We start from the raw sequence: 57,671 nt of genomic DNA on the forward strand, positions 1-57,671 counted from the left end.
CCATCTAAAACACGATAAAAAAACGTCTTTTTTCCTCTGCTTTTACCATCTGACATCTCCATCGTTTCATAACCTTCCTTCCTCAAAACAGTATCATTATGGTCTGCAAGTAAATCGTTCGACAGTTCGTATCCTTTGTTTTGCCTGACAGAATATTGCGATATATGTTTATGTATTTATCATAGGCGTTAACTTAAAGCTGAATATTTCCAAAAACCTTCTTTAAATGTCATCCTAAGCATCCCCTCCTTCAATTCCAATAAGATTAAAAAATTAAAAAAATAACATAGTTATAGTTTTTGAAAAAATATTCATTTGGTAATTTTAAAATAATTTTATAATCATTTGGTAATTAAATATTATCATACCGTTTGGTAATATGTCAAGATATTATTTATAATTTTGGTAATTTAAGTGCTTATAAAAATAGTTTTGTTTATAATATTGGTAAGATATTATTTAGGAGGATATTATAAGTGGAGAGTATTGGCGAAAGAATATTAAATTTACGGAAAGAACTAAATCTAAATCAAAAAGAGCTAGCTGAAAAAGTAGGCATAACAGAAGCTAGCTTGTCACGATATGAAAATAATCTTAGAGAGCCAAAAGCAGAAATAGTAACTAAAATTTCACAGGCTTTGGGGTGCTCTACTGATTATCTTTTAGGAAGTATAAGTAGGAAAAATCAAGCTGTATTACCAGAAGGTAATTTAGACAGAAATAATATTAATTATAGAAATTATAAAGAAATTGAAGGTAAAATCTTAAAAAAACTTATAGATGAAAATATTATTCATGAAGAGGAGACTATTTCTGAAGAAGCATTAGATAAAATAATCAAATACGGTGTCGATGCAGCTGTGGAAATATTAAAATTGAAAAAGATATGTAAAGCTAATAAGTCTGACTAACAATAAAGTATTGTCTCATAAACTTATGTGAATTAAATATGTGCTAATATTGATACTTACAATAAAAGATCATGGCTAGCACCTGCTAATCATGACCTTTTTCTTTATTCGACTCAATCCTAGATAAACGACTATCCCAACAACAGCCCCAGCACTATCAATGAAAACATCCTTAACCTGCCCACTTCTACCGGGGACAAAGAGCTGATGAACTTCATCACTTACAGCATATAGCACACAGATCCCTAGAGATAAAACCAACCTTTTAAAACCATCTATCCCACTTCTTTTCATTGCATTCAGCACCAATATCCCCAACACCAAATAAGCAAAGAAATGAGCGTTTTTTCTTATCAAATGATTAAGTCTACTCATATCAAAACTATTATTAGGTGCAACTCGCCCAACTGTCTCTACAATTACTTCTGTTATTCCCTTAGATAGATGATTAGACTGAACTGCTGGTTGGGCTGATAAATAGAAAATTAAGGCCATCCATAGGAGGACTGCTAGCCAGGAGAAAATGACAGTTAATCTTCTTAGTTTAACCATGAATAACATCTTTCTTCATCTTTTTTTATAACATTTACCATAACTTCCACGTCCTCTTTAAATTTAACACACAGAACTTTAGGAGAGCAAAGAAGGTTTACCATCCTCCCTATATTACAGATCATATTTGCTATAATAATATGCTCCTTGGCTCTTGAAATCTTTACATACCGACATCTTCTGAGTCCATGATTTCTTACCATGGTGGCAAATCTTCTTTCCACCTTAAATCTATTGTTACTTGCCTCTTGAAAGGCTTTTGTTTTTACCCTTTCCATATGATGTCAATTTATTTGTTTTTTCAATAGGTTTGTATAGTAATTTTATTAGATGTTGACGCTCAACTAGTTAGATTTTCTCGGGGTCAGCCTGGACTTCTTTTAATAAGTGTCTTTCTCTTGTTGTATACATTCTGAAGAACCTCTGTATCCTTTTTCTCTGATAGCCTCTTCAAATTTTTTGAATGTCCATCCTTTGCTAAGCAATTCATTTATATCATCATGAAATGGAGTTAAAGGCCCTCCACTATAGGTTCCATATGCACTATGGACTGCTGAGACATTTGGATCTAAATACCTTCTTCCAGTATGCCTAGAAAGTCCAGTTTCTCTTGCAATTGCGTTATTTGAATAATGTTGTTCATGTAACTATTTTACTTTAGCAATATTAGCTTCCTTCTTTGATACTACTAAATCATGTTCTTTAAAACGGACATCTTTATCTTTGAAGTTTTCTGAATTATCCTCTAAGCTAATATATTTTTCTACCGTTCTAATATCCATTTTTAATTGTTTTCTTATTTCATGTTTAGTAAGACCCTTCCTATGTAGTTCTTTTACATTATTAATTTTATCTTTTTTAGATTTTGCATTATATCCAGTTCTATTAGGTAATGGTGAAGTTTCATCTTCTTTGGTTATAGGAATCTTGACCTTTATCCCTACTGTCTTTGAAATATATTTTTTTACAATAGTCCCTTAAATTCTTGAATAAATGAAAACGATCACTGACTTGAACAGCATCCGAATGTGCTGTGCTAATAGCAGCTGCATATACATGCATCAGCAATTATTTCAATCCACGCCCCCCATATAGGGAGCGACGTCATAAGGTATTTCATCCTCACTTTCATATTCCCAATTTCAATCCACGCCCCCATATAGGGAGCGACATGCAGGGGCTTTTTACAAAAATGTAACATTCACCATTTCAATCCACGCCCCCATATAGGGAGCGACCATTCTTGAAAGAGCTAGACAAGACTTAACTCAAATTTCAATCCACGCCCCCATATAGGGAGCGACTGCATTCATTTCTTTACCTTCCTCCTTTTTTTCTAATTTCAATCCACGCCCCCATATAGGGAGCGACAGAGTAATAATTCAGACTGATGATAGTTTTGGAGGTATTTCAATCCACGCCCCCATATAGGGAGCGACTAGTCGAGGTAGCACTTCCGTGGTGGCCTACTTTTAATTTCAATCCACGCCCCCATATAGGGAGCGACTCCAGTTGACATTACTTCATCAATTGCAGATTCGATTTCAATCCACGCCCCCATATAGGGAGCGACATGCTATAGGAAAAGCCGTAGAAGATAAGTTTAAGATTTCAATCCACGCCCCCATATAGGGAGCGACGACACAAAAAGTAAGGTAGACAGAACCATAGGAATTTCAATCCACGCCCCCATATAGGGAGCGACGACATTAAAAAAGCTATGATGGAAACACTAGACAATTTCAATCCACGCCCCCATATAGGGAGCGACCCCTCCAGTAAATAGCAATTACCCTTACTGGAGATTTCAATCCACGCCCCCATATAGGGAGCGACTGCCAAGGACCTAGGATTAGACAAAGAAATAATCAAATTTCAATCCACGCCCCCATATAGGGAGCGACTTTCATCATAAATTTCTTGATGTGTCTTCCTTTATTTCAATCCACGCCCCCATATAGGGAGCGACCATGCAGTAAAATCAAAACCATGCGTAGGGTTTAAATTTCAATCCACGCCCCCATATAGGGAGCGACGATTAAAATTTCCTATTCTTGCAATAGCAGCAGTATATTTCAATCCACGCCCCCATATAGGGAGCGACAGCAAAAAAGGGATAAATAACAAATAAAACACACTTAGTTTCTTCATTTCGAGGCATATTTTGGCACTTTTATTATATAATCCATGATTCATATTACATATTTTTACTTTTTTGGTGTGTTTTAGTTAAACCTTAGGTGCGAAAGCTCTAGGAATTCCATGTTAGCTAAATATTCGCACTAAATTATAAGCGTATCCTCAACATCAAATGACTCCTTTGTACCTATATGTACAACCTTACCTTTATAATTATTCCCTAAATAATAAAACCGCAAGCTATCTTTGTCCTTGTCAATAATTTGCTCAAGTTTGTGCTGAAGTTCACGACATTTAGTTGCATCTAATACACACTCAAACACTGAATTTTGAACACGTTGACCATAATTAACACATTGCCTTGCAACTTGACGCAAACGCTTCCTACCAAGTGATGTTTCTGTATTTATATCATAGGTTATCAACACTAACACTTTATCACCTACTTCCACATAAATGGTGGATATCCATCTAAATCACCCCGGATATACCTAGCCAACAGCATTGCCTGTGCATAAGGGACAAGTCCCCACTCTACCTTTTCTTGTAGAAATGGATGTGTGATTTTTTCCTGTTTTTTACTCTGCCAGGCTTTTAAGATAGTTTTTCTTGTATCATCATCCATAACAACTGCACCATTTTCCTTTTGGTTAAAACCAGCTGCTTTTATTTCTTTTTTGTTGATTAGCGAAATAACAAACCGGTCAGCATAGACTGAACGTAGTTCCTCCATCATATCAAGTGCCAAAGAAACTCTCCCGGGTCTATCCCGGTGTAAAAATCCTACATAAGGGTCAAGTCCCACCGTTTCTAATGCCGCTGCAACATCGTGCGCCAAGAGGGTATATACAAATGACAGCATTGCATTAACATTATCAAGAGGTGGCCGTTTATTACGATAACGAAAATAGAAGTATTCTTTTTGTTGAAGAATTAAATCATCAAATACACTAAAATATTGTGATGCTGCCTCCCCCTCATATCCTCTGAGTTGTTCTAAACTTTCACTTTGCTCAACTAATTTCAAGGAGTTAGCTAGAACTTTAGAAACTTTTTTTAACTTATCAACATCAAGTCGCATAGCGTAGTCACGGGTTGCCCGTTCAAGTACCCAGCGTGTATTGTAAATCTTTCCAAGAATAAAATTTTTAGCGATTTTATTACTTTCCTCTACGCTATCTGAAAGTCTATATTGAGCCTTCCTTAAAGTAACATTACCCCTAACTTCACCCACTACCCGCGCAAGAAATTTTCCACTCGGTTTCATAAAGGTTAATGCAATATTGCGCTTTGCACAAGCACCCATTAATCCTGGGCTTGCACCACTATAACCAAAAGTAACAATGCCTTCAAGATTATGCAATGGAATTCTTGAGAGTTCTACTTGTTCTTTTAAAATAACAATATTTTCTCCATCAAGGGACAAATAAGTATCCGGAGAAGTGATGTAAAGTGTATTTAGTAACTTTCTCATTCCTCCACCTCCAAAAGATTTTTCTTTATATAGTAAACCGCGGAGGGATTTTTACATAACTTTGGCATGCAAATCTCCGTTAGTGAACATGCTTTACATCTTTTAGATTGTTTAACTTTAGGTGTATGCCTCTTGTCATATAGTTCATGCATTTCTTTTACAGTTTTTTTAACCTGTTGCCGTAGCCCATCGTCAAGTATAATTTTCAGCCTGCGTTTTGTTTCTCCATAGAACAAAAAAGCCTCTGTAATTTCACATAATAGCATTTCCTCAAGACACATAGCCTGTGCGCATAGTTGTAATGCATCAGATTCATCTTCTTTTGGTTTTCCCCGCTTATACTCTACAGGAACGGGCTTATAATTCCCCTCTCTACCAAATATAGTTACCCCATCCGAGGCCTTATGTAGTTCAACAACATCACAAGCCCCAGTTATTCCTAATGAACGTGAAAAGATTGCCATACCACGAGAAACAATTAAACTCCCACGTTTTTCCTTTATAGTGTTATCATGTGTTTTCTCATGAAGAATTCCGCCCTCAATTGTACGAAGGTTTTCTTGCCATTGTTGTTCGATGTGTATTAATGCCCACTGCCGTTTACAAAATGAAAAATGTTGTATCCCAGATAGCAATAAAAAATCTTCCTCTTTATATTCCATCATATATTTCTGGGGTGAGTCCTTCTAAAGTTTCGATGGAGATCTTGTAATCATTAGTACTTTTTGGAACCTCTGTCATTGGTACCACCTGTAAGCTTCTGTGAACCTTTGCAGATGAATATTGACCTATCTGGGTATTATGTTTCCACCAATACAACTTGCATACCTCCATACTGCCATCTGGGCGAGCAGAGGAGCAATCATTTTCAAAAAGAGTAATTAGTGCCTTTTTAATAAGCTCACTATCCTCTTGACTAAAGCCTGTTTTTGTTGCCAGCTGTGTATTAATACTTCCATAAACTACATAAACTCCAAACTCAACTCTATGTTTCATCCCCATTGTATCAGGACTTTTTTTATCAGGATCTTTCCCAGTTTCACCGTTAACACTTTTTGTTATTTGCATACTTGATATCTCAATTGGGGAAGCACTTACTGCCGTATGAATTGACACTGGACCCCTTATGCCTATTGAAACAGCATTATCCTCGTCACCTTTTTTAAATGCAAAAACTTGTCCGAAGCTTCTTACATCAATCCATTTTTCACAAACTATCTTTGCATATTGTTCCTTATCTTTGCTTGATTTTTTAAGTTCTGCGCAACCATCAGCTCTATCCTTTAGACTTCTAAATCCATCTGTTCTTCTTTCATCTGATTGAACAAATATTTCTTGTCCCATATCCTGAAGTCGGTTACGGATTTTTCTTTTAATGCAAACATCAGAAATCTCACCAAAGCCATCATAATTTTCTCTAGGTCTGTTGCCATTCAACGGATCACCATTAGGATTGGCATTTTTTACTGAAATAATCACTGCAAAGTCAACCTTATTTTCAAAATTACTCATTTTTCTTTTCCTCCTTTAGTTTATTTTTTCTAATTTCTTTTTTGCGCTTTCTTCGATTCTTTTCTTTTTCTCTTCAATAAAAACTTGCCTTTGACAATAATATCCTAAGATGTAACTATCATCTAACTTCTTTTGACTTATAAATTCCTCATACGGTATCATCGAATTAACCCCAGTCATTAATTCTGTTAAATCTGCACCCTTAGCACCTAATCTTATTATATATGGTCTAAGCTTATCTGTAAGGATGCCCCAAGTTTTGTAAGGGTGTAGTTTAAATTGATGCATTAATCTTTCTGCATTTGTAGCTCTTTTCTCATTTGTAGTATACAACGCATATTCTTCAATTTCTTGTGCAATGGCTAGAAGTCTACCGAAAATGTAACTTCTATCCTTCTGGTTTTCATCCAGTGCCATCTCCCATACCTCCTTAAATTTATCATATTTATATTTTCTAACTAAAGCACAAGTTATAGTTAATGCTTTTTCCCATTCCCATTTTTCCATAGAAACTGGACTTGAAGCACGATTAACTGCTAAATTTACAAGGTCATAGGGTAACTTAGCTCCATCAATAATACAGGGTAATAATCTTTCTATCGTTGCCTTTAGCAAAGTATCCTTCAATTCAAGCTGTTTTTTTTGTGTTTTGCTATTTTCTCTTGGGCTCCCAAATCCAATGGTAGCAATATCTTTTGGAGAAGGGGCACCAATAAAAGAAATTACCTTGAATTTTTCTTTACCCTTTTCGTCAAGCCCGTCAGGTACTGTTTTGTATGAATGTTGCCAGATACAGGTGCTATGCCAATGTTTAATCCTATTTAGAAAATCAGTACCATCGAGCTCACGATAATAGGTTATAGATAATCGCCCTGTTGTTGCGGCATCCAGCCCCATAATAACAATTTCAGCCTTTGTATCTAAGTCACATCCATAACCTGCAATAGCCTTATTTAGTCTCTTGGCAAACTCCTTTTCAGTTGAAACAATTGCCATTTCTTCTTCTCCAAAAATGCCCCCTTGTGTATCCTCTAGAATCTCGGGAATAGTTTGGTTTTTAGTGCCCCATGCAACTACAACCTGGTCACCATTTTTATAACCTTGCTTATCAATAAGCCAACGTAATGCATTATGTGATTTTTGTGAAGTTTCGTACCCTACACTGACCACTTGGTCTTTATCTACAAACCGACCTCGATATGTAAAACCAGTGGCATCATTTGCTGAAATTAACTTTGCCTTATCCCCCGTGTTTCTCACCTTTGCAGGATGTTTTTCTGAACATGGAATTTTGTCTCCTTGTACATAACACAATTTTACATCCTGCTGAAGACTTAAATAATATTTAATATAGCTGTTATAAACGTCTTTATCAAGCCACACAGCAGACTCATCTTCTCCTGAGATTTCCACCTTAAATCTTATAAAAGCATCACTTTGATTGCCTGCTCCTAACTTAACTTTTGAAAGAGTTCCATTACTATCACCTACTAATACCTTTTGCTCTATTAAATCAGAAATAAGAGTTTTCTTTTGTAGGTAAGTTAGAACTGCTTTTACTTTATTATTACAATAAGGAGAATCACACCAATTCTCAAGCTGTTCCATATACTTCTTGTAGAACTCCTCACCATTTTTCTTCTCCACATAGTTACTATAATCACCTGCAACATATTGTAATTTGTCACAAAGTGGATGTGGAGGAGGTTTTGTCCCACTTCTAGTAGCAGAATCCTCAGTTACAGGGATAATTGTAACTGCCTCTTCTTTTTCTAACATTTTTGCCCTTAAGAAATTACCCCCTCCATTAAGGATGACTTCTATTTGTGCATTTTGGGTAGAGTGAGCAATGGGAAGAAGCGGTGTTTTTTCATCAGAACCCGTGATTCCCACTTCACTCCTGCAATTCTGATAAGTATTATAAAGCTTATGAATCCAACTCAATTATCTCTCCCTCCTCTTCAAATTCTTCAAGCCCACTGAAATTATTTTCATCAAATTTCTTGGGCTTCATCGCCGAAAGCTCACGTTTAATAATATATTCTTCATCATCAGGTCTTGGAAACTTAATATACCCATTGTTCATTTCTGGTCTCCAAAGTCTAGCTACTAGCTTATCTTTTCCAGTTTCATCTGGATAGTCAAAGCCATGAAACATAAGTCCAAAGGAAAGTGATCCATAATTGTCATAGGCTCCCTCCCCCTCTCCAAAATTACATGGTTCCACATATGCTTGACACTCTCTAGTTCCTAAGAAGACATCTCGTCTCCCACCACGGTTGATCATTCTTTTTGCAACTATATAATGCTTATTTTCATTTCTGTCCTTCTCTAAATTGGGTCGATTATAATTCCATTCAAAATGTGCCTTTACTTGATATTCAACATTTGTTAGATATGTGTAAATAGACAAGGTATTTCCTCCACTGAAATTGATGGGACGTACATTCTGGGATTGGGTTTTAATTAAATTAATAACCCTTACTTCATCAATAATCCATATTAATGTCGGTTTCCAGTATACACTTTCTAGTATTCCTTTAAGTGCTTGATATGTTGGTACTTGATATGAGAATTTTTCTCCTCCGATTCTATTAATAGGATCGCTAAAAAGGGCATACCGTCCACTAACTTTAAATTCAACACTGTTTTCTCTTTCCAATTGTCTCCCCTCCTCAATAATTAATAATTATAAAATTCTATTGAAACACCTTCAAAGGTCACCCCCACATCATCTTTATAGAATTCATCCCTCAGTGCAAATATTACAGCATCTTTTAGTTTAATAATTGCGCCCATTTCTTCTAGTTTTCTTCTATCTGTTTCAAATAAATTTACTGAGTACTGCTGGGCTTCCTTTAAATATTGTTTTATTTCACTTAAGCTACATGAACCATTTATTAGTGTAATAAGTGTCTTACCTCTTTCATATGGTACCATGACGCTTGTTGTTTTCTGGTCAATCACCTGAAAGTAATCTCCCGCCGTTTTAAAGGCTTGTCTTAACATTAGCTTTGGATCATAATCGTTTCTGTTTCTAAAAGCAAGTACTGCCTCTTTATTACTTGATAGCAAGTCATACATTGATTTATCGTTATTTGGTTTTGGTAATGTGTAATTCATTTCTACTCTTCTATCATGAAAATAATACTGATAATAGCTATTCAGAGCCTTTGGAGAAAGAAGATCATTATCAAAGTTATTGGGATTTTCTTTAAATTCATCAAGAACTCGCGCAGTGGCTTCTTGCCCCATTTTGATGTCCGCTAATTTATTGACACTTTCTCCCTCAATATTAACAATATAAACATCGCCGCAATTTTTTTCTCCATGACGATTACATCTCCCTGCTGCTTGAGCAATACTATCCAATCCAGCAAGGGAGCGAATAACACAACCAAAGGAAATATTAACGCCAGCTTCTATTAATTGAGTGCTAATACAAATTACTCTCTGATGCCCTAGCTTTTTTTTCATATTTTGTAAAATCTTCATTCTATGAGAAGGACACATATTTGTACTTAAGTGAAAAATACAATACTGCTTTTCTACTGCTAAATCTGTATTTGCTTTCTTTAACTCATTAAAAACTTCTTTTGCAGCCTTCTTAGTATTCAAAATCACCAGTACGCTTTCTAGCTGATCCATCTTGTCTAAAACAAAGTCTTTTAGTAAAGCTACGCTATAGCCTCCAACAATCCTTTTATCAATCAAATCCACACGTTTAAATTCTTGAAATTTCTCCTGCATATTAGAAATTATATTAGGATTTTCACTTAGCTTTAATGGCATTTCTGTAGTTGCTAAAAGTGGCTGAGTTGCTGTGCAAAGTATAATCGTTGTATTACAAATATTTGAAAGGAAGTTCATTGCGCTATTGAACATATTTATGCACTTAATGGGAATGGTCTGAATTTCGTCAAATATAATAATTGAATTTGCAAGGTTATGCATTCGCCTAACGCTTTGTGTCCCACCACTAAATAAAGTGTCTAAAAACTGTATCATTGTAGTAAAAATAATAGGACTATCCCAACGTTCGGTTAAAAGCTTGTACTCTTCTTGTTGATTGTCAATTACAAGGTTTGAATGATGCTCCAGAATGATATCTTCTCGTCCTAAAATATCTTTTATATCCTTAGCATTTTGATCGATAATGGTAGTATAGGGAATAATATAAAAAATTCTATCCTTACTAAATTTCTTTGCATGTTCTAAAGCATATCTCAAACTGGAAAGTGTTTTACCGCCTCCTGTTGGCACTGATAATTGATATACTCCTGGGCTCTTTTCTCCAAAGTTCTTACATGCTATGGATACTTCTTCCCTCAACAAATCTATTCTAGTTAATTTAGGATAGTTTTTTAGCTTAGTTTCTAGCACATCTGCAAGCTCATTCCATAAAGCTGATTTATCAACATTTTGCTCTGGTTCCCTATCTTCCATAAATAAATATGTATCGTATCTATCTGCATCAATCACACAACTAAAAAGGTATTTTGCTAGCATTCCAGCTGCAAACTGTCCAAATTTAGCAGATTGACCTATCTTGTTAATTTTAAGCAGAACCTCTCTTATCTCTTTCTTTGAATTAGAGAGTAGAGTATTAATGTCGTTCATTTCTGAACATCCTGACTTAAAATTAGATAATGCTTCATCGAAAAAAAAATCTTTATCTTTATTCATCCTGTCAGTAAATCTATCCATGCCATCTAACTCTAAGCAATCGATCAATCCACCATGATGTGAACAAATGGATAATGAAATAATTTGTGCTGCAAGTCTTTGGTATGGATCTTTTGCATCATAAAAGTTATCATATATATATTTTGCACCTGCTGTAGAGTGGTCAATTGAGCCCCTAAGGGATTTGTCACCAGGGTTTAGTGAGCTGTAATGTATATAAGAATCAAATTTGTTTGTTAGCTTTCCCATATCATGAAGTAGGCCTATTAACTCTCCTGTTACACCAAGAGAAATTTTTCCACCATATTCCATGGATAGTTTAGAAACATTATATAAATGTTCCTTAACACTTTGTTCCTTTAGAGTGTTTTGATTAATATGTGCGCAAAACATTTAATCACTCCTTATTTTTTTGTAATTTGGACCCTTTCACACTCTCACGACTAGTTAACAACTTCATCTTTTGGCTTATAAGACCCTCTTCACTAGTCTTTCATTTGTTACTCTATTCCACAAAAAATAACAAACCCCTTTGTCTAAAAATAGGTTATTTTGTCGATTTTCTTCGTTTTTCTATAGATTACAACAAAAATGTAGAGCACTACCTTTGTTTCTAATTTGAAGATCATACAAAAAACAATCAATCATTTTCATATCTTTTATTAATATAGTATAATAAGAAAATACTATTAAAAAATATCATTTTTCATAAACTAAACTTTATAGCTACAGGAGGTGTTTTTCTCATGAAAATCCTATATTACGACTGTTTTTCTGGCATTAGTGGCGATATGAATCTTGGCGCCATGATTGATCTCGGCGTAAATGAAGGGGATTTGCGAAGAGAGTTACGGAAGCTACATTTACATAATGAATTTGAATTAGAAGTTACTAGAGACGAAAGAAAAGGGATCACAGGTACAAAGGTTGATGTAAAGCTATTACATGACCAGCATAAAAATCATCATAAAAAAGAGTCCCATTCTCATAACCATCTTCATACACATGACGGCGAACACTGTCATCATGACAGGCATGATCATCATCACCACGAAGAAGACCATCATCATCATCACCACCATCACAGAAACCTCCATGACATAGAAACGATTATTTCTAACAGCCATTTAAGCAACTCCGTAAAGGAATTAAGCTTAAAAATGTTTATGGAGGTCGCTAAAGCAGAGGCAAAAATCCATGGTAAGCCTATAGAAGAAGTACACTTCCATGAGGTAGGTGCGGTGGATTCTATTGTTGATATCATAGGAGCCGCTATATGTTATGATATCTTAAAGGTGGACAAGGTGATTTTTTCTCCTATCACAGTGGGAAGCGGCTTTGTAGATTGTGCTCATGGTAGATTTCCTGTTCCTGCTCCTGCTACGACTGAGATTTTAAAAGGAGTTCCTATCACTTCAGGAGAGATCCAAAAGGAAATGACTACTCCCACTGGAGCTGTTATCGCTAAAGTGTTGGGAGAAGAATTTACTTCTGATAAGAACTTCACTATTACAAAAGTTGGTTATGGTATCGGCCACAGGGATAATATGATCCCTAATGTATTGAGGGTATTTCTTGGGGAAACTAACCACCAGCATAAAGAAAAGGCAAAAATGATAGAGTGCAACATTGATGATATGAATCCAGAATTATATCAGTATGTGATGAATAAATTGTTGGAGAAAGGTGCTATGGATGTATATCTTACACCTATTACCATGAAAAAGAGTAGGCCTGCTATGAAGTTTAGTGTTCTATGTAGCCATGAATTAGCAGATTCTCTTACAAACATTTTATTTCAAGAAACTACTACCTTAGGCATTCGAAGCTATGATGTAGATAAAGCTATGATGGGTAGAAAAATAGTAAACATTGATAGTCCGTATGGTTCAGTTAGAATCAAGCTGGCTCTGTTAAATGGAGAAATTGTTAAGTGGAAGCCTGAGTATGAGGATTGTAAAGTGATTGCAGAAAACCATAATATTCCCATCTATCAGGTGTATCATACCGTTCAACAGCTGTATCTTCATGAAGATTCTAAGGATGTTTAATATTATATACACCAAGATTTGGGGACACACCAGTGATAGACCGTCGCAGATTTTCCTCAAATCTCTATCTCCATAGAGATTCACAGGATTTTTAGCGACAATTTTATAATCTAAGGGGGCATAAACATGGAATTACCTAAAAAATATAATAGACTTTTAGAGCATATCAAGTCCTTGGAGAGCGTAGTCATCGCCTTTTCTGGAGGAGTAGATAGCACCTTTTTACTGAAGGCTGCAAAGGAAGCTATAGGAGATCGGGTTATTGCATTAACCATTCATGCACCCTTCCATCTCCAATGGGAAATAGAAGAAACAAAGGAACTGACTAAGGAATTAAGCATAAAGCATGTGATCCTTGAGCATACAGAAATTATTCCTGAGATAAAGAACAACCCTAGTGATCGATGTTATCTTTGTAAAAAAGCTGTCTTCCAAGGGATTTTAGATTTTGCTAAGGAAAATGGTTATAATTATGTTGCTGACGGTACCAACTTTGATGATACAAAAGATTACCGTCCAGGCATGAAGGCCTTGAAGGAATTGCAGGTAGTCAGTCCACTATTGGAAGCTGGCTTTACGAAGAATGAGATCAGAAGTATGTCCAAGGAACTAGGACTACCTACCTGGAATAAACCTGCCTATGCCTGTATATTGACTAGAATACAATATGGCCAGGAAATTACAAAGGAAGATTTACAGAAAATAGAATTAGCTGAGAAATATATGATCGACCTAGGATTCCCCATTGTTAGGGTTCGTCTTCACGACCAACTGGCTAGAATCGAAGTAGCCCCAGATAGATTAAAGGATTTAATGACGGAAAATATGATTCAAAAGATTGCCAAGGACTTCAAAAAAATAGGCTTTCAATATGTTACTGTGGATTTAGAAGGTTATAGAACTGGAAGTCAAAACGAGGTGTTATAAATGAAGGTTGAAGCAATTGAAAAGCTTCTAATAGATGTAAAAGAAAATAAAGTAGATATAGCGGAGGCCTTGTCCACTTTAAAGCAGCTTCCCTATCAAGATTTAGGTTTTGCAAAAATTGATCATCATAGGGAGCTAAGACAGGGATATCCAGAGGTAATCTACTGCAGCGGTAAAACCATAGACCAGATTGTACATATAATAGAAATTATGATCCATCGAGGCAGCAATGTTTTGGGCACCAGAGCTACAGAGGAAATGTTTGAAGCTGTGAAAAAACAGTTTCCTATGGCTGCTTACAATCAATCTGCAAGAACCATTACCATTGTACAAAAAGAAATTGAACCATCTAAAGGATATATTGCCGTTGTTACTGGAGGTACTTCTGATATGCCTGTTGCAGAGGAAGCGGCGGTAACGGCAGAGATATTAGGCAACAAAGTAGAAAGGATTTATGATGTAGGGGTTGCTGGTATTCATCGATTGTTTTCCAAGCTGGAGATTATCACCAACGCTAGGGTTGTAATCGCTGTTGCTGGTATGGAGGGAGCATTGGCCAGCGTGGTGGGAGGTCTTGTAGATAAACCTGTCATCGCAGTTCCTACCAGCGTCGGTTATGGGGCAAACTTTGGAGGCTTAGCTGCCTTGCTTTCCATGCTAAACAGTTGTGCCAGCGGTACTGCTGTTGTCAATATAGACAATGGCTTTGGTGCTGGCTATATGGCTAGTATGATTAACAAACTTTAGATGTTGCTAAAGAATCTACAATAGGGTATACTTTTATCTATGTGTATTTGAACAAATTGAACTCACATATAGAAAGGAAGATATACATGAAGCTAGGCATTGTTGGATTGCCTAATGTAGGAAAAAGTACATTATTTAATGCAATTACTCAAGCAGGAGCAGAATCTGCTAACTATCCCTTCTGCACCATTGAACCTAATGTAGGGGTAGTTGCCGTACCTGATGAACGGTTAAAGTTTTTAAAAGACCTATACCAATCTGAAAAGCTCATTCCTGCGGCTATTGAATTCTATGATATTGCTGGACTGGTTCGAGGAGCCAGTAAGGGAGAAGGCTTAGGAAATAAATTCCTATCTCACATTCGAGAGGTTGCCTCTATTCTTCAAGTGGTTCGATGCTTTGAAGATGGCAATATCACCCATGTTGAAGGAAGTGTTAATCCTTTAAGAGACATTGAAACCATTAATTTAGAATTGATTTTCTCAGATCTTGAAATGGTGGAAAGAAGAATACAAAAGACTGAGAAATTGGCGAAAGCCGATAAAAGTCTCCTTGTTGAATTAAAATTGCTTAAAAGATTACAAGCTGCTTTTGAAGAAGGCTTATCTGCCCGTGGCCTAGAATACAGTGAAGAAGAGCAGGAATTACTAAAAACCTTTGGCCTTCTCTCCATGAAACCCATCATTTATGTTGCCAACGTTGCAGAAAATGAGGTTGCTGATGAGGGTGCAAATAATCCTCATGTTCAAAAATTAAGAGAATTTGCAAAGACAGAAGATGCGGAAGTTGTTGTGATCTGTGCTAAGATTGAAGCTGAAATTGCAGAATTAGATGAAGACGAAAAGGCCATGTTTTTAGAAGAGTTAGGTTTAAAACAGTCAGGGTTAGACCAGCTGGTAAAAGCTTCCTACTCTCTTTTAGGTTTAATCAGTTACCTAACAGCTGGACCTAAAGAGATAAGGGCTTGGACCATTAAAAGGGGCACAAAAGCACCTCAAGCTGCTGGTAAAATCCATACCGACTTTGAAAAAGGCTTTATTCGAGCTGAAGTAGTTGCCTACGATGATCTTGTAAGCTGTGGTAGCCATACTACTGCTAAAGAAAAAGGGCTTGTAAGATTAGAAGGCAAGGAATATATCGTTAAAGATGGAGATATTATTAACTTTAGATTCAATGTCTAGAAAAAAGTTGTGGATTTATGAGTTGGTATTAATGAATATAAACAAGAAGTAGTTAAGGTCTGATGAAAGGTCAGTCTTTGATTACTTCTTTTTTATTGGCTATCATCAGCGTTAACTTAATCCATCATTCCGTCATACTGATCAAAACGAAACGAAGTCGAAGTATCTTAGATACATAAAGACTACACTCAATAAGATCCTTCCCTAGTCCTCAGGATGACATTTTAAGAATCTTCAATGAATTATAACCTTTACATTTTGAGAGCATACTTGCTATAATAAAGTATATTGAAATGGTAAAATATGATAATTAAAATAGAAAGGAATTGAAATCTATGAAAATTGGATTAGTAGGATTACCCACGGTAGGTAAAACCACTTTGTTTAACCTATTAACAGGTCAAAACATAGAGATATCAGGTTTTTCTACAGGAAAGGTTGAATCAAATGTTGGCATTGCTAAAATCCCTGATAAAAGAATCGACTTTTTAACCAATATGTACAAGCCCAAAAAGGTAACCCCTGCTACGATTGAAGTAATTGATGTGCCAGGGCTAGTTAGCGGTTCCAGTGCTGGAAAAGGTGTAGGTAATCAATTTTTAGATGCAATTCGCAAGGTAGATGTTTTAGTACATATCGTTCGGGTTTTTGAAAACGATGCTGTCATCCATGCAGATGGTGATGTAAACCCTATGAGAGATATAGAAACCATTAACATGGAACTATTGTTTTCAGATTTAGGTGTCATTGAAAATCGTATCAAACGTATCCAAACAGGAAAGAAAGTCACAAAGGAAAACTTAGAGGAATTAGAAGTACTAAAGAAGTGTCAAGCAGGCTTAGAGGAAGGCTTATTGATTCACAATATAGACTTAAGTGATGATGAAAAGGAACTTTTAAAAACCTTTGGCTTCCTGTCAGAAAAACCTATGATTCTTGTAACCAATATTGATGAAGCTCAACTAACCTCCGGGGACTATGCTGCTAAAACCTCCATCATAGACTACTCAAAGGAAAGAAATGTGCCATTTATTGAGATATCTGCTCAGTCAGAGCTAGAAATCAATCAATTAGATGAAGAGGACAAAGCATTATTTATGGAGGAGCTAGGCATTACAGATCCTGGTATTGATAAATTGGCTCAAACCGCCTACGACTATTTAGGTCTAATCTCCTTTCTTACATCTGGTGAAGACGAAGTAAGAGCATGGCCTATCAGAAAAAATACACCTGCTAAGAAAGCAGCTGGTAAAATTCACTCCGATATAGAAAAGGGCTTTATTCGTGCAGAAGTTACCGCCTTTAAGGACTTAGAAGAATTAGGTTCTGTTGCAAAGGTTAAAGAAAAGGGGCTAGCACGTCTAGAGGGCAAAGAATATATTGTACAGGATGGAGATATTATTAACTTTAGGTTTAATGTGTAAAATACTAAAAAGCAATGATTCACTAATAAATCATTGCTTTTTTCTTGAATTAGCTCTCTATTGAAGTTCTAAGCTTACCTTTTCTTTTGGTTTTCTTAGTCTATTGATTAGCGTAAATAAAAACATAAGTACTACAGACCCAGTAATGGTAGCCATACCTCCTGCTATATCGTAGTAGCTATATGCTATAGTAACCTATTAATTCATAATCCTCTGGAATATGATATCTTTTTCCCATCACTTCCTCTACATCCAATCTCCATTTACCTATAATCCCCTCTTCATGAGATGCTTTTTCAAAGTATAGCATAACGATTCCTGCATCTATTTTCATGCTTTTCTGTTGTTCTTTATTTACTACAAGAAATACTTTTTCCTTATCTATAATAAAACGCCATGGCTGTTTATTCCCCCAAGATGGAGCAAATTTTGTATAGTAAAAGATATTGGTCAATCCACGGGAATCTAAGTACTCAACGCTGCAAGAGTTTTCCCAGTTCTGCAAATAAACGATATCTTCTACGCCCATCCTACCACTTTTCGGTGATATATCTGTCTTAAAAATCCCACTATAAGGGTGTCCAATTGCTATAAGAGCAGTAACTACTTCATCTTCTTCCAGGTCTAATTTTTTTTTCAATTCCACGTCATCTTCCATACTTAACCAACAGGTTCCTAGTCCAAACTCCCAAGCCTTTAAACGTATCCATTCCATGATATAACCGCTATTTTCCTGGAAATTAGGATAAGGTTTTGATACTATTGCTAAATAATGAGGTGCTTCTATCATTTTACCGTAATATCCGGCCTTTCCAGACAATTCACTATAAACCTCTTTCCCATTTTTGATGAATACTATGGATGCCCCTTGACTTTTTACAATACCTCTTGTTTCATTCCCAGCCTCTATAACTTTTTGAATTAAACTACTATCCACCGGTTCCTTTTTATAATCCCGTACTGTTTTCATTTCCTCAACTAAGCTTATAAATTTCATATTTTTTATACTCCCTTCTCTCTATCTTTTTCACTTGTTACATATGTACCCAATTTATCTATCCTCTAAAAGAAAATCTCGTTATTAAAATTTTTTACATTGTGGAAATTAATACCATTAAAACAAAATCCAGGCTATTCAAAGGTCTTCAGATTCGAGACATAAGAAAAGTCAGCACTCTTACGTATACAGCAATACATAAGGGTGCTGACTTTTCAAAACAACGAAGAAAACGTGGATTTTTTAACAGTCTGAAGGTATAGTCGATGATGACTATGCCTTTGTTTATTAACTTATTAAAACAGTTTACATCTTAAATTTTCTTTATATTAAGGTTTAAAATTGGTTATCTTTATAGGTTGTACCATTTTTAATGGTATATATATTCCATAAGAACTAGTTTCTTTCCAGTATGAATACTAATTAGATTTTACCAACACTCTGCTACCTGCACCATTTTGCTGAGCTGGAGTCACTTCAATATATCGAGGCATCCTATTTTTCAATTCTTCAACATGGCTGATAATCCCTACCATTCTTCGATCCCGCTGAAGCTTTTCTAAAGTGTTCATAACCAACTCCAGTTTTTCATGATCTAATGTTCCAAATCCTTCATCTAAGAAGAAAAAACCTAAAGGTTTTCCCTTTAATTGTATTTTTGAAGATAATGCCAGCGCCAATGCTAAAGAAGTTAAAAAGGTTTCTCCCCCTGATAAAGAGGTAACCAGTCGTCCTATACCATTATTATATTCATCCCGCATAATAAAACTGCATTTATCATCCAGTTCCAGTCCATACCTTTGACCTGTAAGCTCTCCAAGCCTTATTGATGCTTCAATTGTCATATCCCGCATATGTTCCTCTGCCAGAAACTTTACAAATCTTTTTCCTCTCAATAAATAGAACAGAGATGCAACCACTTGTTTTCTTTCTGCTATTTCTTTGTTCTTTCCCTGCAGCTCACCCCATCGTTTTTGCTTGTCTAGCAAAATCGTTAAACTGTTTTGTAGTGCTCCTTCCTCCTTAACAATTTGGTTGTGTTCCTCTACTATAGTTTTATAGGTAGCTTTGCTTTCTTCAAATTCTTTCTTATCAAAAGAGAGCTTTGCTACTTTCTCTTCTAAAGATGCTAGTGACTTCGTCGTATGATTTAAGGCATTTTCATAGTTTAAGATTTTTTCTTCGATTTCCTTTTGTTTTTCTGTCTCCAGCAAAGATTCTTGTAATTCATCTATTGTTTTAAATCCTGCATTTATTAAGTTTTCCCTCAAATCTATTTCCAGGTTTTTTAAATGTTCTTTGCTTTTTTCTATACCAGATTTTAGCGTAGTTAAGCTTTGTTGAAGCTCTTGTTTCTTCTTATTAACATCCTCCCAAAGCTCTTGAATTTCTTTAATTTCCTTTTCTAATGTATCGATTTGACGTCTTATTTTTTCTTCAAAACCTTGGGCTGTAGCATCTCCTATAAGGACCTTCTTTTTTGAAATTAATTCCTTTAGCCTTTGAGTACTTTTCTCAACATTTTCTTTATAGGCTTTTATGGTACTTTGTAAATTGATATTATTCTCTTTCAAACTAGTTATTTCTTTGTATAATTCCTTTGCCAACGCTTCCTTCTCATCAATAGTCTTGCTGACCTGTTGATATTCTTGTTCTGCCTTTTCTAAACGTTCCTTTAAGGCATTTACTGTATCCCTATCCGCCACTACAAAATTTGGTGCAATCTCATGCACCTTCTTCTGTAAGGTAAGTAAAGCCTTTTCAAATTCTTCCTTTGCTTTATTAAATTCCTTCGATTTCTCTATGTATGTTGGATGATAGGTGGATTCTATTTCTCTTTTAGTCCCTTGATACGTCGTATACTGAATATGAATCTTCTGCTGCCACTTTCTTAAAGTATTGACCCGTTCCTTTGCTATATCAACTTTTTCCTTAGCTAAAAGAATAGTGTCTTCTTCAAAGGACTCTAGATTATTAGCTGGTTTCGGGTGGTGGAGAGAACCACAAACCTGGCAGGGTTCATCCTTCTTTAATTTAGAAGCTAATACCCTTGCCATATTTTGATCCTTGGCCTTATCTAGGGCTTCCTGTAGTGCCTGTTCTTGTTTTATTGCCTGTTGCAGAACTTTTTCTGCCATTTCCATTAGGACTTCAATAGTCTCTTCCTGTACATTTTCTTTAAGGGATTGGATATGCTCTGCCACTAGGATTTTTAAAGATTTTTCTTCTTTTCTCATCAGTTTATTTTTACTTTCCAACTGTTGGAGCGTCACTTTTACTTGTTTTTCTTCACCGTCTAAGGTCTTTAGTAGCATAACTCCATCATCTATCTCTTTACGGCAATGAAGAATATTTTTCATTTTTATACTTCTTTTCTTAAGATGTGTTATAATTTCTTCTATTTTTTCAACGAGGTCATTTTTGTCTTGAAGGGCTTTCTCTGTCTTTACCAGTTTTTCCATCATTTGATTCATCATATTTGTTGATTCTTTTACTTCTTCCTCTAACTCCATAATCTGGCCTTCATAGCTTGTAGCTAAAGGAAGCTTAGGAAGTTCTTCTTTCTTTAAAAGTTCTAGCTGCTGCTGGTTTTCTTTTCCTTTTTCCAACTTAATCTTTGTCTTTTCCATAGCTTCATTGATTTGATTTTCTAGTATTTCCTGTTTTTTCAGTTCATCTTCCTCGCCTTTTATCTGATTTTCTAAAAGGTTGATTTGCTTTAATGGTCCCTTTAGACCTTCAGCCTTTCTCGCAGAATGAAGCTGTTTTTTGTTATTCTCGATTTCCTGTTGCTTACCCTCTAGCCTCATCTTTTGTTCCTTTAAGGTATCCATTTCTTGATGAATTCCTGCTGCCGTCTCCATTGTCTTCAATTTTTCTTCCAGCTTTATTTGTTCTTGCTTCTTTTCTACAGCTTCCTCTTTCTTGGTTTTTAACGCTTCTTTTACCCTAAAAACTGCCTCCTGTGAAGCATCTCCTAACTCCAACATGATTTTTCTATTGGATTCCAACTCTGCATCTAATTTTTTTTCTAGTTTTTTTACTTTTCCTGTCAATTTCTCACCGTAGTCCTCTAGACAAAAAATCTTTTCCAACATTTCTGTCCTCTCTCCTTCAGTGAGTTTTAAGAATTGGTCAAATTTATTCTGAGGTATAATGACGGCTCTAGTGAAATCCTTGAATTTCATTCCTAGAAGCTCCTCCACTTTTGAAGTAACCTCTGTAGCCTTATCGGCTAAAACCTCCGTATCTTCCTCTTCTACCTGTATAAGTCGAGATACCCTATTAATGATGGAATCATCCTTTTTTGTCCTCTTATAACTGCGCTCCGCTCGATAACGATGTTTCCCAAGTAGAAATTCAAAGGAAACAGATAATTCATCTTCAAAATGGTTCATAATACCTCTTATTCCATTAGGAGCTCGTTCAATGTTTCCATATAACGCTAAAGTGATAGCATCTAAAATAGTGGATTTACCTGCACCAGTGGGGCCGAATATTCCAAATATGCCCATATCTCCCAGCCACTGAAAATCAACTTCCTGTTTCTCCTTATAGCTTTGTAGTCCACTAAATCTCAATTGAATGGGTCTCATCCTCATCACCTCCATCCTGCAATAGCTCTAAAAATAAATTTATTATTTCCTGGTCAGGTATTGTCCCAGTTTCTCTTGCCACGAATCTTTGAAACTGCTGTTCTAATGTGAGATCCTGAAGTCTTTCCTTTTCTTCATCTGGAAGAACTATACCCGGTAAAATCATTCTTCTATAGATAATTCCTTCATGAAGTTTATTCAATTCCTCCAACTCTAGATTAGATAAGGATTCTTCCAGCTCTATTTCTAAATGAAGCCATATATTTTGGTTTTCATCAGACTTACACCAATCATAAGCCTCCTGATAGGAAGAAAATCTTTTTATAAGCATAGGCTTGCCAGCAGTAATAGGGATCGGCTGTATTCGAGCATCTTCTTCAGGAGTAATCTCCACCATCACCACTTGCTTTTGTTGGTTACTTTCTGAAAAACTATAACAAAGGGGTGAACCAGAATAGTAACAGGGCGTTGCAGTTCCCCCGACTCTTTGAAATCTATGTAAATGACCTAATGCAGTATAATGTGCCTCCTCTGGTATAGCAGAGGGTTCTACAACAAAAGCTCCTCCTAATTGAATATCTCTTTCAGAATCTGAGGCCACTCCCCCTAATACATAAAGATGGCTAACGGCAATATTAACAGTATCAGACCGAAAATGCTTTGCCCCCTCTTTTAAAGCTAAGGCTACCCTCTGAGAATAAGCTTTTTGCAATTCTTTCTCCTCCATAGATTCTGTCAATATTTCGTTTAATCTTTTTTCTGATGGATAGGGTAATAAGGCAATAACAGCATTTTCGTCACAATTAGGCATCTGTATTTCTATCCATCCTGCCCCTCCATCTACTCTCTGTGAACCAAGGAGCTTGTCCCTCTGTCCCTCTTCTAGTAAACCTTCTACTGTAGCAGCTATTTCTTCTTCAGATGCTGAGGATGCTGAAAATCCTGCATTTTCTCCTGGCACACCAAACAGATAAATTCCTTGCCTGCATGCCAACGGATTAGCGGCTCTTAATCTTTCAGGACTATCATGATTGCCTGCTATAACAACGACAGCTCTTTCCCCTTCCTTAGACATCCTTTCTAAAGCTTCAAAAAACAGCTCCTCTGCTGCTGCAGAAGGATTATAGGTATCAAATAAATCTCCAGCAATAATCACAAGGTCGATCTTCTCGCTTTCTAGAATATGACATAATTCATTAATAAATTCCCTTTGTTCAAGGATTCGACTTCTTCCTTCTAATGTCCGTCCCAAATGCCAATCTGATGTATGTAAAATCCGCATTTTCAATCCTCCCTTAGTTAGGATATATATGGTATTTCCTATGGTTTTATTATACAATAAAAAGATGCACCGTTGCCGGCGCATCTTACATATTTTTTATTTCTTCTTTTTCCTCTTCTGTCAGTATTTTCTCTAGGTCCAGCATAATAATAATCTTTTCGTCTACCTTCCCTATCCCTATAATGTACTGTCGATCAATGCCGGTTAAAATTTCCGGTGGATTTTCTATATGCTTCTCGTCCATTGTTAGTACTTGTGAAGCATCATCTACAATAAACCCAACCTGCTTACTCTTTAAATTGATTATAATGATTCTATTGTTTTCCTTTATTTCACTTTCTACTAGGTTAAACTTCTTTTTCAAACTAATAATTGGTGTAATATTGCCTCTCAGGTTAATGATACCTTCAATAAAGTTAGGGACATTAGGCACTGTTGTAGCCTTTTTATACTCTGTTATTTCCTGCACATGATTAATTTCTACGCCATATTCTTCGCCACTCAATTTAAAAATAACATATTGTTTTTCTGCCATTTTAAACCCGACCCCCTTTTTATACAAATTATAACATATTTCTACTACTTATTAACTGTTTTTGTAAATATTTCTGTGTTTTCTTCCCCTGTTCATATTTGCTGTCCAAAGGAGATAGAAAACATGGACAATATTTATCATATTTTATTAACTTTTCTGTAAACTGTAAATCTTCTATCATGAATTATAGTTATCTTATCCTTAATATATTTAGTCTGGAAATTTTTATATAATTGAAGGAAAATATCATATTATGTCGAAAAATGTAATAATGCGTTTATACTCTAGCCAACGGGGTGAAGAAAATGTCCTTATATAAAAAAACTATGCTGATGGCGATTGTATCAATTTCAATCACTCTGTCCTTAATAATTTTTTCCTCCTATGAATTATTAACAAAGATAGCTTTAAAAAATGAAGAAGAAATCGCAAATTACTCTAAGCTTCAGTTTGAAAATGAAATCTCTAGTATCATCAATAATCTAAGTATTGTAGCCGCTGATTATGGAAGATGGGATGATACTTATGAACATATGATAGACTTTAATGAAGAATATATCAAGAGTAATTATATTAATGAAACCTTTATCAACAACGAATTTGAAATGTTGCTTCTCATTGATGATTTGGGAAATATTAATTTTGAAAAAGCCTACAGTTTAGAAAATAATGAGGAAATCCCTATCCCAGAAGACTATAAAGAAAAAGTACTGGAATATTGGCGTTTCCTTTATGATAGGGGAGGCAGTAATACCCATGGCATTATGGTATTGCCTAATGATATCGCTATTATATCTTCTCAACCCGTATTAACTAGCTATGGGGTAGGCCCTACTAGAGGTACCCTTATTATGGGTATGTATCTCGATGACAATACTATCCATAAAATATCTGAAAAGATGAAACTGTCAATTGCTGTAACAAATCCTTCAGTTTCTCCTTCTCTAGATGAAGAAGAGGTATTAGCAAACTTATCAGCAGACAATGATATCTACATAAGACCTCTTTCTAAGGAAACAACCTCTGTTTATACAGTGATGGAGGACTTATTTGGAGAAAACAATCTGTTATTACGGGTAGATTTTCCTAGAACTTACTTTATTCAGCACCTACAAAGCATTATTGTCTTTATTTTTTTAGCTATACTCACCTGTTTGATTATTTTTATGATATTTTTGATATTTTTACATAAAGTGGTCTTAAACCCCCTACAGCAATTTACAAAAGAAATTGTCTCCATTGGCAATCAAGAAAATTTTTCTCAACGATTAAAGGTAAAGTGTAAGGACGAACTTGCTATATTGGGGAATTCCGTTAATAGTATGCTTTCTTCCCTAGAAACCTCCCATAAAAAAATAGCAGCTATTACAGAAACCATTCCAGATCTAGTTTATATTTATGATCTACAAAAAAATCAATATGTCTATTGTAATCAACAATCACAGACTATTTTGGGATATACCTCCGAAGAATTACTTGATAAAAGCAGTCATATTCTTTTAGATTTAGCTCATCCAGAGTATTTGCGAAAAGTAGGCAAGCATCAGGAGAAGATTGAAACAACTAAAGATGATGAAGTTCTTACTATTGAGATAAGAGCAAAGCATAAAAGAGGTCATTACCTATGGTTATCCTGCAAAGACTTGGTTTTTCAAAGAACTGCTGACGGAAAAGTAGAAAGCATACTAGGAATTGTTCAAGATATTACTGCAAAAAAATTAGCTGAAGAGGAACTGCTCCAAGCTAAGCTCGAAGCAGAGGCTGCCAGCATTGCTAAATCTCAATTTTTAGCAAACATGAGCCATGAATTGAGAACACCTATGAATGGTATCATCGGATTAACAGAAGTGTTATCTCTTACGCCTTTAAACCAGGAGCAGAAGGAATATATAGAGCTGCTGCGATTCTCTGGCGATCGTTTATTATCAGTTATTAATAATGTACTAGATGTCTCAAAGCTTGAATCTCAAAATGTATCTTTAGAAGACATCCCCTTTGATTTTCATCCTCTGATCTTGGGTATCATAAAGGACTTTTCCTTTAGAGCGACAAAAAAAGGATTGGTATTAACTCATAAAATAGATGACAGTATCCCCAGTACTTTTATAGGAGATCCTCATCGATTGAATCAGGTTCTTTATAATCTTTTAGGCAATGCCCTTAAATTCACTGAAGAGGGAGCAGTTCATTTAGAGGTATCAATGGATACAGTTGATGAAGGTAAAGGGATAGTTCATTTTAGTATTAAAGACACAGGGGTTGGTATACCAAAAGATAAGTTGCACCTTTTATTTAACAACTTTAGCCAAATAGATGCCTCCACCACTAGAAAATATGGTGGCACTGGTTTGGGTCTTGCTATTTCAAAAAATTTAGTTGAACTGATGGGTGGAAGGATTACTGTAGAAAGCCAAGAGGATAAAGGAAGTATATTTACTTTTTCTATTCCTCTATAGAAGCATTGACAAAAAGATCGTCTTCAATATGATTTTTCTTTCTGCTATATTGCATTATTTGTCTATAATTTAATCTCAAAACTCAACATTGTGATAATCCATAAGATGTTTGAAACTTAAAGTTCTTCCATTTTTTCTTTTTAAGAAGCAGATGACCTCATCTGCTTTTTTCTTTTCAGAACACCCTTTCTTTAGAAAAGCAATCCATTCTCCTCATGATGAATTTGACTGATATATTATTTTTTAATTCTTTTTAATCTGTTTTACTTGAGTATATGCCCATTTTTATACGATAAATGAAATATTCAAAAATAAATATTTCATTTATTTGAAAAATGTAATTGACACGAATAAAAATTGCATGTATAATCATAATAAATTAATTAGTTTTTAGGGGGGACTTGTATAATGAATGAAAAAATCAAATTGTTAGACACAACTTTAAGAGATGGAGAACAAACTGCAGGAGTAGTATTTGCCAATGAAGAAAAGGTCTTTATCGCTAAAATGCTGGATGAATTAGGGGTAGACCAAATCGAAGCTGGTATTCCTGTAATGGGCGATGACGAAAAGGAAGTAATTAAGAAAATTGTGAAGAGCAACTTAAAGGCCAGTATCATGGGTTGGAATAGAGCTGTTATTAAGGATATTCAAGCCTCTATTGATTGTGGTGTAGATGCAGTTGCTATATCTATATCCACCTCGGATATTCATATTACACATAAGTTGAACTCTACTAGAGAAAAAGTCTTAGAACAGATGGTGCAGGCAACAGAGTTTGCAAAATCCAACGGCTTATATATTTCTGTCAATGCAGAAGATGCTTCTAGGACGGATGAAGATTTCTTAATTACATTTTTCAAAGCAGCTAAGGAGGCTGGTGCAAATCGAATTCGTTTTTGTGATACCGTGGGTACCTTAGATCCTGTCACTACTTATAATAAAATCAAACTTTTAAAGGAAACGGTAGCTATTGACATCGAGATGCATACCCATAACGATTTAGGTATGGCAACCGCCAATGCTATAGCAGGGGCTATGGCTGGGGCTACTTACCTAGGGGCAACTGTTAACGGTCTGGGGGAAAGAGCTGGCAATGCATCTTTAGAAGAAGTAATTCTTTCTTTAAAACATGCCATGCATTTGGATAACTTTGATTATAATATCGAAAAAATGAAAGATTTATGTGCCTATGTTTCAAAAGCCTCTAATAGGGAGATTCCACCTTGGAAGGCAGTCATAGGAGAAAGAATCTTCTATCATGAATCTGGCATTCATGCTGATGGAGCTATTAAGAATCCTTTAACCTATGAAATTATTAAACCTGAGGAGCTAGGCCTTGAAAGAAAAATACTAATTGGAAAGCATTCTGGTTCAGCTGCTATAAAAAACAAACTATCGGCAGTCAATATTCATTTAGATGATTGCACTGCTTATCGGTTATTGGAAAAAGTTAGAAATACAGCGATCTCCTTAAAGAGAACCTTAACTGACAAAGAACTGCTAGGTTTGTATGAAGAGACCCTTCTGGAGGGAAATTTGCTTAAAGAAGCTTAGAATATATTACAATATAAATGAGGTGATGAAAGTGGGAAAGTCTTTGACTTATAAGATATTAGAAGATCATTTGATTTCAGGAGAATTAGTACCTGGAAATGAAATAGCTATTAAAGTAGATCAAACCTTAACCCAAGATTCAACGGGTACGATGGTATATCTTCAATTGGAAGCCATGGATATCAAGGAGATTAAGACAGAACTATCTGTAGCTTACATTGATCACAATACACTACAGATAGGCTTTGAAAATGCTGATGATCATGCCTTTATTAAAAGTGTAGCAGCAAAATACGGTATTCGATTTTCAAAACCAGGGAATGGGATTTGCCATCAATTACACCTAGAGAATTTCTCTATACCTGGTAAAACCCTGTTGGGTTCCGACAGCCATACCCCCACCAGCGGTGGAATGGGGGTACTGGCAATAGGGGCTGGAGGATTAGATGTAGCTACCGCTATGGCTAGTGGAACCTACTATCTAAAAGTTCCTCAAGTATTAAATATTAAATTATCAGGAGCATTAAGCCCATGGGTTTCTGCAAAGGATGTTATTTTATATATATTAAAAATTTTAACAGTTAAAGGCGGCGTTGGTAAAATAATAGAGTACTCTGGAGAAGGTGTAAAGAGCTTATCCTTAACCGATAGAGCTACCATCACTAATATGGGAGCAGAGCTAGGCGCTACAACCTCCATCTTCCCCAGTGATGAAATCACCTTTCAATATTTAAAAGCACTTGGCAGAGAAAAGAATTGGGTTTCCTTAGAGGCAGATGAAAATGCAGTATACCATGAGGTTATAGAAATAGATCTTTCAAGCATTGTCACTATGGCAGCTAAACCCCATAGTCCTGATCATGTTGATACGATTACAAATACTCAGGGAGTTAAAGTAGATCAAGTTCTTATCGGCAGCTGCACTAACTCTTCCTATAAGGATTTGATGAAGGCAGCAGCTATCTTAAAGAATAAAAAAGTACACTCTGATGTTGATTTAGGCATTTCTCCGGGCTCTAGTAAGATATTGAAAATGCTAGCTGATAATGGTGCCCTCTCTACTTTCATTGCTGCTGGAGCTCGTATATTGGAATGTAGTTGTGGACCCTGTATTGGTATGGGGCAATCCCCTAAAAATAATGGTGTTTCTTTAAGAACCTTTAACAGAAATTTTTGTGGAAGAAGTGGTACAAAAAATGCTGAGGTTTATTTAGTGAGTCCTGAAACAGCAGCTATATCGGCTGTAAAAGGATATTTAGAGGATCCTATCAGCCTAGGAAACGACATAGTGATCGAAGAGCCAGCTTTATATGCTGCCAATGACAGTTATTTTATCTTTGACAAAAACATCGATAATCCTGTGAGTATGGGACCAAATATTAAACCTTTTCCTATTAATGATGTCTTACCAGAAGAACTTGAAGGAAAAATAGTTTTAAAGGCTGGAGATAATATTACTACTGATGATATTATGCCTTCCCATGCCAAACTTCTGCCTTATCGTTCTAACATCCCTTATCTTTCACAGTTTTGTTTTAGTGGCATTGATGAGGAGTTTTGGAAAAGATGTAAGGAAAATCAAGGTGGTTTTATTGTTGGAGGAGAAAACTATGGGCAAGGCTCTAGTAGAGAACATGCCGCGCTGGCTCCCCTATATTTAGGCATCAAGGCAATTATTGTCAAGTCTTTTGCTAGAATCCACAAAGGCAACTTAATCAACAGTGGCATTATTCCTTTAGAATTTGTTAATCTAAATGATTACGCTTCTATTGATCCAATGGATACTTTAGATATGAAGAATATCAAAGCTTCATTAGAAAATGGTGGAAAAATAGAAATCTATAACAAAACAAAAAATACAACTATAACAGCAAAATTCACAGGTTCATCCCGTGATATAGATATTCTCCTAGCAGGAGGATATTTAAACTATGTAAAATCAACAATGCCCACTGTGGCTACTATGGAGGAAATATAGATGAAAACTATTACACTTATACCAGGAGATGGGATCGGGGTTGAAGTAACAGCAGCAGTACAAAAGGTAATTGCCGCTACTGATGTAGCAATTACCTGGGAAATTGTCAATGGTGGAGAAGAAGCTTATAAAGCTACTGGACAGTATATCCCCGATGCTCTATTAGAAAGTATTTCAAAAAATAAAATTGCCTTTAAAGGGCCTATTACGACACCTATTGGTACTGGATTTAAAAGTATCAATGTCACTTTAAGACAAAAATATAATACCTACGCCAATGTACGGCCAGTAAAAAGCATAGCGGGTATCAAAACTCCTTTTAATGATGTTGATTTAGTAATTGTTCGAGAGAATTCAGAGGATCTATATTGTGGAATCGAGCATCTGGTAACAGAAGGAGTGGCAGAGTCTATCAAGGTAATCACAAAAAAGGCATCCCTTAGAATTGGAGAGTATGCCTTCCAATATGCTAAAGCTCATGGTCGAAAAAAAGTAACAGCTGTCCATAAGGCCAATATTATGAAAATCTCTGATGGTCTATTTTTAGATTGTATTCGAGCTGTTGCAAAAAAGTATCCAGAAATAGAATACGAAGAGGTTATAGTAGACAATATGTGCATGCAACTTGTGATGTATCCTGAAAAATATGATGTTTTGGTATTACCTAACCTTTATGGTGATATTGTTTCTGATTTAGCTGCTGGATTAGTGGGGGGATTGGGTCTAGTACCAGGTTCTAATATAGGAGAAGACATTGCTATATTTGAAGCTGTTCACGGTAGTGCACCTCAAATTGCAGGAAAAAACCTAGCGAACCCTACTGCTTGCATATTATCAGCTGCTATGATGCTGGATTATATCAATGAAAAAGCCGCTGCTAATCTTATAAGAGAAGCTGTAGCGACCGTAATCAAGGAAGGCAAGTATACTACCACCGACATAGGTGGCACTGCTACAACAGAGGAAATAACAGAGGCAATTTGTGATAAAATTAAAAGGCAGCTCCTTTAGGAGCTGCCTTCTTTATTGTATGAAGAATGATAGAAATTTAATTTCTATCATTCTTGTATTTTACTTATGGTAGTCTATAATTTTATTAAACTCGTCAATAGATATATTCAAATTCTGTTGTACTAAAGGAGTTTGGCTGGTGGGGTATAGTTTTGTTTCTCTTTGTGTATCAGTATTTTGGTAGATAAGTCCAGTACATAAACCGTCGGTTTCAATCAACTTTCCCATAGCCATCTGAAAATTGGTTGAATCATAGTCTTTATCTTCTGTAACATCCTTTAGGTTCTCTCTATACCATTGATAGGTATTGACTTTGTTAAAGGTTACACAGGGGCTAAAAACATTGATAAAGGAAAATCCCTCATGCTGTATTCCTTTAATCATTAGATCAATCATTTGTTCCTGAAAACCAGAAAAACTCTGAGCTAAAAAGGTTACTCCCGCTGATAGAGATAAAACTCCTGGCTTCAAAGGGATATCTGAGGCACCAGCTGGTGTGCTTTTTGTTACAAAACCTACCTCACTTAAGGGAGAAGTATGCCCTTTCGTTAATCCATACACTTGATTATTGAGAACTATGTAGGTAATATTTAAATTTCTACGCATAGCATGCAGAGTATGGTTGGTTCCTATGGCAAAACCATCTCCATCTCCCCCAGCTGCAATAACTACAAGATCTTTGTTGGCAAATTTAATACCCTGTGCCACAGGTAATATCCGTCCATGAATGCCATGGAAGCTGTAGCTATTCATATAACCTGATAATCTTCCAGAACATCCTATCCCAGAAGCAACCACTAACCTTTCATTTGGAATCTTTAAATGATCAGCAGCTACTTGAATACCTCTCAGAATAGAGAAATGTCCACAGCCAGGACACCAGTTAGGGTTCACATTGTTGCTATATTTTTTTACTGAGTTCATTATTGCTTCCCTCCTATTTTTTCGATAATTTCTGTTACTGTAAAGGAACTACCATCATATTTCACAAAGCCTTCTAGTTTCTGATGATATCCAATTTTATCTTTAATAATAGAAGTAAGCTGCTGGCTATAATTGTTTTCCAAGACAACTATTTTTTCATAGTGCTGGAAAATAGTATGTAACGCATCTATTGGTAATGGTTTAAGCATTCTTAGCGTTCCAAAATCGACTTTATTACTACTAAGCTCTACTGCCTCTTTAAGTACACCAAAGGTAGAACCTATTGCTAAATATAAAGTACTAGAGCCGTTTTTTATAAGCTTGATATTTTTCTCCTGATGTAACGGCTTAATTTTTTCTAATCGCTTATCAACCATTTCTTTTCTTATGGATAAATCCTCTGTTGGAAGTCCTTTTTCGCTATGCTCTACTGTTGTAACATGATGAATTCCCCCTTCCATACCTGGTATACTTCTAGGAGATATCCCATCTTCTGTTATAAGGAATCGTTTATACTCTCCTTCTTCTATCCTTTTCAATTCTTCTTCCTTTATTAAGGACCCACGGTTCACTTCAACCGTAGAGTAATCTAAAGGCTCTATGGTTTGAGGAGATAGAGACAGCATTAAGTCAGAGATAAGAATGACAGGACATTGATATTTTTCCGCAAGATTAAAGGCCTTTATAATATCCTCAAAACATTCTTCTACTGTAGAAGGTGTTAGAATAATAGAAGGATAGTCACCATGCCCTCCATAATACAGAGTAAATAAATCACTCTGTTCGTGCTTTGTTGGCATGCCTGTACTCGGACCTACTCTTTGACAATCCACTACCACCACCGGCACTTCTGACATGCCCGCCATGCCAATTCCTTCTGTCATCAAGGAAATTCCAGGACCAGAGGTAGCCGTCATGCTCCTAACCCCTGCATAGCCTGCTCCGATCGTCATATTAATAGCAGCAATTTCGTCCTCCACTTGAATCATAATGCCACCATACTTTGGAAACAGCTTTCCCAGATACTCCATAATTTCTGATGCTGGTGTAATGGGATATGCCGCCATAAATCGGCATCCTGCCATCAAAGCCCCTAATGCAATAACCTCATTTCCTATCATTACTGGTCTTACAATCTTTTCTTCTGGTGGTACTAACGGTTTTTTTATAGCATCATGGATTGTTTCTTCATATACTAAGGTTTCCTCTAATACCTTCATGTTTCCATTTTGAATACGCTCTCCCTTATTAATAAATCTCTTCTTAAAATAATCCTTCAAGGTCGTAGAAGGCAATTCCAATATTTTTCCAATAAAGCCTATAGCGGCAGTGGTTTTCATGACGGGAGTACCTACCTTTTTTGCACTTTCTGTAATCGGTAAGGAAATCATTTTGCAGCAAGAATCTTCTTCGACGGAAAGGATGTTGTCATATAAAATCATCCCATCGTCTTTTAGGGATTCTTTATATAAAAGAATTGTATCTTTATCAAGAGCTAAAATTATATCAATTTTGTCCTCTACTGCCATGATTTTTTTTGTACTAATGGTTATTTCCATAGCAGCATTCCCACCCTTTATACGAGAAGAAAATCTTCGACTGCCAACTCCATAGTAGCCTAATCTTGATAATATCTTAATAAGATGACTTCCAGCACTTACTATGCCTTCTCCTTGAATACCTCCTATGATAATTGACAATTGCTTTTTCAACTTCCTCACCCTTTACTATTAGAATTTCATACTCTTATATATTAATACCAAAATTCTTGATTTATAACCACTGGGAAATAGTAAACTTTGTCCTATTATAGATAAAATATCATTTCCGTTATTGGTTTCAACAGAATCTACCAAATTCTTTTTATAATTCATTATAGCAGAATATATCAAAATTTCTTTAAGAAAACTTGCTATATTCATAGTATAACTTATGTGAGGAGGAATAAGGTTGAAAGGTTGAAAGATTGAAATTAATAGTAAAATTTGATTATAAAAATAAAATTCGCTCAAAACCACAAATTTCATTACATTTTGTGCCTTGATCGAAGCGAAAGGAATGAATATAATAATAATGAAAGAATTAAGAGCACATTACATGCATATTGAAGGGACAAACTATAAAGTTGGCGAGACACTAGGTAATCTATACTGCAATATCCCGGGGATCAAAGAAAGGTTCAAATATTCCGAAGGAGGTTTCACAAAACAAGAGGAAAAACAAATGTTTCAGATGTTTGACAAATTCTGTCCGGGTATAAATGAAGAAATTTCAGGATTCGCTGAAACTATGAAGATTCCTGAAGGTCAGATGATATACTACTTAATGTCTTATCTTAAGCCAGGATGCAGTCAAATGGCAGTGCTGCCCTCAAAGACAGAAAACGGACACGTTATAATGGCAAGAAACTATGATTTTAGTGATACAATGGAAGAAATGATGATTTGCTCTACTCGAATTAATGGGAAGTACGCACATATTGGATCATCAATTATGCAGTTTGGACGAGGTGATGGTATGAATGAACAGGGTCTTGCCGTTAGTCAGACTTCAGCTGGTATGCCGGTTGGGAACTTCGAATTTGCCAGGAAGCCAGCTATCATAGGATTACAATTTTGGGCTGTCATAAGATCTGTTTTGGAGAACTGTAAAAATGTTAATGAAGCTATTGAATTAGCCATGGAGATGCCAATAGCTTATAACATAAATATGCTTATTGCTGATAAGAATGGGAATGCTGCTTTGATTGAGAGTTTTAATGGGGAGAAGGCAATACAAAAAATAGATGCCAACACAGATGAAAAGTTCATATGCTCCACGAATCATATTCACTTACCTGAACTAAAACATTATGAACCTAAGAGTATGAAAAACTCTATTTTAAGATATGAATTAATCCATGATACTATTAATAGTAAGAATAAAATAGGTATAGAGGATTTGAAGAAACTATTATCCAGCAAGTATCCAGAAGGATTATGCTGTCACTTCTACGATGAATTTTTGGGAACTCTCAGAGGAATGGTATTTGACTTGAATGAAGGAACAATCGAGGTGTGTTTTGGGTCTACTGCATTAAACGAATGGCATATGTTTAGAATGAATGAAATTGTAAATAGGAATGAATATATCGTAAAAATAGAAAAGGAAAAATCTCCATTTGGTTTTTGGGAGTATATTTAAGAAGTTGGTGAATAAATGAATTACTATGATCAATTAGAAAAGGCCATAATTTTTATCGAACAGAACTTATGTGAGGATATAAAGGTTGAAGCAGTAGCTGGTGTAGCCGGCTACTCTTATTTCCATTTTCATAGGATATTTGAAGCAGTATTAGGAGAAACGGTAGGAAATTATATCAGATTAAGACGCTTAACAAGCGCTGCACATGATGTAATATATACAGATAAAAGAATACTTGATATCGCACTTGCTTACAGATTTGATTCACAAGAAGCATTCAGTAGAGCGTTTAAAAAATTATATAAGCTGACACCAAGAGAATATAGAAAAAATCGTATTGAAACAGTTATCGGAAATAAAAAACAGATGACTACAATAGGATTAAAACATTTGATTAATAGTGTGACAGTACAACCTATGATTAAAGAGATTTCGGACATAAAAATTATTGGAATGCGTGGCAAAGCTACTATTAATAATAATCTGATTCCTAAGATGTGGGATGATTTTAACCCACGAATACCAAAAATTGAAAATCGCACCCCGCAGATTAGAGGGTATGGAATCTGTGAAGTGGATCCTAATTACAATATGCACGAGTTTAACGAGGACACTGAATTTAATGAAATTGTAGGAGTAGAAGTTGAAAACCATGATAAAATCCCTCCGGGAATGGTAGCAAAAACATTGGCTGGAGGGAAGTATGCGGTATTTACGCATAGAGGAAGAGTAGAATTCTTGAGAATGACCTACCAATATATTTGGGGTACATGGATTATATCTTCAAAATATGAGGTTGACTTAAGAGATGATTTTGAATTCTATGATCAAAGGTTTCTTGGTCCTAATAATGATATGTCAAAATTTGATATTTATATTCCTATTAAGTGATTCAATTCTCTATCCTTGACAGGACGAGGGGACAGGGACTTGTCTGTTACGCCTTTTCAACCACATACTTACTTACCCCTGTTACTCTTGCAAGCTGTCTTATTGTAATATGATACATTCCTGTATTACTCTTTTTATGTGCTTGCCTTGGCATATCCTACCACCTCAATAAAATTGTATTCCAGTGGTTGATGCCAGACAAGTCCCTGTCCCTTCGTCTGCTCTAAAATCAAAGAATCCTGCAGCTTATTGTCTGCAGGATTCTTTTAATCATTGCATTTCCAACATTTGTTTTAATACAACTACCGCTTCAGCCCTTGTAGCATTGCTTGCCGGATCAAAGCTTCCATCTGTTCTTCCTCCTATTAATCCTGCTTGAACTACTTCAGCAGTGGCTTTACGAGCCCAAGCTGCGACAGAAGAATGATCCTTAAACTTCAATAACAGAGCTTCTATTTCCTGTTCTTCAACTTCCATATTACCGTTTTTCAATTGTAAAGCCTTGTACATCATAACGGCCATTTCTTGTCTGGTAATTGTATTTTCTGGTCTAACTGTTCCATCTTCATACCCAGTTAGTAAACCTGCTGCAGCACCTCTCATCATGTAATCGTAGCCCCAATGAGAACTGCTTAAGTCAACAAAGCTTCTTGAAGTGTCTACTTCATGTAAATCAAGTATCTTCACCAGCAGGGTGGCAAATTGTGCCCGGGTAATATTATTATCAGGTGCAAATGTAGTTCTTGTAATACCACTTACATGACCCTTTTCAGCCATATACAATATATGATCTTTTGCCCAATGGTCTTCAATATCCGTAAAACCTGCTATTTGCATTGTATCTTCAGTTAAAAGGAGAGCAAACTTACTAAATGCTACTAATTCAACCACCATAGCACCACCGGCAGCATCATATTCTCCACCAACATACTCCCATGTTCCACTATCTTCATTGTAACGATAAACTTTTAGCTTGCCCATTTCAGCATAGCTCTCATAGCCCTTGAGAACTGTAAGGAATACTTTTACCGGTTCTGGAAGCCTGCCGGCTTTCTGAATATCATTATTGTTAACTAAGTAGAAATTAATTTCTACAATTTGCCCTACCAGATTTTCAGTGCTTGGTCCGGAGGCAATTGACGCTTCAATAATCAAGGCTTCATATTCTTTTGACATTTCCAATACTTCTGCTGGCAGGATGAAAACAGCATTAGCCAGTGTAATTTTTAGAGGTTTATTCGCATTTAAAATAGTCTTCAATTGTTCTGCCGAGAAAGCAATTTTTTGGTACTCAGCTGCATCAAGGCTTACAGTGGAACCCCCTTGAGCAATGGCATCCTTTATTTTTTCATCCTGCATTTTTTCAGCATCTTTATTCTTTGACGCTTCTACTTTTTCTTGGTTGCCGCTACTGCCCCCACTACCGCCACTACCACCGCTGCCGCCAGATGAAGAATCGGCTGTCATGGTAAATATTCCTTGATCTTTTCCACTGAATAAAGGACCTTTAGGACCTGAAGCCATAGCCATCTCAACTCTGTAAGTACCATTAGCAACTTTTCCAATATTTTCATTAAAGCCTGTGAAATATTCTTCCTTGCTTTCACTAAATATCTTTGTTTCTTGACCATTATTAGCAACCCTATAAACCCTCAGTAAAGGAGATCTTTCCTCATAGGCAGAAGTATTGCCATGGGGATGGTCTATTTCATAACGTGGTACAATTCCCCTGCCTTCCAGATATCTCAAAGCAGCAGGGAGCACATATTCTTCCTCATCAATTTCATAGGTGCTAAACACTGCAGTATTATTTACATGGGCATCCACCAGCTTATTCCCATATCCATCAGTAATCCAGGATTTACCTGAAATATTTTTATTATTTCTATAAGCTTTTTTGTCTAAGACTACATTAGCATTAAAGTTGCCACCCACCTGCCAATCATGGGAACTTCCTTTTGTAAATGCCAGCTGTTCATATCCGTCAATTTGCAGGAAGTAATTCCATTCATGCACATGAACCTCAGGATCACCAAGGACTAGATCCAAAAATAATTCATATTCCACATCTGCCGGCACATAGAATATATCCCCTGCCCCTGAATCTTCATAGAAAAAGTCATTATACTTGCTGAATAGATATAAAGCTGCATTTCTTAAGTCCTTATAGCCCTCATGATCAACCTTTAAATTAATTCTGGCACTGTTACTGCCATCTAATTCTATATCCTGATGCTGACCATTTCCTATAACATCAACATCTTTTGCGAGAATATAGTAGTTGCTGACCACACCATTATCCGGCAATAATTTATAGCGGCTGGTAAAATGATATTTACCGGGTTCAAGATAAAAGTTTGATCTTGCATAACTGTCATCCCAAAAATTAAAATTATAAGTCTGGCCATCTATCTCTACAGGATAAATCATACTTCTTGACTGCTTCTGAAATGTACTTATCTCATTTCCTGAAATATCAATGGGTTTCAAGGATACACTTTTTATGTCAGCAGCAACACGAATTTCTGCTACCTCATTTAGATTGGTAAAAGGTCTGAAAACATAAGCAAAATCCCCTCCGGGTACTGCATGCTTAAGCACGATCATATTTCCATTTTTTTTCTTTGAAAATGGAAGGCTTGACCCCATGGAATATCTGCCAAAGCTCTCAGCATGATTGCTGGCCCATCTGCCGTCTAAATTTTTCCAATATCCTGTTTCTCCATCTTCTACAAAGCTATAGAGCCAAACATAAGCCCTTACCTTATCTCCATTATGGTCATAAATTTGTACATAATGGGAAGTATCTACAACCTCTGCCTGCATTTCATCTTTTAATTCCTTAGATAAAGGAGTGGATTGTAAAGTTAACTCAACATTATAGCTACCAGGAACAGCAAGAGAATTACCTACCCACCAAAAACCATCCCAGAAAAATCTTTGGAAGGTATTATTATAAAGGGATACTCCGTCCGATTTACGGGTTACTTTATATCTTGGAAAGATATTTGCACTGGTTGAAAGGACTTGCCAGCTATTGTCTTTCAAATTATAAGTAATGGTTTGTTTATCATCCTCTTCAACAGTTTGAAACTTTTTCTGAACCAAAACACTGTCAATACTGTCAGTCATGGATCTTTTTTGAATTTTTACAAGATTGTTGTCATAGTTATCAGCAAAACTGTGTCTTGTGTAGAAAAATCCCATATCCCTTGGTACAGTATATTTATCCTCTGGATTATATGATGTCCCTGCCTTTTCAGCTAGAGAATGGTTCATGTCTATATCAGGTGCAAATTCCTTTAAGGTAATATTGCCCCCCACAGCTAACTGGGTTACTGCTCCTTTTGCAACAGAAATATAGTCATCTTTTTTAAATTCATATAACCATATTTCATTTCCGGATGAAATCTCCAGATCAGCCATAAGCTTATACTCACCTGCTGAGACCAGAAGCCTGTCACCCACCAGCGTATTATTGATTCCCATGGCTTCATTTGTAGCATCATTATATAAATAGATCACAGTATTTTCAACATTTGTAGTGTCAGGAGCCGTTAAAATCACTTCTCCTGCATTTCTTCCATCAAAAATCATTTGAGATGTACTTGCAGTTACTTCTTCAGAAAACTTGTTTAAAAAATATGTTTCCTGTCCAAGCTCACTAAAGGCATACAAATTGTATCTTCCCGGATCCATATAAATTGTAGGTGCAGTATCCTGCCCCTCATTTAAAGTTGTAGTTGTCCCTAAAACAACATGATTACTGTCCAGGGGAGTTGCATAATATTTTACCTTTGAAATTTCTCCTCCAGCCTTATCAATGGTTTTGAATTTAACAGGCACAGTATTGTCTCCCCTGATTTCAAATGCTCCTGGACTTTCCAGCAAGCGGTTATACATAAAAAGGGTATTCCCTTCAGGAGCACCTATAAAGTCAAAGCTTCCTTGAATTAACACGGAATACTCTTTTAAATCTTCAGCAATAGTTCCAGGTAACCTCACAATCCCTGAACTATTTGTTATTCCAGACCAAATTAACTGATAGTCATATTGATCATCCACTTGATGTTTTTCATAAATGAGTACATCTGCACCAGCAGCTTTATTGCCATCGGGATCAAAAACTTCCAGCATCAACCCGGAAACAGGTTCATTACGGACTGTTACAGTAATTTCATCCTCTCCCAGAACATGATTACCTGCATAGGCCACTGCCATCAATTTGTAACTGCCATCCTTTACCTTTGATGCATCCCAGTTTGCTGAGACTACTTCCTGTCCATTTAAATTTATTGTAGCAATTTCATTGTTTGAGGAGATTTTATCCAAATATAGTGTTACTTTTGTTACATTTGAATCAGTCACCCTCATCATTATTTTTGTGTCTCCATAAACACTGCTGTTTTTATATGGCTCTATTATCCTTAACACAGGCAGATCAAGTGTACCCGTTAAAGCTCCATGAATGTCAAGTCTTCCATAACCTGTATCCTTGTCCCATCCATAAGTTTTTAGGTCATGCGCTGTTGCAGTAAGGATTTCATGTAATACCGCACCAGTTGCATCAGGATTTATGAGTTTATACAAAGCCGCTGCCCCTGCTGCATGGGGAGCTGAAAAGGAGGTTCCATTTGAATACCTATAATATCCATTTTCATTATCTCCCATATCTGCCCTGATATAAATTGAGGTTGAGAGAATTCCTTCACCAGGAGCCACCAAATCCAATGCATTCCCCCAGTTAGAAAAGGTTGACACTGTGTCTTGATCATTCTTAATAGATCCAACAGTTAACACACCTGGTAGGGCAGCTGGATAATAGTTATCCACATTAGCGCCTGAATTACCTGCAGCAGCTACTACCAATACTCCATTTTCCTGAGCATAGGCAACAGCATCATCTACAACTTTACTATACCCTCCCCCTAAACTTAGATTGATAATATCAGCTCCATTGTCAGTAGCATATCTGATTGCAGCGGCAATATCAAAACTACTTCCAGTTCCAGCATCATTCATTGTCTTGAGGGGTAAAATTTTCACATCTCCAGGTCCTGCAATGCCTGCTATTCCAATGCCATTATTATATATTGCAGCTATTATGCCGGAAACCTGTGTACCATGCCCATGATCATCCATTCCACCTGTATCTCCATAGTTACTGCCATTAGACCTCTTCTCTAACATTGTTAGACCAGGTAAAATTCTTCCATCCAGATCAGGGTGATTTGGCTCTACACCAGTATCTATAACAGCTACAATTACTGAACCCTTAGGATTTTCATCCTCTAATATCTGCCACGCATCTTGCGCTCTTATATGACTCAATCCCCACTGTACATCTATATATGTATCTTTATATACAAACTCGGTAACAGTACTGTATACAGTCTCAGTAACAGTGCTGTCGTTTGTATACTTATTATTTATATCATTTTCTTGTGGATAGATACTATACCTTAGATTTGGTTCAAAATACTCCACTAATGGATCGTTTTCCAATTCTTCTATGACAGTATGAATATCCACCTTATTTCCCACAGTATATAATACTGGACCATTATCCATCTCATCAATGCTGCTCAGGCCCATTATTCCCATGGAAGGATTTTTATTGTTCTTGTATTTTACGATGAATTCACCCTCGATGATGTCATTGATATCATATTGAGAAAGATAATACTGATCATCATCATTAGACTTACCATAAGAAATGTTCGGTGTCACAAGGCTAAATACAAAGAATACCACTAAAAATAGTCCCAAAGTCCTTTTATACTTATACAATTTTAATTCCTCCTTTTTAATGAAATATCTCCACTCACACTACCTTGTTTCAAGTCATTTTAAGTAATTCTCACCCCTCTTTGTTTAAAATTTATCAATATTCGGCAAAGCTAAATCTCTTGATTTTGTCTAATGTATAGTAATATGAGTGATGTCTTATGATTCTCTAAAACTACAAATCACTTAATGAAAAAGTTGAATAAAATTAGTAGGAAATTCCAAGAAAGCAAAAGAAAGCAATAGAGAACTGTAAAAATTACTGGCTAGTTGGTTTTTGTTATCTATTGATAATGATTATAATTATCAATTCAATTGTATATTATCACCAGAGTTTCTACTTGTCAACATAATAAATATAATTTTCCTCAATCGAAGTGACTATTCGAGACTAGGGGACAGTATTCGAGACTAGGGGACAGGGACTTGTCTGACATCAAACTCACAAAGCTTACCGCAAAATAATTTGTTCGTTGTGTGAAAGTAAATGGATTGTTGTTAAGTACCCAATCTTGTACAAAGCTCTGTCCCCCCTGCAAGCCAAATAGATATGCTGTCATCAGTAAATTTATAATCTGTACAGTTAACCAAAGTCCTACAGTCAATAAAAATGCTGCCATTATTTTTGCATAAATCAATCTACCTCACTACATTCCCTCACCTTTCCCTCATAATATTCTCCGAAATGAATGAATGTTTTAATTGATTCATTCATTTTAGGGTAAAAAAATGACTGCCTGGGTTTATTCTTTTTTACGACAGTCAGTTAAACCTTTCATTATGAACTCCGTCAAGTAATGTATAACCTGTGGGAAGTGGTGAATCCCAATATCTCTCTTATGAATGTCGACATAATGCACAGAGTTACATATGGCTAATATAAGCTCATCATCCAGGTCACCTCTTATCTTCCCTTCAGCTTTCCATTTTTTGATCAATTCTGCTGTACTGCTTTGGAAGAATTCATTAATGCTCTCTATGCCGCCTTGTTCATAAAAACACTGCTCCAGCTTACTAACAATATCCTTGTTATTCCATTCCTTCAGGATCGGATTTGCATTCATTGCAGTAATGTTCTGTGTCACTACTTTTGTAACCAACATTACGGGATCATCATCATTCAGGTTAAAAGATTCCGCCATACTCTTTTTTTGTTTCTCGTTTTCTTTCATGAAAATCTCTAAGAAAAGCTGCTCTTTTGAGGAGTAATAATTATAAAAAGTACCTACCCCTATTCCAGCCATCTTTGCTATGTCTGCAACATTAATGTCTTTGTATCCTTTGGCGTAGAACAACTCCTTCGCACTATTAAAAATATCTTCTTTTTTATCTATCAAGTTAACTCCCTCCATTATGCTGAATGAATATTTATATATATTCATTCATATCATAACATTATTATATTTTAACGTCAATACTAATTACCAAAATCCTTTTCATATGTTATAATAGATTCTTGGTTTTCACGCCATTTTCATCACCTGGTTAATTGCAGCATTAATAAAGAAATATTTCAAGCCTGACCCCATTTTCCCTGCCCCATTCTCCCCTAATTGACCCGTTTAAATATCCATTTTTTTATACAAAAAGTAAGAAGCAGTATAACAGGCAGAATCAATCCATACGTAATAATATAAGGCGGCCAAACAAGATTAACCCAATTGGCTTGATATATTGCATCCGGAAAAACAATTTCTGACATTACTAAAATAATCAACCCTAATGGTACAACTATTTTTTTATGCTCTTTCAACCCAATCAATTCTGAAAGTCCTGTCACACCTGAATAAAAAAATAATATGCCGATCATAAATTGTGTAACAATCCATATAGCAACAATAAGAAATTCAAGCCTTGTAAATACAACGCCAACATTGATTTCTGTGGCAAGCAAATATGTCGGATACTGTGCCTTGGCAGTTATAATACTTCCTAAAACCAGTATTGACATAAAGGTCGTAATAAAAATTATAAGGTTAGCCCATAAATAGCCTTTGAAAAGTGATTTTTTAGCTTTTTGCATATTACTAAGATGAATCGGATATATCATCATCAAAGTAATTAATGGAAGTGTTAAAAAACATGAGAAAAATACCGAACTCTTCAAGATTGGCATGATACCGTTCTCAAATACAGGCTGCAAATTCTCTATTTTTGCATTTGGTGAAACAAGAATCATCGCTAAAAAAAATATGATTGAAGCAAAATATATGAACAACTCGGAAGCACGTGCAATTGTTTCTATTCCGTATATTATAGCTATCACAAGCGCTGTCACAAACAATAAGTTTATAGCATATATCGGTGTTTCGGGCATAGCTTGTGTTGTAATAAAATTACCAATATACCATGGAATATGATAGGCGATTTGTAAACATAAAAATACAAAACTAGCTGCAGCAATGAAGCCAATCCATTTGCCAAATATTTCTTTTATGATCCCAACAAATGTCTTGTCAGGATACTGGCTCCCTAAAAACCAGTATATCCATATTACCGGCATGCCAAATACAGGAGTGAGCAATGCTGCAATCCATGCGTCTTGCTTTGCTATGCTTGCTACTGTGGCAGAGATAACAATAACCGAACCACCAATTGAACCATTAGCGGTTAATGACAACAGTTGATGATTTGTTATTTTTGTTTTCTGCATATTATTCAATCTCCATATATATTTTTAATTTCTACTCCTTACAAAAGAAGTAATCATCATTGCTATAGGCAATATAAAGGCGAAAGTTACAATAACAGGGGGAAAAACAAGAGTATCCCAATCTGCTTGATAAATAACATTTGGATAGGCAAAGGTTGACATTACCAGCATAATAAGCCCGAGAGGCAAAATAACTCTTTTATTGTCTTTCAGATTTAAAAGCTGTGCAAGGCCTATAGCACCTGCATAAAAGTACAGTATCACTCTTGTTAGCACTGTTAAAAGCCATACAGCCGCAACGATAAACTCCAGTCTTGTCAATATATTTCCTATATTTATTTCTGTAGCAAGTATATAAACCGGATACTGTAAAGAAGCAGTTATTGTGCTTCCAAGTACTAATATTGAATTAATAATAGAAATAAATACCAGAAAACTGCCCCATAGATAGCCCATAACAAATGATTTCCTTGCTTTTATCGTATTATCAGCATTTACTGGAAATATCATAAGTAAAATGACAACAGGAAAGATTAAATAGCTGGACAAAAGGATCGAAGCTTTAAAAACAGGACTAATTCCTCCTTCAAATACAGGCAGCAGGTTTTCTATCCTTGCATTTGGTAAAACCAGTAGCATTGCTGTAACAAACAAAAATGAAATAAAATATATGAATATGTCATAAGAACGGCACAATGCTTCCAGACCATACAATAATGCTATTGCAGCTACTGCAGCAGGCACTGCATTTATTACGGAGGCGGGGGTTTCAGGCATAACCTGTAAAGTCATGAAATTACCTATATACCATAATACCTGTGAAGAAAACAATAAACATATAAACACAAAACAGGCCGCAATAATGGAGCCAATCCATTTCCCCAATATTCGTTTCATCATTTCAACATAGGTCATACCGGGATAATGACTCCATAAAAAACAAATGATCCACATTTCAGCCAGGCCCAAAACCAAGGTAAATAGTGCTGCAACCCATGCATCCTGCTTTGCTATGTCCGCTGCCAAGGCAGAAACAACAAGAATTGGACTTCCGCTTGTATAACATGCTGTTAGTGCAAATATCTGATGATTTGTAATTTTGATTTTTCCCATATTTCCACCTACTTCAACAGCTTTTTCATGACATCAGCAACCGGAGAATATACCCATGCCATAAAATCTGCAGGGGTTGGAATCTCCACATCAAGACTTCTAAGTAATGCAAGTACTGTACCTAGCCCAAGTAATACGGAGAATGTCCATAATTCTCTATAGAGTCTGCCTTTCAGCATTTTGGGTATTTCAATAATACATAATATAGCGCTGAAGGTCAATACCGCCAAAATAGATACAATCGCCATCCTACTCTTTCTCCTTAATAAAAAATGGTTTTGTGATTTGCCCCAGTTGATTTGTTTTAGCTTTAACAGTAATATTCACCGGCAGATCCGGAAACTCATTATCCCAGTCATCTTCGATCTCTTTCCATAGTTTGGGATATTTCCTGCGGATTACCTCTCCAAAACCAAAAATGTCAGCATTAAATTCATTTTGTGCTTTATCCACTGTTTTCTCACACATCAACTTAATTTTCTTTTCAGCCAATTCATTAAAAATGTCTATGTTCTCTTCCTTGGAAACATCAAACTCCCCTTCTACCGCTCCAACATTTAGTGTCATGTTAATTACCACATCAATGGCTGGTTTACCCTCCTCTAAGGAGGCTTTCATCACTGATTTAGCATTTGTAACTTCACCTGTGATTTTCACTTTATCTCCGTAGTTTATATATCCCACAGTATTATTTACATTCCCTATAACGTAATTGTAGCCCTTGCTCTCTTCCTCATTAAGCCAGCCTATAAGTTTATCTTCTTTAAATACTCCCAGCCCAAAATACTTTGTGGTATTTTCTATTTCACTTTTTTGTAAGGATTCTAAAGATTTTGTAGGCAGCTTAACATTTGCAACCTCTTCTGTAACCTCTACTCCGGTAAGTACCGGCTCTTTGCCCTCTGCAACAATAGCATTCACCAGCTCCACGATTCTGACAGATTTTGTCGGCGCCCACAATTGCTCTGAGTTTTTAAGCGATTCGTGCAGCTTGATTCCAGGTATTTGGTGCAAAGGAGTTAATATACTCAATACATTTCTTGCGGTGGTTCCCTTTGCTACGATAAAATAAAAGTCTGTACGGAATTCGTTAAAGCGGGCAAAGAAATCAAGGGCATCATTTATCCCTTCTTCTACAATTTCCTCACTAAAAACCACAAGCTGCAAGTGAGCGCTATATATTCTTCTGCCGGACTTTTCATGTATTTTTCTCATTATCTCTTTCAAATCTTTTCCTTCCTCTGAATATAATACCACAGGTGCTGCTGTAGACGGTTCTTTAGCAGCTATTGCACTAGGATTTAAAATTTGCAGTGTAAGAAAATAGCCGCCTTCAGATTTATCGATACCCATGGCTATAATAATAGCAAGGGTATCGATTTCAAAGCCGCTCCAGCATCCGGGAAGGGATATTAATGATATCATAAGCAAAATAACCAATAATTTTTTCATTTTAATAGTCTCACCTAAGTTCTGGTTTTTCTTTTTGGTCTGAGCTTACAGGGTTATGCCCATGGGTCCTTGCTGTATCCGTCCCGCTGATACCTATAGGTCTGTATTTCATTTTCCATAGTGGAAATCTGAAAATGGTGTCTTTGTTTCCACCTTTTATTTTGGGGGCAATAGGTGTTAAATAGGGGACAGTCATAGATTTTATTTTGCACAAATGCAGCGTCATGACAATTAAGCCCATAAATACGCCATATAGTCCTAGAAATGCTGCCAGAGACATTAAAATAAACCTCATGGTCCTTATGGCATTTGACATTTCGTAATAGGGTATGGCAAAGCTTGATATGGCAGTAATGGCAACAACGATGACCATGATTGCCGATATAATACCGGCTTCTACTGCTGCCTGCCCCAGTACCAAGGCTCCCACTATGGAAATAGCAGGTCCTATAGCCCTGGGCATCCTTACGCCGGCTTCCCTTAATATTTCAAAAGCGACCTCCATAATCAGTGCCTCAACTATAGCCGGAAATGGGACGCCTTCCCGCTGTGCCGCTATACTGACAAGTAACGGTGTAGGAATTATTTCCTGGTGAAATGTTGTTAATGCTATATATATTGCAGGTACTAAAAGCGTGAGAAAAAATGTAATAAACCTTAATACACGCATCATAGAAGCTACAATATAGTGGTGATAATAGTCTTCACTGGCTTGAAGGAACTCAACCATGAGAGCAGGCGCTGTCAATACATAAGGCGTACCGTCAATCAAAATTGCCAGCTTGCCTTCAAGTAAAGCTGCCACAACTGAATCAGGCTTTTCGGAGCTTACAAAAACAGGAAATATAGAATGTCTGTCATCTTTTATTAACTCCTCAATATACCAGCCTTCCAATATCCCGTCAATTTCTATATTCGCAAGCCTTTTCCTCATTTCCTGTACAATTTCATCTTTAGCAATATCATGAATATACATCAAACATACGGTTGTTTTTGTTATATTGCCTATAGATAGTTTTTCCAATCTTAAAGCTCTGCTTTTTAATCTTTTTCTAATAAGTAAAATATTGGTATTTATTTTTTCTGTAAACCCTTCTTTGGGTCCTCTTATTACAGTTTGTGAAGTTGGCTCTTCAACAGATCTGCCTTCATCAGCATTTGTGTCTACGGTATAAAATTTATTGTAGCCGTCAATTAAAAATACGGTATCACCCGCTAGCAAGTCAGCATAAAGAGTCTCATAATCAGAACCTTCCTTTGAATCTCTTATCCTTGAAAAATAACTGATTACTATATTAGAATTAATGTCAGGTTTTGCGTTACAATATTCATATTTTAATTTAGCCATTTCTAATGATAAATCGTTTATAATATTTCTATCTACCAAACTCTCGATATATAAATTTGCACAAATAAAGTCCTTATTGTTGTCAAACATAAAATAAGTGACTTCAAGGTCGCTGCTACAGCCAAAATCATTTTTCAGCCTGGCTATATTCTTATTTATATCTTTACTAATATAAATGCCATAATCAGTTTCATCTATTTTATTGCTTTTCTTAGTTATTTTTTTTGGAAACTTCATTATAAGCAATCACATCCTACTATAGATAAACAACTTCAAAAATTAAATTATTTATGATAAGACCTAGAATTTAAAAGTATTTTATATTAATTTTCGTCATTATAACCATATTTTATACATTCCTTGCGCTTTATAATTATTTAATCAACTTTCGAACATAAAAAATATGATGTGAATATTGAAAAATCAATAACATAGAGCAATAAAAAAGTCCAAGAGGCCTCGTCTAGTGATATAATAGAAGTGACCAAACCCCATTAAAATCACTATTCGGAGGTCCTTGAACATGTCTATTCTATCACATAAGTTAAATACGGAAAATGGGTTTATTATTCTTGCCAAAGTTTCAATGTCAGCAGAAGTTTATCATATAATGGCAAGAGGAATTAATTGTCAAAATATATTTGAAGATGGCGAAGATTATATGAAATTTATTGATACAGTACAGAAGAACAAAGAAAAAAGTGGATTTGAACTCTAATGGAGTAAAGAAGGGGTTTTTTCATACTTTAGGAAGGCAAGAAAAGGACATGATACTAAAAAATTTAAAGGAGACTAACGGTGTTACAATAAGACAGCTTGCAAGAGTAACAGGGATAAGTAAGTATGTGGTTGAAAAGGCATAACAGACGAGTTCCTGTCCCCTTGTCCGGTTCAAAATCTAAATTTTTCTTTTTCATGAAGTCTTTCACCAAGTATACATCCAGGCACAGGTGGAGATCCTGTGCCTTTTATTGATTTATCAATTTAATTTCTAGTCAAATTTTATAGGTTATGCTATAATTTATACTGAAATTAATATTTATCGCTGGGGGTGCCTTGTGCTGAGCAGTCATGTTTGGTCCTCTACCTGGAATTATTGCAGGATTTGCCTTTGGAATGCTACGATTAATGCAGGACCCTTATATCATTCACTGGGCGCAGTTTCTTTTGGATTATCCCTTAGCCTATGGCGCCTTAGGCCTAGCTGGCTTTTATAGAAAAAACCTTTCAATAGCTTGTATCCTTGCAGGTTTCGGAAGATTTCTAATGAGCTTTTTATCAGGAGTACTCTTCTTCGGTATTTATGCTCCTGAGGGGATGAATGTATGGCTATACTCTTTAATCGTCAATGGTATAGGCATTGGAGGTAATACACTAATTTGTATTGTCATCACTTTCCTGCCTCAAATTCAGTCTGCAATCAGGCAAATACAAAAAACTGTTCCAATAGATAGATAAAATAATCCCTAATTCCATCAGCTCTGTGCTTTCTCGTTACGGCAAATTCATTTATATCACTACCCTTAACGGAATGGTCTTGGTCGTTCCGTTATGTTATCATTTATACTTAATGATGGGAATAATCTTAATAATCTATTCCACCTTTACAATTAATTCTTCAATATCCTCACCTTATCTCTTACTTTTAAACACCAATACTGCTCTAGTATTTAATTTATAATGCTTGTTTTAGTATGGTAAATTCTTTTTTAATTAGTATAAAAACCCAAATCGTTATCACGAGATCAATTAGGAAAGTTCCGTAATATACCCATTGGATACCAAATAGTTTTGGGAGTATAAGCATTACAGGTATGTAAAAAATTAATTGTCGTGCAATTCCTATTATTGCTGCTGGCTTTCCTTTATTAATAGCCGGATAGAATGTCATCATCATAAATATAACAGGCAAAATAGGTAAAAGTGCCATATAAGCTCTAAAATAAAGTAAGCTGGCAGCATCAAATATTCTATTTGGGAACATTAAGCCCAATGCAGCTTCAGGTATAACCATTATAATTAACCAGAAGGGTAACATCATCAAGGTACTGGCTACCGCAAATATTTTAAAGCTGCTAATTACTCGAAGATTGTTTTTTGCACCATAATTAATCCCAATAACAGGCTGCAATGCCCTCATAAGTCCAAATATGGGTGTCAGCAATAAAGTGAAGATTCTATATATAGCACCGTAAAGAGCCAAATCATAAGTGGTTCCATATCTGGATAAAGCGTTAAAAACTACTATAGCTTGCACAAGATTCATGATAGTCATAATCAATGATGGTATCCCCATTGAAAAGATATCCTTTACAATCTTTTTATCTCTAAAGAACTTAAAAGGATGTGCTTCAAAAGATGCTTTTCCTTTTGTAAAATATACAAGGCCTACAATTGTATAAACAAGCATACCAAGATTCGTCCCCCAGGCTGCTCCTGCAACTCCCATATCCATTAATACAATTAAAATATAATTGGCTATAATATTCACTATTAATCCAAGACCCATCATAATTGCGGCTGATTTCATTTTTCCCTCAGCACGAACAATCATGTTTCCTGCTAAACCGTAAATCCAAAACAATGAGCCTATTACTGTTATTTGAAAATACCTACTACCAATCTCTAATATCTCACCTGATCCTCCCATTACTTTAACTAATGGTGTTGTCAATAACAATGCAAATATTACGTAGATAGTAGTTATAATAATAGACAGATAATTGACATTCCCTAATATTTTTCTCTGAGTCTCTTGATCATTTGCCCCTAAAGCAATGCTCAGAGCAGACCCTGCTCCTACACCCAGCAGAGAACCCAATCCGAGAGTTATTTGAGATAATGGATAAGCTATGGAAACCCCTGCTAGTGCTGTTTCTCCAACAAACATCCCTACAAAAATCGCATCAAATACTGAATTCAGACCATATAATACCATGGCTATTACAGCTGGCCATGAAATTCTATACATGACTTTCCATAAATTCCCTGAAAGAATCATTTGTTTTTGCCTATTTTTTTGATTCAATTCTGTTTCCACCATTATTCCTCCCCGTTGCTATTTTTCTAAATAGTTTTACACACTCCATCCCAAGCTTTCATTCTGAATGGTATAAAGCCTCTCATACAATCCCTTTTTCTCTATTAGCTCATCATGCGTGCCTTCCTCCACAACCCTGCCTTTATCCAGGATAATAATCTTGTCAGCACTTACTACAGTTCTTAAACGATGGGCGATTACAATAACCGTTTTGCCTTCAATAAGTCTTGAAATAGCCTGCTGAATGAATACCTCATTTTCTGGATCTAAGGAAGCGGTTGCTTCATCAAGAAGAACAATCGGTGCATTTTTAAGCAGTGCACGGGCAATGGAAATCCGCTGTCTTTCTCCTCCAGAAAGCGTGCCTCCGTTTTCTCCAAGGATTGTTTGATAGCCTTCAGGAAGATTGCCTACAAATTCATCGCAGCAGGCCGCCTTGGCCGCTGCCATAACCTCTTCCTCAGTGGCATCCATATTGCCGATACGAATATTGTTATAAATGGTGTCATTAAACAAAATCACATCCTGAAATACAAAGGATATATAACCCATCAAATGTTCCGGATCCAATGTCTTGATATCAATACCACCTATTTTTACTGCACCCTTATTTACATCCCAAAATCTCGCAATTAACTTTGCCAGGGTGCTCTTTCCACTTCCTGATGGCCCCACCAATGCGGTAATACCATTTGCAGGAATGGAAATACTTACATCTTTAAGTACTGTTTCTTCTGGATAAAGGTTACCTGAATAACTAAAGGATACATTTTCAAAATCTATATTGTAGCCCTTTAGTTCCCTTTCTGTATTTCCTGCCATTATTGGCGTTGAGATAAGTGTCCTCATTCGACTTGTTGAAACCTGCATATAAAACAGTTCAGGAAGAAGGGTAAACTCTGTAAGTATCGGTCCATATATTCTTACGACGATTAGAAAAAACATCAGTAATGGAATTAATTCAATTTTTCCTCCTGTCAACAGATATGTTCCTACAAAAACTGTAAGCCCTACCCCCGCCTGTACAACAATTTGTGCTCCTATAACAAAAACCCCCGTCCCAAACTCCATTTTTATGGCCATTTGCTTCATAAACCGAAGAGCATTGTCTAACGCAGAAAATTTAGAACCATCTAATCCACAAGATTTAATGACTTTGATGCCCTCTAAATATTCCTGCACCTGATCAGAGGCCTTTAGCTTGGCTACTACATGCTTTTCACCTAATCTGTTTTGGATTTTTTTGCTTAGGACTATAATTAAGAATGCAATGGGTACTGTACAAAAAACCGTCAGTGCCAATCTCCAATCAAAAGTTGCAAGACCAAGGCAAATCACAGTAATAGAAATAGCATTAGCCAAAAGCTGTGGGATAATATGACTTAGCACATGTTCACTTGTTGCACAGTCTCCCATTATGTTGGTGGTGAGTTCTGATAGATCCTTGGTATTAAAAAAACTCATAGGAAGTTTTCTTATATGCTCTGCAATACGGGTTCTGTTTGCTTCCGATTCCACATAGGAGGCTATATAGGTTTTCTTGTAATCATTTTTGCTGGCCAGAAATACAAGAATTGCCGCTATAATGCCAAGTCCGAAAAATATCCACATTTTTGTCCAAGAGATTTCCTCACCCATGAAGGGTTTTAACAGTTCACCAAATATTTGAATTGTAATACCAAAGGGTAGCATCAAAGACAAGTTAGTAATGGTGCAGGCTATAATAGCTTTCTTTAAGTCTGAGTATCCCTTATGGGTCAACATAAGCTTCTCTTTTAAATTAAGCATTTTTTTTCATCTCCTTTCTGGTATTCAATTTCCAATCAAGGGATTTTGTATACATTTTCCACATCGTGCTATATTTTCTATTTTGCTGAATAAGCTGGTCATGTGTACCCTGTTCAACGGGCTGTCCTTTATCCATGACAATGATTTTATTTGCACTTCGTACGGTAGACAGTCGGTGGGCAATAATGATGACGGTTTTGTTTTCCATCAATTTTTCAAATGCTTTTTGTATTAACTGTTCATTCTCTGGATCTGCAAAAGCAGTAGCTTCATCAAGAACGATAATAGGTGCATCCTTTACAATAGCTCTTGCAATTGCAATGCGCTGACATTCACCTCCCGAGAGGTGCACTCCCTTCGTGCCCACCACTGTGTGATAACCATTTGGCAATTTCTCCACAAACTCATGACACTGTGCAGCTTTGGCAGCAGCAATAACCTGTTCATCTGTAGCCCTTTGATTTCCGATTCTAATATTGTCCATAACACTCTGCTTAAATAAAAATACATCTTGGAATACAAAGCTGACCTCTTTCATCAAGTAGTCTAATTTCATATCTCTAATATCTACACCACTGATTTGAATGCTACCCTCAGTCACATCAAAAAATCTCGGAATCAAATGAGCAATGGTGCTTTTACCACTGCCTGATGGACCGACAATAGCCGTAACCTCTCCTTGTTCTGCTCGAAATGACACTTCCATCAAAGCTGATATATCTTTATCTTCATCATAGGCAAAGGATACGTTTTTAAACTCAATATTGTGCCCTTCACAGGTTTTAGGGTTAATTGTCTCCGGTAATGTGCTCTTGTGTAAAACATCATCCATACGCTCTATACCGCTTGAAATTTGCATTCCCCCGCTAGTCACGTACATAATTTTCATCATAATCGAAGAAATGGATGGCACAAATAAAAGGTAAAAAATAAAGGTCATGGCATAGGTTTTATAGTCGTTGGTATTGATGCCAATCAATATCCCCACGGGAATTAAAAACAGGTATATATTGTTGATGATCGTTGTGAACACCGACATGTAATTTTCCCAACTTAATGTGTATGGAATAACAAATCCTGTATATGCTTTAATAGTCTCATGTAGTCTCCTGAAGGAATAGACCGTTTGCTTAAATGCTTTAACAACAGAAATACCCCGAATATATTCCACCGATGCATTATTCATTTCTTCCAATGTAGACTGATATTTATCCATCATCACCTTGGAACCTTCATTTCCATATGCCTTAACTTGCACAATAAAAGCCATAGCAATACCTAGCAAGGCTGCTAAACCAAAGCGCCAGTCAACTACTAACAAAATTGCAATCATGACTATGGGTGCCACTATGGATGCCACTATATCTGGAAGCTGATGAGCAATAAATCCTTCTATTTTTTCTATGTTTTCATCCATTACTTTACGAAGCTTTCCGCTTCCAAAGTTTAGGTGAAATCCAAGGGGCAACCCAGCAATATGAGAAGCAAAGCCTAGCTTTAGCTCATACAAAGTACCAAAGGCCGCCAAGTGAGAACACATTAACGCTGCAAAATAAAGTAAAATATTTGCAAATATTCCGCCAAAGGCAATCCAGCCAAAACCGATGGTCCTTTGAACATCCAGGTTTGAAAAATCGGGATAGACCCCTATGATTTCACCCATAATATAATAAATTGCCATATAAGGCACAAAGGAGACGACAGATGCCAGCGCCGATAAAATTCCAGAGCATATTACCAAAGTCTTTTTCGTAGCGGCAAGCTCGATTAGCCTTGCTATTCCAGATTTTTGCTTTATAGTTTTTGAGTTTTCTTGCTTCATTTTTCAACCTCTTTCCTCTTTTTTATAACAGCAATATTATTGCCGTAAAACACGCTCTCCTCCAAAAAGCACCTCCTCTACAATTCTTTTCGAGCTCTCTATTAAACTTAATTTTATGAATTTATATTGATATTGATTTTCATAATCATATGATAAGACAATAATATCTTATTTCTATTTCTTTTTTCTACGCCAAAAAGGATAAGTTTTATGCCAAAAAGTATTTTAGGAACAGAGAAGATATTTCTTCTCTGTTCCTAGATTAGATATTTTTATGAATTTTTGATGTATTCTGATGGGTTGATACCATATTTTCTTCTGAACTTTTCTGCAAAATGGCTAGCATCACTATAACCTACTAATAACGCCGTTTCTGTAACCCTTAGCTTTTTATCCTCCATTAAAAACCGTGCCATCTCCAACCTTTTCTCAATGATATAAGCATGAACAGGCATTCCAAACAATTCCTTAAAGCCTGTTTTAAGCTTATATTCATTAAGACATACCACTCTTGCAAGTTTTCCTATCGTTGGTGGTGTTACGATATCTTCATCGAGAATCCTTCTGGCTTTATGGAGGGACTGTATATCTGATAAAGACAGCTTTGCTGAGTAATTCGTTCTTCCATCTTCATAGACTAATTCATCCATATAAACAGCAATCAGTTCTAATATTTTCCCTTCAAGATATATTCTTTTTACATGATCCCGATAACGGCAATTAATAATATCATTTAGTATCAGCTTGATGGCAGATGAAAATTTTTTCTTATAGAAGTAACTCCTTCCATAGGATAGTAAAGCAGTAGAGTGATCTTTCCCCATATATTGTAGAAGACTTGTTATTATTTTAGCATCTAACCCTATACTCATTCCCCAAAATCGCCGTCCCGGATTATAGCTACATATAGCTTTTTCTTGATTTTTGTTGAATATATAGCATTCCCCGCATTCTATCTCATATTCCTTTCTATTCCCTTCCACTCTCCACTGAAGAGCTTCTCCCAGGCAAAAAGCAAGATAGTACAGACGATTGTCATGCCCTCCCCCCAACATCAAACTTTCATAAAAAGTCATATCTGATATAGATATTTCCATTGCGGGTTTAACAATAATTCTTCGACAATAGCCCTTTCCCACTTCTTCAGGTATTTCCATCTCTTTTTGAAAGGAGTCTGTTCTATAAATGCTGTTGAGAACGGCACATACAGGACAAATTTCGTTTTTAGGATTAAATATCTTATAGTTTTGAACTGCATTTTCCATCATCACAACAACCTTTCGATATTGATAATCATTATCATTATCATATTAAAAAAATATTACCTTTCATATACACTTACTCTTGTGACCATACTGATGAAATAATATCTATATCAATTACCATTATTTGTTAGTCTTGCCTAACATTTTATCAGAGAGTATTCTTTAAGTCAAGACTTCAAGGATATCAAATTTTCATCCATGCCCCCTCCTAGTTTGATGGCTTGTATGGACTTAAAACAACATTCACAAGTTCCTCCTCCAGATCGATGTTGTACATTCTATCTTGATATTCCCACAGCTAAATCAGTGGGATTCTTGAGTGATTAAACGCCAGTCTATTTCTTTAATAGCAATAAATAGCTGGAGCAAAGAAAGGATAGTTAATGGACTTTAGAATTGGTTAGGGAGAACCATACCATAAATGACTGCGGTTTTTTACTTTCAAACCGAGAAGATAATAAAAACCTTAACTGAATTTTATATCGTTACTTTGGAACAATAAAGTTATTACTGAATGAAATTCATTTTTAGGAGGGCAACTTTATGGAGTACTTGAAGGTAACTTTTAGAATAGTAACGATAATGGCGTTGTTATTAGTGCTTGTATTGGTAACTGGAAGAAGAAAACTGGGAGAACTTCCAGTTTTTGATTTTTTAACTATCATCATACTAGGCAATGTGGTAGGTGCAGATATTGCTGATCCTAAGATACCGCAATTACCAACTGCATATGCTGTAGTACTGCTTATAGGGATTCAGTATTTAATGAGCTATGCTACGATTAAGAGTAGAAAGTTTGGCAGAAGGGTTTCTTTTGGCCCTACTGTGATTATTCAAAATGGGCGATTCATTAAAGCCAATATGAAAAGAGTAAGATATTCTATTGAAAATATATTAATGTTTTTGAGAGAAAAGGGAATTTTTGATATTAATGAAGTAGAATTTGCCATCGTAGAGGATAGTGGCAACGTGAGTGTAATGAAAAAAACTCAATTTCAGCCAGCAACTCCTGGTGATATGAAAATAGCTACAAAATACAAAGGACTGACCATCCCTCTTGTTGTTGATGGGAAGGTCTATGAAGATAACCTACAGAAACTTAACTTGGATAAAGTGTGGCTCCAACAACAGCTCATATTAAACAATATCAATAGCTTTGATGAAGCCTTTTATGTAGATATCAACACAGAAGGAAATCTATGTATATCAAAAACAGTTGAAACTGTTAACTTTATGAATGATTTCATAATTTAAAACAATTCAGTTTTATTACTAAAATTTTATTATTTATCTTCTTCAATAGATTTAATAGATTTACCAGCAGGAAGATTTAGCATCCTGCTTTTAGGTTCATATATTTTTTGTGCAGCATAGATGCCATGATGTCCT

At 35.9% G+C, this 57,671-nt stretch carries 44 protein-coding genes and 1 CRISPR repeat array (1 of these 45 running past the window's edge); of the genes, 16 read left to right on the forward strand and 28 right to left on the reverse strand.

Annotated elements, in window-relative coordinates; genetic code table 11:
* Positions 1 to 476: 476 nt before the first annotated feature.
* The gene (locus CHB72_RS20040; protein WP_089284658.1) at positions 477 to 911 is read left to right on the forward strand and encodes a helix-turn-helix domain-containing protein; all 435 of its coding nucleotides are present in this window, start codon (positions 477 to 479) and stop codon (positions 909 to 911) included.
* A 75-nt stretch (positions 912 to 986) separates the two neighbouring features.
* Here the strand turns inward: CHB72_RS20040 and CHB72_RS20045 are convergent, their stop codons facing one another.
* The 10 genes from CHB72_RS20045 to CHB72_RS20085 form a co-directional block, all read right to left on the reverse strand.
* Complete coding sequence (locus CHB72_RS20045; protein WP_089284698.1) at positions 987 to 1,463, reverse strand: VanZ family protein; 477 nt, start codon at positions 1,461 to 1,463, stop codon at positions 987 to 989.
* Positions 1,451 to 1,741, reverse strand: a complete 291-nt coding sequence (locus CHB72_RS20050; RefSeq protein ID WP_089284659.1) for a transposase — start codon at positions 1,739 to 1,741, stop codon at positions 1,451 to 1,453. Before CHB72_RS20050 ends, CHB72_RS20045 begins: the two co-directional genes overlap by 13 nt.
* A gap of 369 nt (positions 1,742 to 2,110) precedes the next feature.
* On the reverse strand, positions 2,111 to 2,245 hold the full coding sequence (locus CHB72_RS27875) for a hypothetical protein (RefSeq protein ID WP_278277877.1): 135 nt from the start codon (positions 2,243 to 2,245) through the stop codon (positions 2,111 to 2,113).
* A gap of 357 nt (positions 2,246 to 2,602) precedes the next feature.
* Positions 2,603 to 3,567: a CRISPR direct-repeat array (repeat unit 32 nt; unit sequence ATTTCAATCCACGCCCCCATATAGGGAGCGAC).
* Between the two features lie 178 nt (positions 3,568 to 3,745).
* Positions 3,746 to 4,036, reverse strand: coding sequence for a CRISPR-associated endonuclease Cas2 (cas2, locus tag CHB72_RS20055; RefSeq protein ID WP_089284699.1), 291 nt, complete (start codon positions 4,034 to 4,036; stop codon positions 3,746 to 3,748).
* An 8-nt stretch (positions 4,037 to 4,044) separates the two neighbouring features.
* On the reverse strand, positions 4,045 to 5,076 hold the full coding sequence (cas1c, locus tag CHB72_RS20060; RefSeq protein ID WP_089284660.1) for a type I-C CRISPR-associated endonuclease Cas1c: 1,032 nt from the start codon (positions 5,074 to 5,076) through the stop codon (positions 4,045 to 4,047).
* Positions 5,073 to 5,711 (reverse strand): CRISPR-associated protein Cas4, encoded by a 639-nt coding sequence (gene cas4 / locus CHB72_RS20065; protein WP_330397095.1) that lies wholly within the window; start codon positions 5,709 to 5,711, stop codon positions 5,073 to 5,075. Before cas4 ends, cas1c begins: the two co-directional genes overlap by 4 nt.
* Before the next feature lie 16 nt (positions 5,712 to 5,727).
* A complete protein-coding gene (cas7c, locus tag CHB72_RS20070) occupies positions 5,728 to 6,588 on the reverse strand; it encodes a type I-C CRISPR-associated protein Cas7/Csd2 (protein ID WP_089284661.1) in 861 nt (286 codons plus the stop codon).
* Positions 6,589 to 6,603: 15 nt separating this feature from the next.
* Positions 6,604 to 8,532, reverse strand: a complete 1,929-nt coding sequence (cas8c, locus tag CHB72_RS20075; RefSeq protein ID WP_089284662.1) for a type I-C CRISPR-associated protein Cas8c/Csd1 — start codon at positions 8,530 to 8,532, stop codon at positions 6,604 to 6,606.
* The gene (gene cas5c / locus CHB72_RS20080) at positions 8,516 to 9,250 is read right to left on the reverse strand and encodes a type I-C CRISPR-associated protein Cas5c (protein ID WP_089284663.1); all 735 of its coding nucleotides are present in this window, start codon (positions 9,248 to 9,250) and stop codon (positions 8,516 to 8,518) included. Before cas5c ends, cas8c begins: the two co-directional genes overlap by 17 nt.
* 20 nt (positions 9,251 to 9,270) lie before the next feature.
* Positions 9,271 to 11,667, reverse strand: coding sequence for a CRISPR-associated helicase/endonuclease Cas3 (locus CHB72_RS20085; protein ID WP_089284664.1), 2,397 nt, complete (start codon positions 11,665 to 11,667; stop codon positions 9,271 to 9,273).
* Positions 11,668 to 12,020: 353 nt separating this feature from the next.
* On the opposite strand from CHB72_RS20085, the gene larC reads away from it, so the two are divergent.
* From larC to ychF (CHB72_RS20110), 5 genes are all read left to right on the forward strand, one after another.
* Positions 12,021 to 13,325, forward strand: a complete 1,305-nt coding sequence (gene larC, locus CHB72_RS20090) for a nickel pincer cofactor biosynthesis protein LarC (RefSeq protein WP_089284665.1) — start codon at positions 12,021 to 12,023, stop codon at positions 13,323 to 13,325.
* Between the two features lie 126 nt (positions 13,326 to 13,451).
* A complete protein-coding gene (larE, locus tag CHB72_RS20095; protein ID WP_089284666.1) occupies positions 13,452 to 14,252 on the forward strand; it encodes an ATP-dependent sacrificial sulfur transferase LarE in 801 nt (266 codons plus the stop codon).
* Positions 14,253 to 14,999 (forward strand): nickel pincer cofactor biosynthesis protein LarB, encoded by a 747-nt coding sequence (gene larB, locus CHB72_RS20100; protein ID WP_089284667.1) that lies wholly within the window; start codon positions 14,253 to 14,255, stop codon positions 14,997 to 14,999.
* An 86-nt stretch (positions 15,000 to 15,085) separates the two neighbouring features.
* Positions 15,086 to 16,180 (forward strand): redox-regulated ATPase YchF, encoded by a 1,095-nt coding sequence (gene ychF, locus CHB72_RS20105; RefSeq protein WP_089284668.1) that lies wholly within the window; start codon positions 15,086 to 15,088, stop codon positions 16,178 to 16,180.
* A 335-nt stretch (positions 16,181 to 16,515) separates the two neighbouring features.
* Entirely contained in the window at positions 16,516 to 17,604 is a 1,089-nt protein-coding gene (ychF, locus tag CHB72_RS20110; RefSeq protein WP_089284669.1) for a redox-regulated ATPase YchF, read from the forward strand.
* A gap of 178 nt (positions 17,605 to 17,782) precedes the next feature.
* Here the strand turns inward: ychF (CHB72_RS20110) and CHB72_RS20115 are convergent, their stop codons facing one another.
* From CHB72_RS20115 to CHB72_RS20130, 4 genes are all read right to left on the reverse strand, one after another.
* The gene (locus tag CHB72_RS20115) at positions 17,783 to 18,601 is read right to left on the reverse strand and encodes a nitroreductase family protein (RefSeq protein ID WP_089284670.1); all 819 of its coding nucleotides are present in this window, start codon (positions 18,599 to 18,601) and stop codon (positions 17,783 to 17,785) included.
* Positions 18,602 to 19,020: 419 nt separating this feature from the next.
* Positions 19,021 to 22,197, reverse strand: coding sequence for an SbcC/MukB-like Walker B domain-containing protein (locus CHB72_RS20120; protein WP_176431502.1), 3,177 nt, complete (start codon positions 22,195 to 22,197; stop codon positions 19,021 to 19,023).
* The gene (locus CHB72_RS20125; protein WP_176431504.1) at positions 22,172 to 23,479 is read right to left on the reverse strand and encodes a metallophosphoesterase family protein; all 1,308 of its coding nucleotides are present in this window, start codon (positions 23,477 to 23,479) and stop codon (positions 22,172 to 22,174) included. The genes CHB72_RS20120 and CHB72_RS20125 overlap by 26 nt, the downstream gene beginning before the upstream one ends.
* An 85-nt stretch (positions 23,480 to 23,564) precedes the next feature.
* Positions 23,565 to 24,014 carry a chemotaxis protein CheW gene (locus tag CHB72_RS20130; RefSeq protein ID WP_089284673.1) on the reverse strand — a complete coding sequence of 150 codons (450 nt, stop codon included), beginning with the start codon at positions 24,012 to 24,014 and terminating at the stop codon, positions 23,565 to 23,567.
* A 305-nt stretch (positions 24,015 to 24,319) separates the two neighbouring features.
* On the opposite strand from CHB72_RS20130, the gene CHB72_RS20135 reads away from it, so the two are divergent.
* The 4 genes from CHB72_RS20135 (at position 24,320) to CHB72_RS20150 (ending at position 31,016) form a co-directional block, all read left to right on the forward strand.
* Entirely contained in the window at positions 24,320 to 26,470 is a 2,151-nt protein-coding gene (locus CHB72_RS20135; protein ID WP_089284674.1) for a sensor histidine kinase, read from the forward strand.
* Between the two features lie 408 nt (positions 26,471 to 26,878).
* Entirely contained in the window at positions 26,879 to 28,027 is a 1,149-nt protein-coding gene (gene nifV / locus CHB72_RS20140) for a homocitrate synthase (protein ID WP_089284675.1), read from the forward strand.
* 31 nt (positions 28,028 to 28,058) lie between these two features.
* Entirely contained in the window at positions 28,059 to 30,005 is a 1,947-nt protein-coding gene (locus CHB72_RS20145; protein WP_089284676.1) for an aconitate hydratase, read from the forward strand.
* Complete coding sequence (locus tag CHB72_RS20150; protein WP_089284677.1) at positions 30,006 to 31,016, forward strand: isocitrate dehydrogenase (NAD(+)); 1,011 nt, start codon at positions 30,006 to 30,008, stop codon at positions 31,014 to 31,016.
* Between the two features lie 60 nt (positions 31,017 to 31,076).
* Here the strand turns inward: CHB72_RS20150 and CHB72_RS20155 are convergent, their stop codons facing one another.
* The gene (locus tag CHB72_RS20155) at positions 31,077 to 31,940 is read right to left on the reverse strand and encodes a 2-oxoacid:ferredoxin oxidoreductase subunit beta (protein WP_089284678.1); all 864 of its coding nucleotides are present in this window, start codon (positions 31,938 to 31,940) and stop codon (positions 31,077 to 31,079) included.
* Positions 31,940 to 33,652, reverse strand: coding sequence for a 2-oxoacid:acceptor oxidoreductase subunit alpha (locus CHB72_RS20160; RefSeq protein ID WP_089284679.1), 1,713 nt, complete (start codon positions 33,650 to 33,652; stop codon positions 31,940 to 31,942). The genes CHB72_RS20155 and CHB72_RS20160 overlap by 1 nt, the downstream gene beginning before the upstream one ends.
* A gap of 346 nt (positions 33,653 to 33,998) precedes the next feature.
* Here CHB72_RS20160 and CHB72_RS20165 point away from each other — a divergent pair, with 346 nt between their 5' ends.
* Both CHB72_RS20165 and CHB72_RS20170 read left to right on the forward strand, forming a co-directional pair.
* A complete protein-coding gene (locus CHB72_RS20165; protein WP_242975210.1) occupies positions 33,999 to 35,123 on the forward strand; it encodes a C45 family autoproteolytic acyltransferase/hydolase in 1,125 nt (374 codons plus the stop codon).
* A 15-nt stretch (positions 35,124 to 35,138) separates the two neighbouring features.
* Positions 35,139 to 36,014, forward strand: coding sequence for an AraC family transcriptional regulator (locus tag CHB72_RS20170; RefSeq protein ID WP_089284681.1), 876 nt, complete (start codon positions 35,139 to 35,141; stop codon positions 36,012 to 36,014).
* 270 nt (positions 36,015 to 36,284) lie between these two features.
* On the opposite strand, the gene CHB72_RS20175 is transcribed toward CHB72_RS20170, so the two are convergent.
* From CHB72_RS20175 to CHB72_RS20205, 7 genes are all read right to left on the reverse strand, one after another.
* On the reverse strand, positions 36,285 to 41,804 hold the full coding sequence (locus CHB72_RS20175) for a S8 family serine peptidase (RefSeq protein ID WP_089284682.1): 5,520 nt from the start codon (positions 41,802 to 41,804) through the stop codon (positions 36,285 to 36,287).
* A gap of 740 nt (positions 41,805 to 42,544) precedes the next feature.
* The gene (locus CHB72_RS20180) at positions 42,545 to 43,138 is read right to left on the reverse strand and encodes a TetR/AcrR family transcriptional regulator (protein WP_089284683.1); all 594 of its coding nucleotides are present in this window, start codon (positions 43,136 to 43,138) and stop codon (positions 42,545 to 42,547) included.
* Between the two features lie 212 nt (positions 43,139 to 43,350).
* Entirely contained in the window at positions 43,351 to 44,454 is a 1,104-nt protein-coding gene (locus CHB72_RS20185; protein ID WP_089284684.1) for a GerAB/ArcD/ProY family transporter, read from the reverse strand.
* Between the two features lie 24 nt (positions 44,455 to 44,478).
* Positions 44,479 to 45,567 (reverse strand): GerAB/ArcD/ProY family transporter, encoded by a 1,089-nt coding sequence (locus CHB72_RS20190; protein WP_089284685.1) that lies wholly within the window; start codon positions 45,565 to 45,567, stop codon positions 44,479 to 44,481.
* 8 nt (positions 45,568 to 45,575) lie between these two features.
* Positions 45,576 to 45,815 carry a hypothetical protein gene (locus CHB72_RS20195; RefSeq protein ID WP_089284686.1) on the reverse strand — a complete coding sequence of 80 codons (240 nt, stop codon included), beginning with the start codon at positions 45,813 to 45,815 and terminating at the stop codon, positions 45,576 to 45,578.
* A 1-nt stretch (position 45,816) separates the two neighbouring features.
* Entirely contained in the window at positions 45,817 to 47,019 is a 1,203-nt protein-coding gene (locus tag CHB72_RS20200; RefSeq protein ID WP_089284687.1) for a Ger(x)C family spore germination protein, read from the reverse strand.
* A gap of 10 nt (positions 47,020 to 47,029) precedes the next feature.
* Positions 47,030 to 48,604 (reverse strand): spore germination protein, encoded by a 1,575-nt coding sequence (locus tag CHB72_RS20205; RefSeq protein WP_089284688.1) that lies wholly within the window; start codon positions 48,602 to 48,604, stop codon positions 47,030 to 47,032.
* 286 nt (positions 48,605 to 48,890) lie between these two features.
* On the opposite strand from CHB72_RS20205, the gene CHB72_RS20210 reads away from it, so the two are divergent.
* The 3 genes from CHB72_RS20210 (at position 48,891) to CHB72_RS20215 (ending at position 49,825) form a co-directional block, all read left to right on the forward strand.
* Entirely contained in the window at positions 48,891 to 49,085 is a 195-nt protein-coding gene (locus CHB72_RS20210; protein WP_089284689.1) for a hypothetical protein, read from the forward strand.
* Positions 49,069 to 49,230 (forward strand): hypothetical protein, encoded by a 162-nt coding sequence (locus CHB72_RS26785; protein WP_176431505.1) that lies wholly within the window; start codon positions 49,069 to 49,071, stop codon positions 49,228 to 49,230. The genes CHB72_RS20210 and CHB72_RS26785 overlap by 17 nt, the downstream gene beginning before the upstream one ends.
* Before the next feature lie 208 nt (positions 49,231 to 49,438).
* Entirely contained in the window at positions 49,439 to 49,825 is a 387-nt protein-coding gene (locus tag CHB72_RS20215) for an energy-coupled thiamine transporter ThiT (protein WP_089284690.1), read from the forward strand.
* A 217-nt stretch (positions 49,826 to 50,042) separates the two neighbouring features.
* Here the strand turns inward: CHB72_RS20215 and CHB72_RS20220 are convergent, their stop codons facing one another.
* From CHB72_RS20220 to CHB72_RS20235, 4 genes are all read right to left on the reverse strand, one after another.
* The gene (locus CHB72_RS20220) at positions 50,043 to 51,407 is read right to left on the reverse strand and encodes an MATE family efflux transporter (protein ID WP_330397096.1); all 1,365 of its coding nucleotides are present in this window, start codon (positions 51,405 to 51,407) and stop codon (positions 50,043 to 50,045) included.
* A gap of 36 nt (positions 51,408 to 51,443) precedes the next feature.
* A complete protein-coding gene (locus tag CHB72_RS20225) occupies positions 51,444 to 53,195 on the reverse strand; it encodes an ABC transporter ATP-binding protein (RefSeq protein WP_089284692.1) in 1,752 nt (583 codons plus the stop codon).
* Positions 53,188 to 55,017 carry an ABC transporter ATP-binding protein gene (locus CHB72_RS20230; protein WP_089284693.1) on the reverse strand — a complete coding sequence of 610 codons (1,830 nt, stop codon included), beginning with the start codon at positions 55,015 to 55,017 and terminating at the stop codon, positions 53,188 to 53,190. The genes CHB72_RS20225 and CHB72_RS20230 overlap by 8 nt, the downstream gene beginning before the upstream one ends.
* A 272-nt stretch (positions 55,018 to 55,289) precedes the next feature.
* Positions 55,290 to 56,282, reverse strand: a complete 993-nt coding sequence (locus CHB72_RS20235; protein ID WP_242975211.1) for a helix-turn-helix transcriptional regulator — start codon at positions 56,280 to 56,282, stop codon at positions 55,290 to 55,292.
* 543 nt (positions 56,283 to 56,825) lie between these two features.
* On the opposite strand from CHB72_RS20235, the gene CHB72_RS20240 reads away from it, so the two are divergent.
* Positions 56,826 to 57,536: a DUF421 domain-containing protein gene (locus CHB72_RS20240; RefSeq protein WP_089284695.1), complete on the forward strand. Its 711-nt coding sequence runs from the start codon at positions 56,826 to 56,828 to the stop codon at positions 57,534 to 57,536.
* A gap of 29 nt (positions 57,537 to 57,565) precedes the next feature.
* On the opposite strand, the gene CHB72_RS20245 is transcribed toward CHB72_RS20240, so the two are convergent.
* Positions 57,566 to 57,671, reverse strand: the 3' end of a protein-coding gene (locus CHB72_RS20245; RefSeq protein WP_089284696.1) for a voltage-gated chloride channel family protein. 1,196 nt of this gene lie beyond the right edge of the window; only the last 106 of its 1,302 coding nucleotides appear in the window; its start codon lies off the right edge, out of view; its stop codon occupies positions 57,566 to 57,568.

The organism is Anaerovirgula multivorans (assembly GCF_900188145.1).
GTDB lineage: Bacteria > Bacillota > Clostridia > Peptostreptococcales > Natronincolaceae > Anaerovirgula > Anaerovirgula multivorans.

What these genes read in the sequence shown, in the direction of transcription:
- CHB72_RS20045 (WP_089284698.1), bottom strand. Translation starts at nt 1,463, where the DNA reads ATGGTTAAACTAAGAAGATTAACTGTCATTTTCTCCTGGCTAGCAGTC.
- CHB72_RS20050 (WP_089284659.1), bottom strand. Translation starts at nt 1,741, where the DNA reads ATGGAAAGGGTAAAAACAAAAGCCTTTCAAGAGGCAAGTAACAATAGA.
- CHB72_RS27875 (WP_278277877.1), bottom strand. Translation starts at nt 2,245, where the DNA reads ATGGATATTAGAACGGTAGAAAAATATATTAGCTTAGAGGATAATTCA.
- cas1c (WP_089284660.1), bottom strand. Translation starts at nt 5,076, where the DNA reads ATGAGAAAGTTACTAAATACACTTTACATCACTTCTCCGGATACTTAT.
- cas7c (WP_089284661.1), bottom strand. Translation starts at nt 6,588, where the DNA reads ATGAGTAATTTTGAAAATAAGGTTGACTTTGCAGTGATTATTTCAGTA.
- CHB72_RS20085 (WP_089284664.1), bottom strand. Translation starts at nt 11,667, where the DNA reads ATGTTTTGCGCACATATTAATCAAAACACTCTAAAGGAACAAAGTGTT.
- larC (WP_089284665.1), top strand. Translation starts at nt 12,021, where the DNA reads ATGAAAATCCTATATTACGACTGTTTTTCTGGCATTAGTGGCGATATG.
- larE (WP_089284666.1), top strand. Translation starts at nt 13,452, where the DNA reads ATGGAATTACCTAAAAAATATAATAGACTTTTAGAGCATATCAAGTCC.
- larB (WP_089284667.1), top strand. Translation starts at nt 14,253, where the DNA reads ATGAAGGTTGAAGCAATTGAAAAGCTTCTAATAGATGTAAAAGAAAAT.
- ychF (WP_089284668.1), top strand. Translation starts at nt 15,086, where the DNA reads ATGAAGCTAGGCATTGTTGGATTGCCTAATGTAGGAAAAAGTACATTA.
- ychF (WP_089284669.1), top strand. Translation starts at nt 16,516, where the DNA reads ATGAAAATTGGATTAGTAGGATTACCCACGGTAGGTAAAACCACTTTG.
- CHB72_RS20115 (WP_089284670.1), bottom strand. Translation starts at nt 18,601, where the DNA reads ATGAAATTTATAAGCTTAGTTGAGGAAATGAAAACAGTACGGGATTAT.
- CHB72_RS20120 (WP_176431502.1), bottom strand. Translation starts at nt 22,197, where the DNA reads ATGAGACCCATTCAATTGAGATTTAGTGGACTACAAAGCTATAAGGAG.
- CHB72_RS20125 (WP_176431504.1), bottom strand. Translation starts at nt 23,479, where the DNA reads ATGCGGATTTTACATACATCAGATTGGCATTTGGGACGGACATTAGAA.
- CHB72_RS20130 (WP_089284673.1), bottom strand. Translation starts at nt 24,014, where the DNA reads ATGGCAGAAAAACAATATGTTATTTTTAAATTGAGTGGCGAAGAATAT.
- CHB72_RS20135 (WP_089284674.1), top strand. Translation starts at nt 24,320, where the DNA reads ATGTCCTTATATAAAAAAACTATGCTGATGGCGATTGTATCAATTTCA.
- nifV (WP_089284675.1), top strand. Translation starts at nt 26,879, where the DNA reads ATGAATGAAAAAATCAAATTGTTAGACACAACTTTAAGAGATGGAGAA.
- CHB72_RS20150 (WP_089284677.1), top strand. Translation starts at nt 30,006, where the DNA reads ATGAAAACTATTACACTTATACCAGGAGATGGGATCGGGGTTGAAGTA.
- CHB72_RS20155 (WP_089284678.1), bottom strand. Translation starts at nt 31,940, where the DNA reads ATGAACTCAGTAAAAAAATATAGCAACAATGTGAACCCTAACTGGTGT.
- CHB72_RS20165 (WP_242975210.1), top strand. Translation starts at nt 33,999, where the DNA reads ATGAATATAATAATAATGAAAGAATTAAGAGCACATTACATGCATATT.
- CHB72_RS20170 (WP_089284681.1), top strand. Translation starts at nt 35,139, where the DNA reads ATGAATTACTATGATCAATTAGAAAAGGCCATAATTTTTATCGAACAG.
- CHB72_RS20185 (WP_089284684.1), bottom strand. Translation starts at nt 44,454, where the DNA reads ATGCAGAAAACAAAAATAACAAATCATCAACTGTTGTCATTAACCGCT.
- CHB72_RS20190 (WP_089284685.1), bottom strand. Translation starts at nt 45,567, where the DNA reads ATGGGAAAAATCAAAATTACAAATCATCAGATATTTGCACTAACAGCA.
- CHB72_RS20195 (WP_089284686.1), bottom strand. Translation starts at nt 45,815, where the DNA reads ATGGCGATTGTATCTATTTTGGCGGTATTGACCTTCAGCGCTATATTA.
- CHB72_RS20200 (WP_089284687.1), bottom strand. Translation starts at nt 47,019, where the DNA reads ATGAAAAAATTATTGGTTATTTTGCTTATGATATCATTAATATCCCTT.
- CHB72_RS20205 (WP_089284688.1), bottom strand. Translation starts at nt 48,604, where the DNA reads ATGAAGTTTCCAAAAAAAATAACTAAGAAAAGCAATAAAATAGATGAA.
- CHB72_RS20210 (WP_089284689.1), top strand. Translation starts at nt 48,891, where the DNA reads ATGTCTATTCTATCACATAAGTTAAATACGGAAAATGGGTTTATTATT.
- CHB72_RS20215 (WP_089284690.1), top strand. Translation starts at nt 49,439, where the DNA reads ATGTTTGGTCCTCTACCTGGAATTATTGCAGGATTTGCCTTTGGAATG.
- CHB72_RS20225 (WP_089284692.1), bottom strand. Translation starts at nt 53,195, where the DNA reads ATGCTTAATTTAAAAGAGAAGCTTATGTTGACCCATAAGGGATACTCA.
- CHB72_RS20230 (WP_089284693.1), bottom strand. Translation starts at nt 55,017, where the DNA reads ATGAAGCAAGAAAACTCAAAAACTATAAAGCAAAAATCTGGAATAGCA.
- CHB72_RS20235 (WP_242975211.1), bottom strand. Translation starts at nt 56,282, where the DNA reads ATGGAAAATGCAGTTCAAAACTATAAGATATTTAATCCTAAAAACGAA.
- CHB72_RS20240 (WP_089284695.1), top strand. Translation starts at nt 56,826, where the DNA reads ATGGAGTACTTGAAGGTAACTTTTAGAATAGTAACGATAATGGCGTTG.